This is a genomic window from Streptomyces flavusporus, from assembly GCF_046267975.1.
Taxonomy (GTDB): Bacteria; Actinomycetota; Actinomycetes; order Streptomycetales; family Streptomycetaceae; genus Streptomyces; species Streptomyces flavusporus.
Genome location: NZ_CP176503.1, coordinates 5836797 through 5893574, shown reverse-complemented (window position 1 = coordinate 5893574; position 56778 = coordinate 5836797). Strand labels below are relative to the sequence as shown.

Sequence of the window (56778 nt, the reverse complement as noted above, 5' to 3'; positions counted from 1 at the left end):
CGCTGGCGCTCTTCGCCGCGGTCTTGAGGCCGTCGACGCTCTTCTTCCAGTCGGAGACGGCAGTGCCGAGTCTGTCGAGGTCTACCTCGACCAGATCCACGTACTTGATGGCCATCGGTCCACCCCTACTCGAAGTACTTGCTGATCTCGGACACGGTTATGGCAGAGCCGTCACGGCGGCGGACCAAGGCCGCGATGTCGGCATCGTCGGCGGCGTGCCGCTTCTTGGAGTAGTCGAGGTGGTTGGAAATGTGCGCGCACGCCTGGAGAACCGTCTTGGCCTGGGATGTCCAGACTTCGACGGTCAGCTCCAGGGCGCCGCCCATCTCGAAACCGTGTGATTTCAGAGAGGCGGCGGCCTGCATCGTGGAGCCGGCGCCGTCCTTGTTCATGCCGGCGCCGGCGATATCCGTGTCCTTGCTGAGGTCGTTGTAGAGGAGGAACGCGTCGTGGCCGACGGCGCCGAGGTCGTCCTGGTTCGCCACCAGTTCGCCGCCGCCCCCGCCTCCATCCGCGGAGAGCTGGTTGAGCTGCATCTGCGTCGACCGTCTCTCCGCCGCGCCGGCCTTCAGCTGTTCCCACTCCTCCCACGCCATGCGCGGAGCCTCCCCTGTGTCCTGTGTATCGCGTGTCTGTGGTGCCTGGCGTGCTGGGCGGTCGTGCACGTGCCGGTTACAGCCGGATGATCTGGGAGCACGCTACCCGCCCTTTGCTCAGCTTCGCTCCGTGAGCGGTGCTTCGGTGTCCAGGAAGCCGCACTCAGAAGCCGCCCGGTCCCCGGTCCCGGGGACCGACCTGGTCCGATGTGCCAGCTGAGGGTCCAAATTCCATTGGATTATAAGGAAATTGGCCAGAACCTGCCGCCAACAGTGGTGGTCCGGCCGACCTTCGGCGCCTGAGTGCCACCGCGGTTGCTGCGATCGCGGCGCCCAGCAGGACGGCGGCCCCGATGCCCATCGCGAGCCAGGGCACCCCATCGTCGTCGTCAGGCTTGGCCACCTCCATGCCTGGGTCGACATTCCGTGAGGCACCCGACGTCCCGGCGCTGGCTGCCTCTGGAGACGGTGACGCCGACGCTGCCTTGAGGTCCGGAAGCGGATACACATCGGCCGGTCCCGGATCGCCCGGGTCCTGCAGTGCGATGCGCGGGCGGACGATGCCATACCCGATGGAGTCGTTGCGCTTGGCACCGTCCGTGGGGGCGCCGATGGTGTTGAGCATGACGCGGAGGACCTGGTTATTGGACCAGTTCTCGTGCTTGGACCAGATGAGGGCGGCGCTGGCGGAAGCGATAGCGGTGGCATCGCTGGTGCCGTTGGTCTTGCAAAGACCCGTCTCGCCGCCGCAGGCGTGGACCATGTCTTTGCCGGGTGCCGCCATGTCCACTCGGGAGCCTTGCTGGGATTCAGCGGTCCTACGGAGGTCTCTACCGACGGCTGCAACACCCACAATCCCTGGTACGGCTGCCGGATAACCGATGTCGTAGCCCTTTGCTCCGTCGTTGCCCACGGCAGCGAAGATCAAAGATCCCTTGTCCAGCGCGTGTCGGACCGCCGCGTTCAAATCCGGCGAATCACTTCCGCCGTTCATCGAGATGTTGATGACCTGGGCCCCAGAGTCTGCCGCGTAGCGGATTGCCTTACTCAAGTACGCAGATGTCTCAAAGGGGCTGATATCGACGGTGCCGGGCAGCCGAATCGGAAGGATCTTGGCTCCGGGAGCGAGGCCGAACGCACCTTTGCCGCCTCCGTAGGCGCCAGTGCCTGCGATGAGCCCAGCCATACCCGTGCCATGGCCGTCGAAGTCGGTGTGCTCATCCCCGGGACGGCGCGACGCGTAGTCCTTGCCGTCCAATACGCGTCCCACCAGGTCGGGATTACTCGGGTCCACGCCAGTGTCGATCACGGCCACCGTGATGCCCTCGCCCGTGCTGGTCTGCCACATCTGCTCGGCCTTCATGGCATCCAGGTGCCACTGCTGCTCACGGGTCGTCTCCGCGTGGGCCGGAGCCCCCGCGACACCTACCAGCAGCACGCCGAGAGCCGCCGATGCCGCAGCCGTGCGACGCCCATACCGCGTACCGCCGATGAGCATGTGATTCCCTTTCGCTTGCCACCATCAGTCGACGACTGGCGGCACGATGCGACGTCCGTCGCTCTGCCGCCAGGTCTCCTCGTCTTCTGTCGCAACGCGGTGCTGCCCGCTCCTGTTGCCCGTCCGGGACGAAGTCGGCGGGCTGCTGGGAGCGGCACCGTTGCGGTCTTCACCGGTACGCGCACCGGATGGCACCCCACCTGCGATGCCGCCTCGGGCAGCGCCACCGCTCCCTGTCCTGCCCGAACCGACTGGTCCGACGGAATGCGCTCCCGCACGGCCCGCCTGCTGCTGCGGGCTGCCGCCCACGACTCCGCTGTACGGAAGAGCTCCGCCGTGCGGAGCGACGGCCCGGCGGCCGGGACTTTGTGCCGGCGGGCCCATCGCGCGTCCGGCAGGTCCGCCGGTGCCGGGGACCGCGCCCATGGGCCCACGAGCAGCCGCGCCGCTCTCGCTGCCGACGACCAAGCCGCGCGAAATGGCTTCGGTCGGTCTACCCACGGACGGAGCAACCGGGCGACCGCCGACGATGTCCTGACCGCCTGGTGCACCCGGCACGCCAGGTACACGTCCGGAGGCCGGGGCAGGTGCAGGGGGTACGCCTGGCACGCGTCCAGGGTTGGGGACTGTGGGGCTGGTGCCAGGCAGCTGGGTCCGTCCAGTCGCCACAGCGCGTCCTGGTCCGGTCGGAAGGGCCGGGGCCCGGCCCCTGGTGCTGCTGTCGCCGAGTGCGGGAGGAAGCAATCCGGTCGGCGACGGCGCTCCGCCATCGGCACGAGCCGGTCCAGGCGGGGTGGCCGTCGGACTCGCAGGGGTCCGCGGTGCCTCCGGCAGGGTGGTCACGGAGTCAATGCCCATCTGCGTCTGGGCCGGAGCCGGAGTGTCCGGCAGCATGGAGCGCTGAGGCGGCGTGGCCTGATGCGATGAGGCACCCGCCCCACTTCCGCCGACTGCGCTCACGTACGTCGCAGAGCCAGCACCACCTGCGGCCGAAGCGTCCTGACTCGCACCACCTGGCCGGGCCAGACTCTCCGAGCTGACACCGTCGTTCTTCGGCACAAGCGCCCCCGGCGGCGGCGGAAACTTGGGCCTCTCCAACGCGTTCATCTGCGTGGCCGACCACGCATACGTCTGCCCCAGCTTCCGCATCTGCGCCGCCGCCTGCTGCCGGACCTCCTCCCTGTGCGCCGCGAGCGCCGCCAGCTCCCGCTCGGACTTGGCCGCCACTGCCGACGCATCGGGGTCGTTGCGCGCCGCACGCGCCGTGTCCAGGTTCGCCGTGGCACTCCCGGCGTCGCGCGGAATCGACGCCTGCGCCTGGGCGATCGCCCCCGAAGTCTGGCTCAGCCACTTCGCAGCGTCCTCGCTGAAATCGCCCAACCGCAGGGTGGAGTTGGCCAGATCGGCGCTCCAGGTGCGGAACGCATCCGCGCCCTCGCCCTTCCACTCCACCCACTGCGGACGGACCTTCAACTCCTCGGCGATCTTGCGGATCTCCTTCGCCGCCGAGATCAGCCGCTCGGCGGCGGCCTGTACCGTCCCCGCGTTCGCCTGGTCCAGCCAGGCCAGCATCTGCTCGTGGCTCATGTCCTCGAAGGACGTACCACCAGGCCCCTTGGCCGGCATCAGATTGTGCCTCCCGCGTCGTCGCCCACCGGTGTCGAACCACCGCTGGTCTGACTCTTGTTCGGAAGCTCGGGGTCGTAGGAGCCGCCGTAGTGCTTCGTCGTCTCCGCACTGATCGCCGCCATACGGTCGCGGATGTCGAGGTCGATGTTCCGGTAGCCCTTGTGCGAGGCCAGAACGGCGATGCCCATGCCCTCCATGGAGTCCGACAGCAGTTTCGACAGGGTCTCCAACTCGCCGATCACCGTCTCGTACGCGGTGAAGAGGCCAGCCGCCTCCATCCACGCCTCGTCTCCGCCGCCGAACTGGTGGCGTACGAGCTGTTCCTGGGCCACTTTCCCAGGACCCGCCTCCGATCCCTTCAGGTCACGGATCAGCTCATCAACACGCTTCCGGAACCCCGTGAACGACGACAGCTCGGTGGCCACGTCAGCGGCGGCGCCGACAGCGTCCCGGGCCGCATCGAACGCGTCGGACACCCACGACGACGTCCCCGACGTCGATCCGCCCTCGCTCGGTAACACTGCGCCCCGCCCTCCCCGTACAGCCAGAGCACTCGGACAACCGAATGCCGCACCTGAAACTCTAGCGACCACCAGTGACAGTCCGCAGTCGCAGGCATGCCGGTAGCGATCGAGTTCAAGCCATCCCGAGCATGGCTGCTCACTGAGGATGAGCCCACCCAACACCACTGCGGGACCAGGCACATGAGCACTTGTACTCAGTTACTGTTCGCTGCCGCTCCGCTTCCGCCGACGGCGACCATCCAGGCATGGCCGCGACATATCGAGGTGATGCACGTTTCAGTTCGGCCCGTCGATCAGCCCTAGGAAGAAGACAACGGCGACCAACACGGTGCAGGGCGCCAGGGCCGCGAAGGCGCCGCGGCGGATTGTGTTCTGCTCGTTCCATGGCAGGCACCAACTGACCAGCAGCAGGACGAAGGACAGCGCGAGGCCGATCTGGAGGACCGTGAAGGCGATCTCGAAGCTCTGGTCGAAACGCTCGGCCTCCACCCCGTTGCAGGCGTCGCAGGCCATGGGAGTAAGCCCGCCGAAGAAGAGGGCCAGGAGGCTTGCCGGGAGCGTGATCACGGTCGAGATCAACGGCGCGATCCACGCGCGCGGCACGGCAGCGTTCGGTCTGTTGTCCACCATGTGCTCCACCCAACCGGTAGGGCTGGACCGGCACATGGGCGCTTTTACTCAATCGCCGTAGGCGGTATGCCCGGCTCAGGCCGACGACTTGACCGGGTAAACGCCGAAGGGACCGCCCGCACCACGGATGGCAGGCGGCCCCTTCGGGGTGTTCAGTGACCGGAGGTCAGGAGGCCTTGGCCTTCTCCTCCGGCTTGCTCGCGGCAGCGACCGGCGCCGGCTTGGCGGCCTCGTAGAACTCCTCGCGCGGGGACTCCAGCGCGCCGAGGGCGACGACCTCGCGCTTGAGGAACATGCCCAGCGTCCAGTCGGCGAGGACCCGGATCTTGCGGTTCCAGGTCGGCATGGCCATACCGTGGTAGCCACGGTGCATGTACCAGGCGAGACGGCCCTTGAGCTTGATCTTCATCTTGCCCATGACGATCATCGCCACGCCCTTGTGGAGGCCGAGCCCGGCCACCGCGCCCTTGTTGGCGTGCGAGTACTCCTTCTGCGGGAAGCCCCGCATGCCGGAGATCACGTTGTCGCCGAGGACCTTGGCCTGGCGGAGGGCGTGCTGGGCGTTCGGCGGGCACCAGGCGTTCTCGTTGCCGGCCTTACGGCCGACGAGGTCCGGGACCTGGGCGTTGTCGCCCGCGGCCCAGATGTAGTCGGTGCCCTGGACCTGGAGGGTCGCCGCCGTGTCGACGTGGCCGCGCGGGCCGAGGGGGAGGCCGTAGCGGGCCAGGACCGGGTTGGGCTTGACGCCCGCGGTCCACACGATGGTGTTGGAGTCGACCTCGAGGCCGTTCTTCAGCACCACGTGGCCGTCGATGCAGGAGTCCATGGAGGTGGACAGGTAGATCTCGACGCCGCGGCTCTCCAGGTGCTCCTTGCCGTACTGGCCGAGCTTGGGGCCGACCTCGGGGAGGATCTTGTCGGCGGCGTCGACGAGGATGAAGCGCATGTCCTCACGGGACACGTTGTTGTAGTACTTCGCCGCGTCGCGGGCCATGTCCTCGACCTCGCCGATGGTCTCCGCACCCGCGAAGCCACCGCCGATGAACACGAAGGTGAGCGCCTTGCGGCGGATCTCCTCGTCGGTGGTGGAGTCGGCCTTGTCGAGCTGCTCGAGGACGTGGTTGCGCAGACCGATGGCCTCCTCGATGCCCTTCATGCCGATGCCCTGCTCGGCGAGGCCGGGGATCGGGAAGGTGCGGGAGACCGCGCCGAGCGCGACGACGAGGTAGTCGAAGGGGAGCTCGTACGCTTCACCGACCAGCGGGGAGATCGTGGCGACCTTGCGGTCCTGGTCGATGGTGGTGACCCGGCCGGTGAGCACCTCCGCCTTGGGGAGCACGCGTCGCAGCGGGACGACGACGTGTCGCGGGGAGATGTTGCCGGCGGCGGTTTCGGGAAGGAAGGGCTGGTAGGTCATGTACGACCGGGGGTCGACGACCGTGACGGTCGCCTCGCCGTAGCGCATCTTCTTGAGAATGCGCCGAGCTGCGTACAGGCCTACGTACCCACCGCCTACTACGAGGATCCTGGGACGCTCCGTGGTGCTCATGCCATCGAGTATCCACCTGCCGCAGGAGGGTAGTTCGTGCGCCCCTTCACAAGCTCCTGCATGCCCTGTGTTACACTCCCCGGCCCGCGTGACGCAGGTCATGGTCACGCCCGGGAACCGAGGGGCGGCACGACCCGTTGTCAATGCCGCGTGAGCTGCCTCTCTGGGTCGCCGGCCCCCCTGCGAGCCGGTCGAAACACGCCTCCGCGAGAGCCTTCCAGCACACCCCTACAGCAGCCTTCTGAACGCGTTCAAGGGCTGTTGGGCCCCCGGAGGGGGCAACTGGACCCTTTCCACCCTCCGGCGGGGCCCAATTCCTTGTGAAGAACTTCACGAAGTTTTCCGACGGGGTGTCGCGAAGGGGCTCACGGAGGCCCTTCGGATGAGCTCATACGCTAGCCGACCTGCTCAACTGATGACTACTGGCCAGTAGTAAACGAGACCCGGACCACCCTGCGCGGGCGACCTGCGTCACCGACCAGGACTCACCGGAGCCCCGGGCATCCGCGCGGACGCCCGGCTCGAGGAGCGGCCGATTGGCAGATCGTTCAGGCGATGGACCACGCGATTCCGTCGAGGATTGCTCACGTATGCGACTCCCTGTCTCGTGTACACGGAAGCGCGTACACTGGCGCCATGACCGAGAACACAGTGACCGTACGGGAAGCCCGCGCGCACCTCGCGGACCACATCAATCGGGCCGAGGAAGGCGTTCCGACGGTCATCACGCGCAACGGCGCTCCGGTGGCGGCCGTGGTGCCGATCGCGGACTTCGAAGCGCTGGAGGAAGCGGCCGACGTGATGCTGGCGCGCGAAGCCGAAGCAGTCCTGGCCGAGGGCGGTCCCACCGTGACGATGGCGGAACTACTGGCGGATCTGTTCACCGAGCATGACGGCGAGGCGGCGTGAAGTACGCCTTCCGGTTCACCACGGCGGCGCAGCGGCAGCTCCGGGCCATCAGCCGGCCCGACGCCATGCGCATCCTGACCGCGCTCACCGCACTCGGCGACGACCCGTACCGCGAGGACGCCGACATCAAGAAACTCACCGGCCCGTCGGGACTCTACCGGCTCCGGGTCGGAAGCTACCGGGTCGCCTACCAGATCAACGACGGTGAACTCGTCATCCTCGTCGTCAAGGTGGGCGACCGGCGGGACGTCTACCGCAACCTGTAGTACGCGGCGAACGCCACCGCCGTCATCAACCCGAGAAGTACCGCTGAACGCTATTGGGCGTCCTCTGCCGTTTTGATCGCGATCCCGTCGAGGATGTCGTGTTCGCTCACCACGACCTCCTCCGCCCCGATCCGCTCCATGATCGCGAGCAGGACGAGGGCGCCCGCTGCGATCACGTCCACGCGGCCGGGGTGCATGGAGGGGACGGCCGCGCGTTCGGCGTGGGTGGAGTGCAGCAGCCAGTCGGTGATCTCGCGGACCCTGTCGTGGGAGACACGGGAGTGGTGGATCGCGGCCGAGTCGTACTCGGGGAGGTTCTGCGCGATCGCCGACACCGTCGTCACCGAGCCGGCCAGGCCGACCAGCGTGTGCGCCTCGCGCAGCGGCACCGTCACCTCGGCGAGGTCGAGGGCCGCCTCGATGTCCGCCCGCATCGCCGCGATCTGCTCCTCGGTCGACGGGTCGGAGACCACGCCGTCACGGACCAGGTGCCGTTCGGTCATCCGCACACAGCCGACGTCGACCGAGCGCGCCACGCGGACGTGGTCCTCGCCGACGACGAACTCGGTCGAGCCGCCGCCGATGTCCACGACGAGGTAGGGCTTGGGGAGATGGTCGTGTTCCGCCAGTTCCCTGGTCGCGCCGGTGAAGGAGAACTCGGCTTCCTCGTCGCCGGTGATGACCTCGGGCTCGACGCCCAGAATGTCCATGACGCCGCGCACGAAGTCGTCCCGGTTCTCGGCGTCCCGGGAGGCGGAGGTGGCGACGAAGCGGAGCCGTTCGGCGCCGTGTTCCTTGATGATCGCGGCGTACTCGCGGCAGGCCGCGAAGGTCCGCTCCAGGGCTTCGGGCGCCAGGCGGCCGGTGCGGTCGACGCCCTGGCCGAGCCGCACGATCGTCATACGGCGGTCCAGGTCGACGAGTTCGCCCGTGGCCGGGTCGGCGTCGGCGACCAACAGCCGGATGGAGTTCGTACCGCAGTCGATGGCGGCCACTCGGGTCACTGGTCGTTCTCCTCGTTCGGTACGGTCACGCAGGCACCCTTGCGCCACCACTCCGGCAGCATGGCGAGGGCCTCGTCGCCGAGGGGGTTCACGCCGGGGCCGGCGGCCAGCGAGTGGGCGACCAGGACGTGCAGGCACTTCACCCGGTCCGGCATGCCGCCGGCGCTCGGGAAGCCCTTCAGTTCCTCGATCTCGTCCCGGCGCCGGATGTAGTCCTCGTGCGCGGCACGGTAGGCGGCGGCGAGCTCGGGATCGGTCTCCAGGCGGGCCGTCATCTCCTTCATCACGCCGTTCGCCTCCAGAGTGCCGATCGCCGAGGACGCCTTGGGGCAGGTCAGGTAGTACAGCGTCGGGAAGGGCGTGCCGTCGGGCAGCCGCGGGGCCGTCTCCACGACGTCGGGCTGCCCGCACGGGCACCGGTGCGCTATGGCGCGCAGCCCGCGCGGCGGCCGGCCGAGCTGCTGCTTGAAGGCCTCGACGTCCGCGTCGGTGGGCTCGGTGCGCGGGGTGGGCGGCGGGGGGGTCTCCATGACGTTCTTTCTCTTGTGTTCACTGGTCGGAGGCGTCGGACTTGTCGACGCCGTCCCAGACGTTCGCGTACCAGGGGCGGTCGGCCGCGCCGGAGTCGGCGCGCGACTGCTGTGCCGCGTCCGGGTCGATCACGATGTAACCGGTCTCCCCCGGCATCACATAGTGCAGTCGCTCCCGGATCTGCTGCTCCGCGTACGCGTCGTCCTGCCAGCGTGCCTTGAGGTCGCGCAGTTCCTCGACCCGCTGCCGGGCCTGTTCCTGCTGCCGCTGGAGGTCGGCGATCTCGGCGCGCTGGGCGACGTACTGCCTTATCGGATAGGCGAGGGCGACCACCAGCGAGCAGACGACGAGCGCGAGCAGTGCGGCGCGGCCGGTCAGCCGGGAGCGGCGGGCCTGGCGGCGGGTCTGGGAGCGGTAGACGCGGGCGGCCGTCTGCTCGCCGAGCAGCCGGATCCTGGTCGTGGTGGAGAAACGGTCCCGGTCCCTGGCGGCCATCTCCCACTCCCGTCACACACGCGCGTACGTCCCCGCACACGGTACGGGACCGAGTACGGGGACGTACGTGTACGACGCTTCCTACGAGGCGCTACTCAGCCCTTGAAGCGCTGCTCAGCCCTTGAAGCGCTGCTCAGCCCTTGAAGCGGGGGAACGCGCTGCGGCCGGCGTACATCGCGGCGTCGTCGAGGATCTCCTCGATGCGCAGCAGCTGGTTGTACTTGGCGACGCGCTCGGAGCGGGCCGGGGCGCCGGTCTTGATCTGGCCGCAGTTGGTGGCGACGGCCAGGTCGGCGATGGTGACGTCCTCGGTCTCGCCGGAGCGGTGGGACATCATGCACTTGAAGCCGTTGCGCTGGGCGAGCTCGACGGCGTCCAGGGTCTCGGTCAGCGAGCCGATCTGGTTGACCTTGACCAGCAGGGCGTTGGCGGCGCCCTCCTCGATGCCCTTGGCCAGGCGCTCGGGGTTGGTGACGAACAGGTCGTCGCCGACGAGCTGGACCTTGTCACCGAGCTTGGCGGTGATGGTCTTCCAGCCCTCCCAGTCGTCCTCGAACAGCGGGTCCTCGATGGAGACCAGCGGGTAGGCGTCGACCAGCTCGGCGTAGTACTCGGTCATCTCGGCGGCCGAGCGCGCCTTGCCCTCGAAGAGGTAGGAGCCGTCCTTGTAGAACTCGGACGCGGCGACGTCGAGCGCGAGGGCGATCTGCTCGCCGGGGGTGTAGCCGGCCTCCTTGATCGCCTCGAGGATGAGGTCGAGGGCCTCGCGGTTGGAGCCGAGGTTCGGGGCGAAGCCGCCCTCGTCGCCGAGGCCGGTGGCCAGGCCCTTGCTCTTCAGGACCTTCTTGAGGGTGTGGTAGACCTCGGTGCCCCAGCGCAGGGCCTCGGAGAAGGACTCCGCGCCGATCGGGGCGATCATGAACTCCTGGATGTCCACGTTGGAGTCGGCGTGCGAGCCGCCGTTCAGGATGTTCATCATCGGCACCGGCAGCAGGTGCGCGTTCGGGCCGCCCAGGTAGCGGAAGAGCGGCAGGTCGCTGGCCTCGGAGGCGGCGTGCGCGACGGCGAGCGAGACGCCGAGGATGGCGTTGGCGCCGAGGGAGCCCTTGTTGTCGGTGGCGTCCAGGTCGAACATCGCCTGGTCGATCAGACGCTGCTCGGTGGCGTCGTAGCCGACCAGCTCAGGGCCGATCTGCTCGATGACGGCCAGGACGGCCTTCTCGACGCCCTTGCCCTGGTAGCGGTTGGGGTCGCCGTCGCGGAGCTCGATGGCCTCGAAGGCGCCCGTGGAGGCGCCGGACGGGACGGCGGCACGACCCGTGCTGCCGTCGTCGAGGCCGACCTCGACCTCGACCGTGGGGTTGCCTCGGGAGTCCAGGATTTCCCGGGCTACGACGACGTCGATGGACGGCACGAGCATCTCCTTCGTGGATGTGACGCGGTTTAGCAGGACCGCAGCGGCTCTGCGAGATGAGCCTAACCGGCTCCGTGGGATCGGCCAGCCGGTCGCCCACCCCGTGGACGAAACCGATCGTAAATTGTTTCCGAACGGAACAAAGACGGTTCCTCAAGAATGAGGGCCCGAGCGAAGAACGAGGGCCCCGAGCGAAGAACGAGGCACGAGCGGTGACACAAAAGCCCCGCCCCGGCGCGTACGGGGGAACACGCACCGGGGCGGGGGCCTGTGGGGACGGGGGACCCTCACGGGGGTCTGCGAAGCCCGGATCACTTCAGGTCAGGCGAAGCTGCCGACCCGGGTGGATCCGGATCACTTCAGGTGCAGCTGCTGACCCGGGTAGATGAGGTCGGCGTCCTCGACGATGCCCTTGTTCAGCTGGAACAGCTTCTCCCAGCCGCCCTTGACGTCGTGCTCCGCGGCGATGGTGCTGAGGGTGTCGCCGGTGACGACCTTGTACTCGCCGTCACCCTTCTCGACCTTCTCACCGGTCGGGGTGGTGACGGTCTTCTGCGCCGGGCGCTCCTGCGAACGGGAGGCCGGCTGCTGCTCGGTCGAGCGGGTGGTGGTCTCGGTGCCGCTCTGCGAGGAGCCCTCCGAGGAGGAGTCGCTCGCGCCACCGCCGGTGTACGTGGCGTTCGACAGGCCCGTGCCGCAGTGCGGCCAGGCACCCTTGCCCTGACCCGCGAGCACCTTCTCGGCGATCTGGATCTGCTGCTCCTTGGTGGCCTGGTCGGCCGTGGCGGCGTACTGCGTGCCGCCGTACGCGGCCCAGGTGGAGGCGGAGAACTGCAGACCGCCGTAGTAGCCGTTGCCGGTGTTGATGGACCAGTTGCCGCCCGACTCGCACTGGGCGACGGCGTCCCACTCGGAGGTGGTGGCGGCGGAGGCGCTGCCGGCCGCCATCAGCGGGGCCGCGACGGCGGCGGCGCCGGTGACGCCGACGACGGCTATGACGCGAGCAGCCTTGGACGGACGACGGTGCTTGCCCTTGCTGGAAAACAGCATGGATGGATCCCCTCACCGACGCCTGCGAGGTGAGCTGTCGGGTTCGGGCCGGTTGAGTTGCCCGGCCACGCCCCTGTGGAGAGGCGTGACTTCACCCCAAGCCGTACCGGCTCAACTGTCCGGTGCGGCGCTTACCTTGGGTCCCCCGCTCCTGCCTACGGCGCTTGACGCGACGACTGTTCCCGAACGGCCGCTGGCAGGATTCGGCGTTGCGGCAGCCGGGGCTCGCGTTGGCGAGCGGTCATGACCGTAGACACGCGATTGGCGGAATTTCAAAGAGAATCAGGGCCTCTGAGACTCATCCCACACTTTCACCAAACAGGACATTAGGCGCGAAGTATGACGTGAACTCCCGCTACTTTTCGCCCGGTTCGCCCCCGACATCCAGCGTCTGACCGGGGATGATGTGGTTGGGGTCGGCGCCGACGATCTCCTTGTTGTCCGCATACAGCACGGACCATCCCCCTTGGACGCCATGGGAGTCGGCGATACCCCAGAGACTGTCCCCCTCGCGCACGGTGTACGACCCGTCGGCGACATCGCGCGCGAAGGCGCTGTCGCGCGAGGCGTGGCGACCCGAGGACTCGGTCGTACGAGCGCCGGCGGCATCCTCGTCGGCGCTGTCGCCGCGATGCTTGCCCGTACCGGTGTCGATCAGACCGGAATCGCCTTCACTCTGCCCCGAGTTGTCCGAGTCCGTTGCCTTTGGGGTGACTGTGGGCGAGCTGTCGGATCCCTGCGAGTTGTCCGAGGTGGAGCCGGCGGGCGTCGGGCTCGCGGAACCGTCCGCCGCATTCGATGACGAGCCAGATGAAGGGGACGGCTCGGTGGATTCAGGCGAAGACTCTGCCGAATCAGATGAATCGGGTGAGCTGGAGGAACCGGACGAGTTGGACAAGCCGAGCGAGTTGCGCAGGCTCTCGGAAGTGTCCGACGAGGTGTCACCGGCCACACCCGTGTCCACGTCGGCCGAATCCTTGTCGGCGTCGAGACCGGCGGTGAGCCCGCAGGTGCCCCATGCGCCCACGCCCTGGTCCGCGAGGAGCCGCTCGGCGACGGCTATCTGCTGCGAACGGCTGGCCTGGTCGGCTCTGGCCGCGTACGTGAGGCCGCCGTACCGCTCCCAGTTCTCCTGGGACAACTGCAGTCCTCCGTAGTACCCGTCGCCCGCGTTGGCGCTCCAGGAGCCGCCGCTCTCACACTCCGCCACCCGGTCCCACGTCGTGCCGCTGGCCGCGCTCGCGCCGGTGGCGCCGAGGAGTGGGATGGCGATGGCGGACCCGGTCACGCCGGCCGCGACAACGAGAGCCGGAGCCTGACGGGGGCGACGGTGACGACCGTTCCCGGAGAGCATGCGGGGACCTTTCGCGAGACAGCAGTGACCGGCGCGGCGGGTGGTGTTCGACGTCGCGCTGCTGGGTGAACGTATCGGCAGTCGATCACTTGTCACAAGTTAATGCCGCACAGATCACGTGAAGATCACAGAGTTGAGGTCGTGTCACGTTTTCGGTGCCGGAGTGGAGGGTTCCAGTCGAATCCGGGGCCGGGGGGCCGGTTTACGAGATGGGAGTGAACTCCACAGGCAGCGTGCGCAGTCCGCGCATGATGAGGCCGCCGCGCCATCGCAACTCGCCGGGGTCCACGGCCAGTCGGAGGTCCGGGAGGCGGGTGAGGAGGGTCGCGAGGGCGGTCTGCCCCTCCAGGCGGGCGAGCGGCGCGCCGAGGCAGTAGTGGATGCCGTGCCCGTAGCCGAGGTGCTGGTTGTCACGGCGGGCGAGGTCGAGGGTGTCCGGATCGGCGAACCGCTGCGGATCCCGGTCAGCGGCGGCGAGTACGACGAGCACGGGGTCGCCGGGCGCGATGTCCTGCCCGCCGATGGTGAGCGGCTGCGTGGCGAACCGCCAGGTGGCCAGCTCCACCGGGCCGTCGTAGCGCAGGAGTTCCTCGACCCCGGTTTCCAGGAGGCTGCGGTCGCCGGTGGCGAGGGCCCGGTGGAGGCGGTTGCGCTGTTCGGGGTGGGTGAGCAGGGCGTAGGTGCCGTTGCCGATCAGGTTGACGGTTGTCTCGAACCCGGCGAACAGCAGGATGAACGCCATCGCCGCGGCCTCGTTCTCGGTGAGGTGCTCGCCATGGTCGGAGGCGCGGATGAGACCGGAGATGAGGTCCTCGCCCGGGGCCGGTTCGGCGGAGAGCGACTCACGCTTGCGGTGGATGAGGTCGGCAAGGTAGCCGCGCATCTTCTTCACCGACCGCGCGACCCCGCCCCGCGGCCCTCCCCCGTGCCGGATCATCATGCCCGCCCAGTCCCGGAAGTCGTCCTGGTCCTCGCGGGGGACGCCGAGCAGGTCGCAGATGGCGTAGATGGGGAGCGGGAAGGCGAACTCGTGGATGAGGTCGGCGGAGCCGTTGCGGGCGAACCGGTCGAGGAGGTCGTCGGTGAGCTCCTGCACACGGGGCGCGAACTCGGCGACGCGGCGGGGCGTGAAGGCCTTGGAGACGAGCCGGCGGAGGCGGGTGTGGTCCGGCGGGTCGATGTTGAGCAGATGCGTCATCAGCTCCGCCTTGCGCTCACCGGGGATACCCGTTTTGCCCTTGGCGTGCGTGGGCTCGTCGTGGTGGGCGGGGTTCTTGCTGAGCCGCTGGTCGGCGAGAGCCTGCTTGGCGTCGGCGTAACGGGTGACCAGCCAGGCCTCCACACCGCTGGGGAGCCGTGTCCGGTGGACGGGGGCGTGCTCGCGGAGCCAGGCGTAGGCCGGGTAGGGGTTGGTGGCGAACTCCCACGTGAAGAGCTCGGGGGCGTCCTGGTGGGGGCTCGGGCGGTGGGGCTGGCTGGTCACCCGTTGACGGTATCCGGAGGCGGACGGGCGGGTGACATCGGTCGGCGAGTGACGTCAGTCGCCGGTCGGTGGGTGACGTCGGTCGCCGGTCCCGGCTGTGTCGGAATCCGTCCGCTGTCCCCGGCTCTCGGTCTCCCTGATCGCATCCCGGTAGGCCCGCGCCGCCGCCCGTAGCGCCGCTTCCGGGTCGACGCCCTCCGCCTCGGCCCGTATCGCCAGCGCCAGCAGCTCGTACCCGACGCCCTCGGTCTTCGGCAGCGGCACCTCCAGACCCGCCGTACGCACCCGGGACGCCAGCTTCGCCGCGAGGGCCAGGCCCGGCTGGTGCAGGGGGATGCCCTCCGTCACCGACGTACGCCGCTTCTCCTGCGCCTTCGTGCGCAGCCAGTGCTCCTTGACCTCCTCGGGCGTCGAGGCCGTCTCGTCCCCGAAGACATGCGGATGGCGGTGGATGAGCTTGGCGACGATGCCGGCCGCCACGTCGTCGATCGAGAAGGGCGCGTCCGGGTTCTCCTCGGCTATCCGGGCGTGGAAGACGACCTGGAGGAGGACGTCACCGAGTTCCTCGCGCAGCTCGTCGCGGTCGCCGTCCTCGATCGCCTCGACGAGTTCGTACGCCTCCTCGATGCCGTACTTCGCCAGGCCCTGGTGGGTCTGCCGGGACGACCACGGGCATTCGGCACGGATGCGGTCCATGACCTGCACGAGGTCGAGGAGGCGGGCGCCCGGCAGGTCGTAGGAGGCGGGGAGCAGCTCCAGCTCCGGCATCCGGACGCGTCCGGTGCCGGCGAGGCGGGCCAGGCCGTCGGTCAGCGCGGGCTCGCCCTCGCCCGTGGCGACGACCACCACGGTGTGCCCGTCGGCGCACACGTCGACCAGTTCCTCGGCGGTCGGGGACTCCTCGGCCACGGGTATCCCCGCCTCGCGCAGATACGGCAGCTGGGGGTGTGCCGCGTCCGCGCAGAGCACCCGGTCGGCGGTGCGCAGCGCCTGCCACGCGGGCCAGGAGAGCAGGCCGGGCGCGACACGGTGACTGGTGGTGAGCAGGACGATCCGGCCGGGGGTGAGGTCGGGGCTCGTGTCCGGGGCGCCTTCGAAGCTGGTTGCGTTCACGATCCGAACGTAACCCACGCCGCCGACAAGTCCCCGAGTTGTCCACAGGGAGGCCGCCGTACCGTCACGCCGGCTGCTGCGCCTGCGCCGTCGTGACGTCCCGTACCCACGGCGCCTGCTGGTCGACGCGGCTGCTCCGCTCGACGTCCCAGGTGCCGTAGCGCGGGTTGAGGTCGACGTTCAGCTTCTCGGAAGCCTTGGACAGGGCGTTCCAGAAGGCCGGCTGGCTGGTGTCGGTGCCGAGCTTCGCGGCGAGCTTCTGGGCCTCGAGCTGGAGGCGGAGGTTCTCGTCCAGCCGCTCCGGCGCAATGCTGTACTGCTGCAGCCAGGCCGTCCGAAGCGCCTTGGGACCACCGACCTGCTCCTCCAGGCCGGCCCGCATCTCCTGGACCTCCTTGCGGCTGACGGTGACGCCGGCGTCCTGGGCTGCACGGTGCAGCACCCGGTCCAGGACCATGTTGTGCAGGGTGTCGCGGGACAGGGTGCCGGTGTCGGCGATGGCCTGCGCGTACTGCGCCTCGTCGTTCACCGCCGCCCGCTGCGCCGCGCGTACCTCGTTCACCCTGCTCTCGAGCTGGGACACGGTGATCCGCTGACCACCGACGACGGCCGCCGCACCGGGGTGCGCATCGTTTCCGCAGGCGGTGAGGAGGGGGGCCGCGGCGATCGCGGCGGACAGGAGGAGCGCGGTGCGACGACGGCGGTGCAAGGAAACCTCCCGAGGAGATTGTGCGACGGTGCACAAAGTCTTGCGATGATCGATGGTAGGCAGTGGGCAGGCTCTGGCCAACCCATTCGACCAACGATTCACCAGGACTTCGGGCACCGCCGCGCCCGCACGCACGAGCCGGAGCCTGGGACAGGGCCAGTTGCTAGTGCCGCGGCAGGCAACGTTTGCCCGTCAAGGAGCGGCGTCCGGTGCGTGCTCTCGGCGTGCCGGCCGGAAGTCCTCGTACTGGACGTACTTGGGCTTTCGGCCGGTGCGGCGAGAGGGCGTGCCGGGCGTCGCGACGGGGCGAACGTTGCCTGCCGCGGCACTAGCCCCGCACCTGGCCCAGCCACTGCAAGGTCCGGCGTACCTCCACCGCCAGCGGGTGCCCGGGACCGTTCAGCCGTTCCACGTCGTGCAGGAGCCGCACCAGCGTGTCGTGCGCGGCGGCCCGGTCGCCGACGGCGAGGAGGAGGTGGCCGATGCGGCGGCGGACGTCGTGGGAGAGCTCGGGGTCGCCGGAGACGTACTGGTTCTCGTAGTACGGCAGCAGTGCCCGGTACGCGGCCAGCGCCGCCGCCGGTTCGCCGAGCTGTTCGAGGCACTGGGCGGCCTCGTAGCGGAACCGCAGGGACTGCGGGTCGGCCTGGCCGGCCTCGGCGGCACGTTCGTCGGCGAGGCGGCGCAGTTCGGGGAGCGCGCGCCGGTACTGGCCGTCGTCCATGAGCGTGGCCGCGTACTGCTTGCGCAGGGTGCGGACGACCGGTGAGTGCTCGCCGTGCTGCTGCGCGGCGGCGGGCAGGATCGCTCCGAGGATGTCCACGGCCTGGGTGATGCGTCCCTCGCCCAGGAGACGCTTGACCTCGTCGACGGCGCTCGCGACGTCCGGCTGCTCGGCGACCGGCGTGACGGGGGCGGGCTGGGGAGCGGGCGTGCGCGCGCGGTCCGGCCACGGGGCGTGAGGGCGCAGGAAGGGGCGCGTGGGGTCGAGGGGCGCCCCGGTAGGCGTGCCGCGCGCGGGCAGGAGCAGCGCCAAGTCCTCGTACACCTCCTGCGCGGAGGCGGGCCGGTGCTGCGGGTCCTTGGCGAGCAGGCGCAGGACGAGGGCTTCGAGCGCCTCGGGAACCTCGGGCCGGATCCGGCGCACGGGCAGCGGCGGCTCGTACAGGTGCCGGTGCAGCACACCGAGCGCCGTGGAACCCGCGAACGGGACGTCGCCGCTGAGGAGTTCGTGCAGGAGTACACCGAGTGCGTACAGGTCCGTGTACGGGCCGACCGCGCCGCCCATCGCCTGCTCGGGCGCCATGTAGGCGGGCGAACCGATGGGCGAACCGGTGTGCGTCAGGCGCGTGGTGTCGGTGTCCATGACGGAGGCGACGCCCAGGTCGAGGACGGTGACCGTGCCGTCCTGCTTCACCATCACGTTGCGCGGCTTCAGGTCGCGGTGCACGATCGGCACCGCGTGCACGGCGCTCAGCACGGCGCACAGTTGCGCGGCGACCGCGACCGCCCACTGCCACGGGTACGGGGTGTGCTCGGCGAGATGGTCGGAGAGGTCGGCGCCGTCGACGTACTGCATGACGAGGAACAGCTCCTCGCCCGCACTGCCCGCGTCGTGCACGGTGACGAGCCCGGGGTGGTCGACCTGCGCGGTCACCCGGCACTCGCGCACGAAACGGCGGCGCAACTCGTCGGCCTCCTGCCCGGCCACCTTGTCGGGGCGCAGCAGCTTCACCGCCACGCGCCGGTCGAGCCGCTGGTCGTAGGCCGTCCAGACCTGGCCCATACCGCCCTGTCCGATGAGCGTGGCCAGTTCGTAGCGGCCGGCGACGACGCGCGCTGTCGTCACGGTCACCGTCCGCCCTCGTGGTCGCCGTCGGGCCGGCCCTCGCGCTGACCGCCCTGCTTGCGCAGGTAGTCGCTGAGCTCGTCGAGTTCGGCACGCACCTGGTCGATCCGGGCCGGCGCGGGGCGCTGGGGCGGCGGGCCGGGGGTGGCGGGCGTGGCGGCCTGGGATATCGGGGGCGGGGTGTGCGCGCTTCGGGTGAGCGGGGGCTGCGGGACGGTCGTGGCCGTGTTGTACGAAGCCTGGGCCGACGGCTGCGGGTAGCCGTACGCCGCGGTGGGCTGCGGGGCGTAGCCGCCGCCGTAGCGGAGCTGGTGGAAGTGGCGTACGTCCGCGGCGAGGTAGTAGGCGATCACCGCTACGAGCGTGCCCAGCAGCAGTGCGAGGCCGGTCCAGCCGCCCGCGGTGTGGATCTCTTCGCCGGGTTCGCTCCCGAGCAGCACCACGGCCAGGATGTCGATGGCCAGCACCGCCACGAAGAGGCCCCAGTCCAGCGACCTGCGGGTGACGATCGCCAGGCGCAGCAGCATCGTCCAGGTCAGGAACCCGAGGCTGAGGACGGAGATCGCCACGAACAGCACACGCAGGAGGACCAGCCACGCCGTCGGGGGCGGCTGCTTCACCAGCTGCGTGTAGCCGTGGCCATGCATGGCTGCTCCTGGTGCCTGAGGTGGGCGTACGAGGCCGACCGGCGTCGGGCAACGCCAGTCGTGCGATTGTCGCTTCGAGCGTATAGGTCGACACCGACAAGCGGTCCCGGGTTGTACCGAACCGTTGTCGCACTGCTCACTGCCGTCGAACAGGTCCGCCGCGAACCGCTCGCCGGCCCGTGCCGCTCACAGTCGGTGCCGCATCCACACGTTGGGCTCGACATACACCGCGAACCCGTGCTCCGGCTCGCAGCGCACCGGCACCAGGGCACCGGGCACCTCGATGTCGCCTGCGGTGTCGAAGGGCAGCCCGGTCCAGCGGCGCCAGTCGTGCAGCGAGGCGGCCACCGCCATCGATGCCGGTGCCACGGAGTGGACGGTGGCGCCGGCCCTGGCGTGGACGCGCAGCCAGGGGTCGTGCGGGAGGCCGTCGGGGCGCACTCGGCGGGCGTACTCCTCCATGGACGTACGGGGTTCGAGGTGCTTGGCGCTGGGGCGGACGGGGGCGACGACCTCGTTGAAGCCGAGGGCTCGGGCGTTGTCGCGCATCGCCGTGAGCATGCGGCCGGACAGGCCGAGGCCCTGGGCGTGCGGGGCGACGGTGACCGAGATCGCGCTGACCGTGTCGGGGCGGACACCGTGACGCAGGTCGGCGAACGCCCACAGGAGCACCTCGTCCCAGCCACGGGCGGGCAGTTCACCGCGGCCCTCGGCGGCGAGCGCGAAGGGAACGCTGTGGGCGTGCGCGACGACCTCGCCGGTCTCGTCCTCGGCGAACTGCACGTACTGCGGCAGTTCGGCGGCGATCTGCGGATAGTAGGCGTCCCCCACCGGGTCGTTGATGACGAACTTCGGCCAGGTGTTGGCCATCCCGGCCACCCGGTCGAGCATGTCCGGCCGCTCGGCGAGACTCGATACCCTCAGCTCCATACGGCCACGCTAGGCGGCGGCCCGGCGGCAGGGGAACGAATTTTCGCGCACTCCGGCCTCACTCAGTCCGCGTGGAAGCGGTGCGGCGCCTTCGTGGTGTTGCCGCCGGTGGGGAAGTCGAGGGGGTACCGCCTCAATGCATCGAGCCCGTCTTCCAGTTCCTCGACGAGTTCCCGTGCTGCCGCATCCCCGTAGGACTCGCCGACGTCCACGGCTCCGCCCACCAGCCAGTTGTACTGCCCCGGAAAGCGGGACACGGTGTGCGGCCGTCGGTGCACCAGGATCCGCCCATCCGGACGACGGCAGACGGTCGTCGCGACGCGGTGCAGCCACCCACTTCGCACCGCCTCGCCCGGCTCGACGACTCTGAGCACCCGATCCTGATCGTCGACCTGCTCCACCAGTTCGCCCATGACACACCGTTCCACACCGCTCTGACAGCGGTGCCCGCAGGCCGCGAAACAGGTGGAAGCTCAAGCGCCGCACTGTTGGAGCATCATGTCCTTGTCCGCCGCCGTGACAGACAGCTCGTACTTGAGCGCCACTTGCGCGAAGCGCACCGAGTACGAGCAGCGGATCGCCTTGCTGGGTGGCAGCCAGGACGCCGGTCCCGAGTCGCGTTTGGCGGAGTTCGTGGAACCCGAGACCGGCAGGAGATTCAGCGTGTCGTTGGCCACCCGCTGCCTCTTCTCCTTGTCCCAGCGAGCCGCACCCATCTGCCAGGCGTACGACAGCGGCACGACATGGTCTATCTGCACCTCGGTGGCCTTCGCCTTCTTCCAGGCGATGTCCTTGCCCGTGTACGGGTCGTGCAGCTTCATCGAGACGACCACGCAGTCGGAACCGGCACGGAACCGGATGCTCCGACCATCGCGCTGCAGCAAGTCATTACGCGTGTCGCACCCGTTCCTCGCCAGTGGCACACCCTCGGCCGTGTCCATCCAGGCATAGCCGAACTCGTCACGGTCGTAGCCCGTCCTCGGCCCCCGCCCCTTCGTGGACAGCTCCTCGATGAGCTTGCGGGCCGCGGCCTTGTCCGCGTCCGTCGTCAGGGGCGCGAGCCCTGGTTTCGTACCGTCCGGATTCTTGAGCGGACTGACCGCCTGCCCGGCAGGCGCAGCCGACCCGGATCCCGCGGAGGAGTCGTCTTCGCCGAGCCCCTCGCATCCCGAGACGAGGAGCACGACAGCTGCCGACACCGCCGCCGCGCGGAAGAAGCGCGCGCTCCCTGCTCCCACGGCGCACAGCGCCACAGCGGCGGCCGCGGCCCCGCCCCTCAGACGTGTCACGGTGCGCCCCTCCCCTTGCCTGCCCTGGCCGCCCGTGCGGGCGGGTTGTGCCTGGTGCCACGGTAGCGGCCGAGAGGTTCAGACCACAGGTGCCCCAAACCCTGCATCCCTCGCAAGTCGGGCGTATCGTCGGTTCTGAGTCACCTCCGGAAGGAGCTCTGGATGGGCATCTTCGACAGGTTCAGGCATCACAAGGGGGCCCAGGACCGGGCCAAGCAAATGTCCGACGCCGCGGAGAAGAAGGCCAACGAGAAGACGGGCAACAAGTACGAGGGCCAAGTCGACACCGCCCAGCAGAAGATCGAGGGGCAGCTCGGCATGGACCGCGACCGGCCGCCCGAGCAGCCGTAGGCCGGAGACCCACGGAGGACACCTGGCCGGCTACAGGGCACAACTCTCTGACAGCGGCCCGCTGAACCACCTGGAAACAGAGGCCGTCCGCGGTACTCCACCACCCGCGGGCGGCTTCGTGCGCCCATCGCCTGTTTCGCTCGGCCTGAACCCCCGGGGAAAGGCCCCGCCCTGGGGAAAGGCCCCGCCCTGGGGAAAGGCCCCGTTCCCCTAAGACCCCAGAATCGACGCCAGGAACTCCCCGACCCACCCGAGCAGCTCCCGCCCGACCAACGGCTTTCCGCCCACCTTCGCGGTCTTCGGCCGCGGCACCAGCACCTGGTGGACCGCCGGCTTGATGACCGTCCCCGGGTACAGCCGCTTGAGCCGCAGTTCCTGCGACTCCCGCAACTCCACCGGCGCGAAGCGGATGTTGTTGCCCTGGAGGACGATCTCGCCGACGCCACACGCGCGTGCGAGCATGCGCAGGCCCGCCACCAGGAGGAGGTTCTCCACCGGTTCCGGCAACTTGCCGTAGCGGTCGACGAGTTCCTCCCGTACGGCCTTGATGTCCTCCTCCGTGTTGGCGGAGGCGATGGAGCGGTAGGCCTGCAGCCGGAGGCGCTCACCCGGCGCGTAGTCGTGCGGTACGTGGGCGTCGACGGGCAGTTCGATCTTGACCTCGAGCGGCGGCTCCTCCTCGATCTCGCCGGTCTCCAGCTGACGCCGGTAGTCCGCGACCGCCTCGCCGACCATCCGGACGTACAGATCGAATCCCACGCCCGCGATGTGCCCCGACTGCTCGCCGCCGAGGAGGTTGCCGGCTCCCCGGATCTCCAGGTCCTTCATCGCCACGTACATGCCGGCACCCATCTCGGTGTGCTGGGCGATGGTGGCGAGCCGCTCGTGGGCGGTCTCCGTCAGCGGCTTCTCGGGCGGGTACAGGAAGTAGGCGTACCCGCGCTCACGCCCACGCCCCACGCGCCCGCGCAGCTGGTGCAGCTGCGACAGACCGAAGGTGTCCCCTCGTTCGACGATCAGCGTGTTCGCGTTGGAGATGTCGATGCCGGACTCGACGATCGTCGTCGACACGAGCACGTCGAACTTCTTCTCCCAGAAGTCGACGACGACCTGCTCCAGCGCCGACTCCGACATCTGCCCGTGCGCGGTGGCGATGCGCGCCTCGGGGACGATCTCGCGGAGCCGGGCCGCCGCGCGGTCGATGGACTCCACCCGGTTGTGGATGTAGAAGACCTGGCCCTCGCGCAGCAGTTCGCGCCGGATCGCCGCGCCGATCTGCTTCTGCTCGTACGGCCCGACGAAGGTCAGCACCGGGTGCCGTTCCTCCGGCGGGGTCGTGATCGTGGACATCTCACGGATGCCGGTCACGGCCATCTCGAGGGTCCGCGGGATCGGCGTGGCCGACATGGTCAGCACGTCGACGTTGGCCCGCAGCTTCTTCAGCTGTTCCTTGTGCTCGACGCCGAACCGCTGCTCCTCGTCGACGATGACGAGCCCGAGGTCCTTGAACTTGGTCTCGGAGGAGAAGAGGCGGTGTGTGCCGATGACGACGTCCACCGAGCCCTCCCGCAGGCCCTCCAGGACCGCCTTCGCCTCGGTGTCCGTCTGGAACCGCGACAGCGCCTTCACGCTCACCGGGAACTGCGCGTACCGCTCGCTGAACGTCCCGAAGTGCTGCTGCACCAGCAGCGTCGTCGGTACGAGGACCGCGGCCTGCTTGCCGTCCTGTACGGCCTTGAAGGCGGCGCGGACCGCGATCTCCGTCTTGCCGTAGCCGACGTCGCCGCAGATCAGGCGGTCCATCGGGACCGACTTCTCCATGTCCTCCTTGACCTCGGCGATGGTGGTCAGCTGGTCGGGCGTCTCGGCGTACGGGAAGGCGTCCTCGAGCTCACGCTGCCACGGAGTGTCCGGTGCGAACGTGTGCCCGGGGGCCGCCATGCGCGCGCTGTACAGCTTGATGAGGTCCGCCGCGATCTCCTTGACGGCCTTCTTCGCGCGTGCCTTGGTCTTGGTCCAGTCGGCACCGCCGAGCCGGTGCAGCGTCGGGGCCTCGCCGCCGACGTACTTGGTGATCTGTTCCAGCTGGTCGGTGGGGATGTAGAGCCGGTCGCCGGGCTGGCCGCGCTTGGCGGGGGCGTACTCCACGACGAGGTACTCGCGCGTGGCGCCCTGCACGGTGCGCTGCACCATCTCGATGTAGCGGCCCACGCCGTGCTGCTCGTGGACGATGTAGTCGCCCGCCTCCAGGGTGAGCGGGTCGATGGTCTTGCGGCGGCGGGCGGGCATGCGGGCGCCGTCGCGGCCGGCCGCCTTCTGGCCGGACAGGTCGATCTCGGTGAGCACCGCGACCCTGAGCGCCGGGTCGACGAAGCCGTGGTCGATCGAGCCGCACGCCACGTGCACCACGGAGGGGGAGATCTCCCCCAGGTCGGCGTCCAGGCGGGCCGCGATGCCCTCGCCGCCGAGCACCTCGACCGTGCGGGCGGCCGGGCCGTGCCCCTCGGTCACGAAGACCGTGCGCCAGCCGTCGGCGAGCCAGCCCTTGGTGTCGGCGAGCGCCTTGGCGGTGTCGCCGCGGTAGGTCTCCGGGGCGTGCATGCCGAGCTTGAGCGTGTCGCCCACCGCGTCAGCGGCAAACGTCTCCGTGAGCTCCTCGTCCGCCGCGAACGGTGACACCGACCACCACATCATGCCCAGCTCGCGGGCCCGGTCGCGGACGTCCGCGATGGACCACAGCGAGGCCGCGCCGACATCGATCGGCGCCTCCCCTCCCGCCCGTCGCCCGCCACCACCCTCAACCGAGCGGGCTTCGCCCGCACGCCACGATTCCGCGGTGGCCGCCCAGGAGGCCTGCAGGAACTCCTGCGAGGTCGCCACGAGATCCGCGGCACGCGTGCGTACCCGCTCGGGATCGCACACGACGGCCATGGCGCCCTTCGGCAGCACGTCGAGCAGCAGCTCCATGTCGTCGACCAGGACGGGCGCGAGCGACTCCATGCCCTCCACGGCGATGCCCTCGGCGATCTTGCCGAGCAGCTCGCCCAGCTCGGGGTGCGCCTCGGCGAGGGCACGCGCGCGCGTGCGGACGTCTTCCGTCAACAGAAGTTCACGGCAGGGCGGGGCCCACAGGCCGTGCTCGGCGACCTCCAGCGACCGCTGGTCGGCGACCTTGAAGTAGCGGACCTCCTCGACGTCGTCACCCCAGAACTCGATGCGCAGGGGGTGCTCTTCGGTGGGCGGGAAGACGTCCAGGATGCCGCCGCGTACGGCGAACTCGCCCCGCTTCTCGACCAGCTCCACGCGCGCGTACGCGGCGGCGGCCAGGGCGTCGACGATCTCGTTCAGGTCGGCGGTCTGCCCGGTCCTCAGCGCCACCGGCTCCAGGTCGCCCAGGCCCTTGACCTGTGGCTGGAGCACGGATCGCACGGGGGCCACGACGACGGAGACCGGGCCGGTCTCGGGGTCGTCGGTGCTGGGGTGGGCGAGTCGGCGCAGCACGGCGAGGCGCCGGCCCACGGTGTCGCTGCGCGGGCTCAGCCGTTCGTGCGGCAGCGTCTCCCAGGACGGGTACTCAACGACTCCCTCCGGCGGCAGCAGCGAGCGCAGCGCCGCCGCCAGGTCCTCCGCCTCGCGCCCGGTTGCCGTCACCGCCAGCACCGGGCGACCGCTCTCGCGGGCCAGGGCGGCGACCGCGAAGGGGCGGGCCGCCTGGGGGCCGACCAGATCGACGTGCATCCGGTTGCCGTCCGAGGCCGCCTTGATCGCTTCCGCGAGTGCGGCGTCCTTGACGACGGCGTCGAGCAGACCGTGCAGGCTCATGGAGGGGCTTTCCGTCCTGGATGACAGGGAGTGACCGAGGTGGGCAACGCGAACCACCCGACACGCGGGGCGGGCCGGGGGTCTCCAGGGTACGTCGCCGGGGCGGTTGTCACCCGGGGGAGTGAGGACGCTGGCCCAGGATGGTCCGAGCGCGCTAGCGTGGACTCACTGGTTAGCCCAGTTCTAGTCCGTTCCTCTTCCGCCCCATGCAGAGAGGCCGCCGCCATGAATGCAGTCGAAGCCCAGCGGCAGTACAACGTCCACGAGGCCAAGACCAACTTCTCCCGGATACTGCAACTGGTCGAGACCGGGGAAGAGGTCGTCATCAGCCGGGCGGGGCAGCCGGTCGCCAAGGTCGTACCGCTGCGGCCCCTCGTCAACCGCACTGACTACGGGGTGCTCGAGGGCCAGATCCACATCCCCGACGACTTCGACGAGTTGCCGGACGACATCGCCGAGGCGTTCGGGATGCGGTGATCAACCGATGAGGTATCTGATCGACACCCACATCGCGCTCTGGTGGCTCGGCGCATCGCCCGAGCTCTCCGACGACCTGCGAGAACTGCTGCGCACCGAGCCCGAGGTCTACGTCAGCGCGGTCACGCCCTGGGAGGTCGCCCTCAAACACTCGCTGGGCAAGCTGCCAGGTGCTCCGGGCTTACCCGAACGTGTGCGGGACCTGCAGTTCAGGCACCTGCCGATCACCCTGCAGCACGCGGCACACACCGCCCATCTGCCCTGGCACCACCGCGACCCCTTCGACCGCATGCTCGTCGCCCAGGCCCAACTGGAAGGCCTGACCCTCATCACCCGCGACACCTGGATCCAGAAGTACGACGTCCCGCTCCTGCGGGCATGAAGCGGAGCCCGGCACCGAGGAGTCCCCAAGACTCCCCGGCACCGGGCCCTCCCCCGCAACCCCCGTATGCGGTGGCTACTCGGTCGCGATCGCGTTCAGGACGTTCATCCGGCCCGCCCGGAAGGCCGGCACCAGAGCGGCGAACAGGCCGACGAAGGCCGAGCCGATGAACACCCCGCCGATGGTCGGCCACGGGATCTCAAGGACGTTCAGCCCCTCCAGGGCGAGCAGCTGCTGCGCCGTGGCGCCCCAGCCCATGCCCAGCCCCAGGCCCAGCAGGGCACCGAAGAGGGCGATCACGACCGACTCCAGGCGGATCATGCGGCGCAGCTGCCGACGCGACAGGCCGATCGCCCGCATCAGGCCGATCTCCCGGGTCCGCTCCACCACCGACAGGGCCAGGGTGTTCACGACGCCCAGGACGGCCACGATGATCGCGAGGGCCAGCAGGCCGTAGATCATGTTCAGGAGCTGGCCGATCTGGTCCTTCAGGGCCTCCTTGTAGTCGGTCTGGTCGCGCACGGTGTACTGCGGGTAGTCGTCCAGTGCCGTCTTCAGCGACTGGTAGGCGGCCGCCTCCTGGCCGTCCTTCGCCGAGGCGAACAGCACCGTGTCGAGCGGGATCCTGTCGGCGGTGACGTACGTGGCCAGCGTGTCGATCGACGTGTACATCGCGCCCTGGTCGATGACCGCGTCGCTGCTGGTGATCGCGCGGACGGTCAGCCGGCCGGTGGAGCCGTCCTTGAAGTCGACGGCGATCTCGGAGCCGAGGCGGATGCCGTGGTCCTTGGCGTACTCCTCGTGGACGGACATGGAGTCGGGCCGGTAGGCGTCGTCGAGGTTGCCGGCGACGGTCTCGACCCGCAGGTCCTGCGCGTACGAGGGGTCGGCGGCCGTGAGGGCGGTGTCCTTGGACGTCTTCCCGTCGGGGGTCGTGAAGTCGGCCTTGGTCCACTTGTACTCGGTGACGCGGTCCACGCCGTCGGCGTCCTTCACGGCCGTGACCGCCTGCGGCGTGATCAGCTGCCCGCTGTCGGACTGGATGATGAAGTCCGTCCCCACGCTCTTGTCGAGTTCCTCCGTCGCCGAGGCGACCATCGACGAGCCGACCACCGACAGACAGGCCACCAGGGCCAGCCCGATCATCAGCGCCGCGCCCGTGGCGCCGGTACGGCGCGGATTGCGCAGCGCGTTGCGCTCGGCCATCCGGCCGACGGGGCCGAACATCCGCAGCACGATCGCGCCGAGCACGCGGACGACTCCGCCCGCGAGCAGCGGACCGATGACGACGAAGCCGATCAGCGACAGCACCACGCCCGCGCCCAGCCACAGCGCACCCTCGCTCGCCTTGTCGGCGGCGGCCGCCAGATACAGCCCGAATCCACCGGCACCGGTCAGCAGCAGGCCCAGCACGGCCCGTACGACACCCGCCTTCGCGTCGGCCGGGGCGCCCGCGTCGCGCAGGGCGGCCATGGGCGAGACCTTGCCGGCGCGGCGGGCCGGGAGGTAGGCGGCGAGGACGGTGACGACGACGCCGAGGACCAGTCCGACCACCGGGGTCGTCCAGGCGACCGTCAGGTCGTCCGTGGAGAGGTTCATGCCCATGGCGCCCATGAGCTTCATCAGCCCGATGGCGAGCCCGACGCCCGCGCCCACCCCGAGCACGGAGCCGACGAAACCGAGCATCAGTGCCTCGACCAGCACGGACCGGTTGACCTGCTTGCGGCTGGATCCGATGGCCCGCATCAGGCCGATCTCGCGGGTCCGCTGGGCGACCAGCATCGAGAACGTGTTGATGATCAGGAAGACGCCGACGAGGAAGGCGATCCCGGCGAAGCCGAGCATCGCGTACTTGATGACGCCCATGAACTCCTGGACGTCCTCGGCGTTCGCGTCGGCGACCTCCTTGGCCGTCTGCACCTTGAAGCCGCCGTCGAGCGCGGTGGCGACGTTCCTCTTCACCTGGGCGTCGGTGAAGCCGGACTCGGCGGTGACGTTGACGTTCGTGTAGACGCCGGTCTCACCGACGAGGGTCTGCTGAGCGGTCTTCGTGTCCAGGTAGAAGATCGCTGCACCGGGGTTGGTGACGGTGAAGTCGGCGATGCCGGAGATCTTCGCCCGGTGCGTGCCGACGGCGGTGATGACGCCGATCTCGTCGCCGAGCCCGAGGCCGTGCTTGTCGGCGGTGTCCGCGTCGATCATCACCTGGTCGGCACCCTCGGGCGCGGCACCCGAGGTGATCTTCATCGTGCGGGCTTCGTTGGAGTTCCAGCTGCCGACGATGGTCGGCCCGCCGCCGGACGGCGAGAGGCTGTCCTTGTCGGCGTCGACGACCGTCACCGACGTCGAGAAGACGGTGCCCTGCGCCGATTTCACGCCCTCCGTCCTGCGGACCTCGTCGACGACGGAGGCCGGCATGACCGGCGGCTTGCCGTTGTCGGCGGTGGTCTCACCGGTGTCCGAGGCGCCCTTGGGGCTCACCGTGACATCCGACGCGGTGGCCGCGAACAGCTTGTCGAACGTCGTGTTCATCGTGTCGGTGAACACGAGCGTGCCGCACACGAACGCCACCGACAGCAGCACGGCGACGGCCGACAGGGCCATGCGCCCCTTGTGCGCGAAGAAGTTGCGCATCGACGTCTTCAGCACGGTCATGACGTGCGCCCCCGGGCGTCGAAGTCCTTCATGCGGTCCAGAACCTGATCGGCCGTCGGGTTGTACATCTCGTCGACGATCCGGCCGTCGGCGAGATACAGCACACGGTCGGCGTACGAGGCGGCCACCGGGTCGTGCGTGACCATCACGATGGTCTGCCCCAACTCGTCCACGGACCGGCGCAGGAAGCCCAGCACCTCGGCGCCCGCGCGCGAGTCGAGGTTTCCGGTCGGCTCGTCACCGAAGATGATCTCGGGCCGCGCGGCCAGTGCCCGGGCCACGGCGACGCGCTGCTGCTGTCCGCCGGACAGCTGCGTCGGCCGGTGCTTGAGCCGGTCGGCGAGCCCCACGGTCTCCACCACCCGCTGCAGCCACGCCTTGTCCGGCTTACGGCCGGCGATGTCCATGGGCAGGGTGATGTTCTCGATCGCGTTCAGCGTCGGCAGCAGGTTGAACGCCTGGAAGATGAACCCGATCCGGTCCCGGCGCAGTTGCGTGAGCTTCTTGTCCTTCAGACCGGTGATCTCGGTCTCGTCGAGGTGGATCTGCCCGCTGGTGACGGTGTCGAGCCCGGCCAGGCAGTGCATCAGCGTGGACTTGCCGGACCCCGATGGGCCCATGATGGCGGTGAACTGGCCGCGGGCGATGTCCACGTCGACATGGTCGAGGGCGACGACGCGGGTCTCCCCCGCCCCATAGGCCTTGACGACCTGCCGCGCCCGCGCGGCAACGGCCGTACGCCCTCCAGTGCCCCCGTGCCTGGGAATGGTTACAGCCGATGTCACGGTATGTCTCCTATATCGGTCAGCAGTTGGTCGGCACGCGGCTCGTACTGAGCCGTGCCGTGTGAAGTCGTGCGAAGTGCTACGCCGATGAGTCTCGCGGCAAGCAGGGGTGACGTTCGATGGTGTTCAACCCCGTCTTGCCCTGAGGAAAACCCCACCCCTGAAGGTGCGGTGCACCGCCCCCGCGGCGTAAAGCCAGGTTAAGGACGACCCCCGTACCGTCTCGTCCTCCGCCGGTACGAACCCTCCCCGAGCCCTGGTACGGAGGGACCCCTAGGGGCAGTCCCCCCTCAGGCGGAGTCCTTCTCAGGGTCGGGTCCACCCATCGGCCCACTCAGGCTCCACCCTCCCGTTGCGTGAAGGTCAAGTGGGAAGCTGTCCGACGGCAGATAGCTGCAAGGGGAAGGAATCTGCGTGGGCAGCACCAGACCCGCGATACGCGGCACGGCACAGCACACCGGGACCGACAAGCGCGGAGCCGTCGTCGCCGCGCTGATGCTGTCGATGGCACTGGCGGCGCTCGACTCCACTGTCGTCTCCACGGCCGTACCGCAGATCGTCGGCGACCTCGGCGGCTTCTCCGTCTTCTCCTGGCTCTTCTCCGGCTATCTGCTGGCCGTCACCGTCACCCTGCCCGTCTACGGCAAGCTCTCCGACACCTTCGGCCGCAAACCGGTCCTCGTGGTGGGCGCGAGCGTCTTCCTGCTCGGCTCCCTCCTGTGTGCCCTCGCCTGGAACATGTGGGCACTCATCGCCTTCCGTATCGTCCAGGGCCTCGGCGGCGGCGCACTCCAGGGCACGGTCCAGACACTCGCCGCCGACCTCTATCCCCTGAAGGAACGCCCGAAGATCCAGGCCAAGCTCTCCACGGTGTGGGCGGTGTCCGCGGTCGCCGGCCCCGCCGTGGGCGGTGTCCTCGCCGCGTACGCCGACTGGCGCTGGATCTTCCTCGTCAACCTGCCGATCGGCGGACTCGCCCTCTGGCTGATCGTCCGCCACCTGCACGAGCCCCAGCGGAAAACGGACGCACGCGCGCGTGTCGACTGGGCGGGCGCTCTTGTGGTGTTCGCGTGCGGCGGAGTCCTGCTCACGGTGCTGGTGCAGGGCGGAGTCGCCTGGGCATGGCTGTCGCCGCCGTCGATCGCCTTGCTCGGTACCGGACTTGCCCTCGTCGTACTCGTCTTCTTCGTCGAACGCCGGGCCGCCGAACCGATCATCCCGGGCTGGGTCTGGCGCCGCCGTACGATCGCCGCGGTCAATCTCGCCCTCGGAGCGCTGGGCCTGCTCATGGTGGCGCCCGCCGTGTTCCTGCCGACGTACGCGCAGTCCGTCCTCGGCCTCGGCCCCGTGGCCGCCGGATTCGTCCTGTCCGTCTGGACGTTGAGCTGGCCCGTCTCCGCCGCGCTCAGCCAGCACGTGTACCGCAGGATCGGCTTCCGCAACACGGCGATGCTCGGCATCGGCGCCGCGACCCTGATCCTGCTGGCCTTCCCCCTGCTGCCGTACCCCGGCGAGGCCTGGCAGCCGGCCCTCCTGATGCTCCTCCTCGGGGCCGCACTCGGCCTCTTCCAGCTTCCCCTCATCATCGGCGTCCAGTCGACCGTCGGCTGGGACGAACGCGGCACGGCCACCGCGTCCATCCTCTTCTGCCGGCAGACCGGCCAGACCCTCGGGGCATCCGTCTTCGGCGCCGTCGCCAACGGCGTCCTCGCCGGCCGCCTCGGCGACGCCGGCGACCTCGACGCCATCGCCCACGGCCTCGGCACGGGCGCCGCGTCCGAAACGACCCGACGGGCCGTCGCGGACGCGGTCCACGCGGTGTACCTGGGCGCGGCGTGCGCGGCCGCGCTCGCCTTCCTGGTCCTGCTGGTGCTGGCGCCGCGCCGCTTCCCGGTCCTCAAGGACCACTGAAGACATCGGACCTGCTCATTCAGAACCTCGCCCCGGCCGGCAAAAGTCGGAGTTAACGCGGGTAACAGCGTGGGGGACCGCGCAGTTCATCGAAGTAAGCGCATACCGACCACTCAGTTTGACCAAAGCGTCGCGCGTCCCCGCCCCTCCGAGTAGCGTGCGTGGCCCGCTCACCCCCCACTCCCTGCGGTCCGCCGCCACAGACCCGAGCCACGCAAGGAGCAACGGGATGTCGTCCGACCCGTACTCGTCGTACCCGCCGCACCCCTCGCACCTGCCCCAGTCCCCGTATCCGACGAACCGCCCGCACCCGCCCCGGTACTCGTCCCCGACGTACCCGTGGCAACCCGCCGCCCCACCCGAACCCGAGCCCCGGCGAAGGCCGGTCCACGCCCCGCTGGGGCACCACAGCGACCTGCGCATCCTGCGCAGCGCCTACCGCTGGCAGCGGCGCGTGGCGACGCTCACCGCGCTCGGCTACTTCGTGCTGTTCCTGGTCCTTTCGGCGTACGCGCCGGGGTTCATGACGAGCGAGGGGATCGGCGGTCTGCCGGTCGGGCTGCTGCTCGGGCTGGCCCAACTGCCGGTCACCTGCCTGGCGATAGCGCTGTACGAGCACACCGCGCGGCGCCGCGTCGACCCGCTCGCGGAGCGCATCCGCCACCAGGCCCGGCTGGACGCGAAGCGAGGGGTGGCACGATGACCGGATTCAGCGAGTCGGCGGAGACGATGTCCCTCGTCGCCTTCTCCGCCGTGGTCACGATCACGCTGCTGCTGTGCGTGATGACCGGCCCGGACCGGGACGACCTCGACGAGTTCTACACCGGCTACAGCTCTCTGTCCCCCATGCGCAACGGCCTGGCGATCGCGGGAGACTACATCTCCGCCGCGACCGTGCTGGGCACCGGCGGGGTGATCGCGCTGTACGGCTACGACGGGATCGTCCTCGCGCTGAGTACGGCGCTGTCGTTGATGCTGCTGATGTTCCTGCTGGCGGAACCTCTGCGGAACGCGGGGCGTTTCACGATGGGGGATGCCTTCGCGCGCCGTATGCCGGGGCGGTGTGTGCGGGTGACCGCCTGTGCGGTGACGCTGGCCGCGCTGCTGCCGATGATGCTGGTGCAGCTCGCGGGCACGGGGCAGTTGATGGCGTTTCTGCTGGGCTTCTCCGGCGAGGAGTTGAAGACGGGCTGCATCATCGGGCTGGGCGTCCTGATGATCAGTTACGCGGCGATCGGCGGGATGAAGGGCACCGCTCTCATCCAGACACTGAAGATGGTGATGCTGCTCGGGTCCGGGGCGGTGGTGGCCGTACTCGTCCTGAACAAGTTCGACTGGAATCCGGCCGCGTTGTTCGACCGGGCGGCACAGCAGAGCGGCGTGGGGTCCGGCTTCCTCAGCTCCGGACTGCAGTTCGCGGGCGGCCCGGCCCCCCGCCTCGACATGATCAGCTCCCAGCTGGCCGTCGTCCTCGGTGCGGCCTGCCTGCCACACGTCACGATGCGCATGTACACGGCGTCCAGCGCCCGCCAGGTGCGCCGGTCCATGTCCTGGGCGGTGTCGAGCGTTGTCGTCTTCGTCCTGGTCATCACGGTCGTCGGGGTCGGCGCGACCGCGCTGATCGGCCGCGAGACGATCGCCGGGCAGACCCTCAGGGGAACTCGGCATATCTGCTGGGCTCACAGGCCGCGTTCGGCCAGGACGTGTCCACGGCCGAGACGTTCCTGTTCACGGCGGTCACGACGGCGGTGTTCCTGACGGTGCTCGCCTCGGTCGCGGGCATGATCCTCGCCTGCGCCAACTCCCTGGCCCACGACGTCTTCGCCGGCCGCGTACAGGAGATGTCGGCCCGCCGCGAAATGGCCCTCGCCCGCATCTCCGCCCTGGCCGTCGGCGTCCCGGCCATCCTGCTGGCGACTTTGGTCCAGCATCGCAGCCTGCAACCCCTGGTGACGCTGTCCTTCTCCCTGGGCGCCTCCGCCCTCGCCCCCGCCCTCGTCTACAGCCTGTTCTGGCGCCGTTACACCCGCACCGGCCTGCTGAGCACCCTCATCGGCGGCTCCCTGTCCGTCCTGCTGCTGATGCCGGGCACCAACCTCGTCTCCGGGTCCCCCGTCTCCGCCTTCCCCGAGGCCGACTTCAACTACTTCCCGTTCACCACGACCGCCCTGATCTCCGTCCCCCTCGGCTTCGCCTTCGGCTGGCTGGGCACGCTCGCCTCCGGCCGGCAGAAGTCGGACGAGCAGCGCCGGCAGTACGAGGCGGTGGAGGGGTGGATCCTGGCCGGCGCGGTGCGGCGCAGGGGGTGAGACCGGCCGGCCCCCACGTCACTCCGCCTGCGCACGGTTCCCCATCAGCTTGGCGAGACTGCTGCGTACGTAGTCCATGTGCGCCTGCACCTTGTCCCACTGCTCCCCGTGCTCCCGCAGCACCCCCTCCGTCTCCCGCTCGATCCGGTCCTCCTCGGCCCGGGCCTCCGCGAGAACTTCGTCGGCCCGGGCCTGGGCCTGCTCCTGCCAGTGCCGGTCGGACTCCGCGGCGGCGGCCCGGTCCTGTTCCGCCTCGGACAGCGCGGCCTCGGCGCGGGCCATCCGTTCGGCGAAGTGCGCATCCAGCGCGGCCGTCCTGTCCTCGGCCTCCTGCTCGGCGGACGCCCACCGCCGGGCGTGCTCCTTCTCCTGCTCGGCCAGCATCGCCGCCGTGCGCTGCCGCACCTCGCGCAACGCGGCCACGGCCTCCTTACGGCTCTCCTTCACCTCACGCCGGGCGGTGACCCGGAGCTCATCGGCCTCGGCCTGCGCCGTGAGCAATCGCTGACGGGCGCGTTCCTCGGCATCCGCGCGCAGCGCATCGGCCTCTTCCTGCGCGGTCCGGCGCACGTCCAGGGCGCGCGACTCGGCATCCGCAACACACTCGTCCGCCTCGCGCCGCGCCTCCTCACGCAGGACCGCCGCCTCCTCCTCCGCGAGCTGAAAAAGGAGCCGGGCGCGCTCCCCGAGCGCCTCGTACGTCTGCGGAGGGAGCTGCTCGACCGCCTCCCGCAGCCGCTCCACCTCCGCCTCCATCTCCCGGGCGAGCACGGTGAGGCGGGCCGCACGTTCCCAGGCGGCGTCGCGATCCACGGAGAGCGCGAAGGCGTACGCGTCGACCTGCTCGGGGCGATAACCGCGCCCCCGGACGGTCACGAAGCCATGCGACGACACCGATGCGCTGCTCATTCCAGAACCCCTCGAACCCCTTGAAGGACGTCCATGTCGCGCATATCTTGATGGATCAGACGGAAGCGTTCATAACGCGACACTCCGCGCACAAGGTACGTAAACAAAGGGCCGGGCCCGGTCACACGACCGGGCCCGGCCCTTTCACACGTCCTGCCGTCACCCCAGGGTCACAGCAAGCCGTCCCACATCTGCTCCAGCAGCACCGACCACCAGCTCTCCGGCGAACCCAGCGCCGCTGGATCGAGTGAGGCCAACTGGGCCTGGAAGTCGACGGTCCAACGGCCCGCCTGCTCCTGGTTCAGCCCGAACCGCAGCCGCCACATCCGCCCGAGCAGCGCCAGACAGCGCACGAACTCCGGCAGCCCGGTGTTCACGAACTGCGGCGGCACCGGCACACCACCCGGCCCGGCCTCCACCGGCACCGCCACGATGTTCGCCGTGCCGTACTGCACACAGATCGCCTTGCCGAAATCGCTGCCCATCACCAGGTACGAACCCGCGTCCGACGCCGGCTGCACCCCGCGCTCGGCAGCCAGCTCCGCCAGCGTCGGCACCGGCCGCCCCGGCTGGGCCTGCGCCCAGAAGAACGGCCCCATGTCCAGCGGCAGCCCCGCCATCACCAGCGTCTGCGCCACGACCGGCGGCACCCCCTGCCGGGACACCGCCGCCTGCTCGAACCGGAACACCCCCGGCCCGAACGCCCCCGCCAGCTCCTGCGCCACACCCTCCGGCGGAACCGGCGGCGCCGGCTGCACCGGCACAAGCGGCGCCCGCACCGGGGCCGGCCGCGCGGGGCCGTCCGCAACCTGGTGCAACTCACCCTGATGGGCGAGGAGTTGCTGCACGCCCTGCTGCCGGCTCGCGTGATCCGTACCGTACGGAGCAATGCTCGTGATCCGCGCCTGCGGCCACTGCTCCCGGATCATCCGCGCACAGTACGCACCCGGCAGCTCACACGACTCCAACTCGGTGTGCAGCTCGAGCACCTGGTCCGGCGGCACGTTCATCGCCCGCAGCTCGTGGAAGATCTGCCACTCCGGGTGCGGCGTACCCGGCGCGGAACGCCGGATCAGCTGCTGCTCGGAGCCGTCCTGCGCGCGGTAGCGCAGCACGGCCTGATAACCGGGGCCCACGGTCGGCTGACCGCCCGGCTGCGGGTAGCCGTACGCCGGCGGCTGCTGGCCGGGTGCGGGGTGGCCGGGTGCGGGGTGGCCAGGCACACCGGGCATGGGCTGGCCGGGTGCGGGGTGGCCAGGCACACCGGGCATGGGCTGACCGGGGGGCGGCGGGACCGCACCCGGTGCCGGGGGCATCGGGTGCGGGACGCCGGGGGGCATGCCGGGAGCGCCTGGAACGCCGGGTGCGCCGGGAGCTGGCGGCGGGGGTGCACCGGGGCCGCCGACCGGGGGCGCGGCCAGCACGGTCTCCGCGTGGTGCACGGCACCTCGCGCGCCGCCTGCGGAGCCCTGCGCGCCGGGGGGCTGCGGTGTACCCGGGACGCCGGGCGGCTGCGGCGCGCCCGGCGCACCAGGGGCGCCCGGAGGCTGCGGCGCGCCTCCACCCGGGCCCATCTGAGCGGGGTCGGCCAGCACCGTGGCGGCGTGGTGGACACCACCGGGAGGCGTGCCGCCCGGCGCACCCGGAGCCCCGGGCGGATGGGGAGCCCCAGGCGGAGTGGGGGTACCCGGAGGAGTCGGGGTACCCGGCGGCTGCGGCGCGCCCGGACCCCCAGGCACCTCAGGACCGTCAGGCCCGATCGCCGACACGAGCTGCGTCGGCACATACCCACCCGCCGGCGCACCGGGCCCACCCGGCCTACCCGGGGCTCCCGGCGTACCCGGCGGCGGAGGCGTGCTCCCAGGCCGCGCACCCGGAATACCGGGCGCCCCCGGCGGAGGCGGAGGAGTCACGCCGCCGCCCCGCGCACGGCGTGGCGGAGGCGCCGCCTTGCTCGTCGCGGCATCGGCGATGTCCCCGGCGCTCGGCGCGAGCGGCTGCCCGGCCAACCCACCCGGAGCGGCCGGCGGCTGTGGCGCGCCCGGCGCCTGCGGATACCCGTACGCCGGTGTACCACCCGGCGCCGGCGTACCCGCTCCCGGCGTCGGAGGCGGCGTCCCCGGACCAGCCCCCGCACCCGAACCCTGCGGATACCCGTAAGTCGACGGCCCTGGAGGCGGCGCACCCGGCCCCGGCGGCGGCGTCCCCGGAACCCCTGCCGCACCCGACCCCTGCGGATACCCGTAAGTCGACGCACCCGGCCCCGGCGGCGGCGTGCTGCCCTGCGGGACTCCGACCGGCGCACCCGCCCCCTGCGAACCCTGCGCGCCCGGCGCCTGTGCACCGTCGAGGGCCGGTGCGACCGCCGTCGGCGGCAGCTGGCTGCCGCCCGACATCAGCGCCGTCTTCGCGTCCGGCGCCGCCGGGGGCGGCGTCTCGTCAACGTCCGCGTCACTCAACGGCGGCGCGAAAACCGTCTCCGGCAACGGCACGGAACGGTCCTCACCCGCATCCGCGCTGGTGTCCGTCCCGGCCCACGGAGTCGCCCCCGCAGGCGCACCCGGCACCCCGGCCGCCTCAGCACGCGCCCCCGCGCCCGCCTCACTGTCACTACCGGCGCCGGCCGCCGGCCACGCCGTACCACTACCAGCCGCGCCGACCCCACCGGCACCGGACCCAGAACCAGCACCGGAACCCGAGCCGGAACCACCAACGGAACCGGCACCCGCACCAGCCCGCCGCTCCGGAATCCCCAACTTGTCCGCCGCCTCCTGCAACCACTCCGGCGGACTCAGCAAGAACGACGTCTGATTCAGATCCACCCGAGCCGCAGCAGCCGGCGCCGCATCCGCGGCCGCGGCCGCACGCCCCCCGTACTCCTCCTCGTACCGGCGGATCACCTCACCCACCGGCAGCGACGGCCACAGCGTCGCCTCACCGCTGTCCCGCGCGATCACCAGCCGCTGCGCACCCCCGTCCGAACGCGGCCCGTCCGCACGGTCCTCGGCCCACACCACGAACCCGAGCCCGAACTCCCGCACCCGCACCTCACGATGCTGGTACGACGGCACATCCCCGTTGATCCACTCTTCCGCGCGCTCCTGCGCCTGCGCGAACGTCACCATCGCCAGCTCACTCCCCCACGGCAGTCACGGCCGAAGAGACGGGCACCACATGCGCGAACCCACCGTCCACCATCAGATTCGCCACGGTCTCCAACTCCGGTGGAGAACCCGCCAACCGCGCCAAGAACGCGTCGAAATCCTCACCGCACGGCAACAACAACCGCTCCACCCGCTCCGCCGGCGGCACCGCAGGATCCACATCCCGCGCATCGTCGTACGCGCAGAACCACACCGACCCGATCCGGTCACCCTTCACCTTCACGGCCAGCAACCCGCCCTGCACAAACCCAACACCCAGATAATCCTTGGTCAGATGGTCGCGCAGACACTTGTTCACATACACAAGGTCATTGACCGCCGCCTCGTCCCGCACCGTGAAGAACGGCTGATCGATCAGCAGCCCCAACTCCGCGTCCAACGCCGTCCCCACCGGCGCACACCCGCCCGCCGCCTTCAAAAACGACCGGTACGCACCCGGCAGCCGATACCCCAGGTCCTCCTCGACCCCCAGCACCTGCGACTCACTCACCGCCACGCCCGACTTCGGCAACCCGAAATGCGCGGGCCGCGTCTCCTGCAACGGCCGCGTCCCCCGCTTGTTCTGGTCCACCGCCGCCGTCGCAATACCGCCGTGGTGCCGCAGCAACGCCTTCACCTCGACCGGCACCAGCTCCAGCCGCCGCGACCCCACCACGTGATGCCACGTCCAGCCGTGCGGCGTCGCCACCGACGGCACCGTGTCCCACAACTCATGCCCCGAAGCCGCAAGCGCCGCGTTCGCCGACACATAGTCCGTCAACCGCAACTCGTCCACGCCGAAACCCTCCGGCGGCTCCGCAATCTCCGCCGCCGCACGCGCATAGGGCGAGAAGTCCGGGTAACCGTGCTCATCCACCCGCACCCCTCTCGGATGACGGGCCGCCCGAACCGGATCCGGGAAATGCACGACCTGCCCGGCATAGGCCGCGTTCGGCGGCGCGGCTTGCTGCCCGAGCCGACCTGTCGTCATGGCGGTAGCCCCCTGCGGCACTCTGGTACGACCCGTAGCAACCCCTAAGGCCCACTACGCCCCGTATCGACTGTCTCTCCAACGCGTTGACCGCGCGCATCGCGGTGCCGACAGCCTATGCGGTACGACGAAACCGGTCACCGGCGCCGGTCACAGCACCGGAAACCCACCCTCCGCCCACCGTGACCAGCCGTCACCCTCCCGTGACAGCCAGCCCGAACACGGGCGTGTCGCAGCGCCCCAGCTTCCGCACCAGCCACGGCATTTGGCACTCTGTGTCCGCCGGGGGGATGCACGGGAGGGGAAATACGATCATGAACACGACGCAAACGGGACCACACACCAGCACATCCGGCGACCCCCGCATCGGCTGGAGCGCCACCGAAACCCACCAGGCACCCACCCTCCGCCACCGCCGCGACGGCATACTCCCCACCGTCGCCGCCGCCCTCTCCGTCCGCGGCGCCACCCTCACCGGCACCGCCGCCCGCGGCGACCAGCCCCCCACCCTCCACCCACTCGTACAGGACTTCCTCGACACCCTCACCAGCGCCCAACGCGACCGCTTCACCGGCCGCTGCGCCGAAACCATCCTCATCTCCCGGCACATCGCCAACGCCGACGCCGCCCGCAGCAAACGCGCCGCCCGCAAACCCATGACCAACGGCGAAGCTCGCAAAGCCCTCAAACAGGCCAAACTCACCGCCCGCCGCATCCGCGAAGACGGCGACCCCCTCCACGGCAGCTTCGCCACCCCCTGCCGCGCCTGCACCGCCCTCAGCGCCCACTTCGGCGTCCGCATCGTCGACCCCACAGCGACCGACGCCTGACTCCCACCCCGAACAAACGCAAGATAGAGGGCAGATGCACACCGACCGCACCTCCACCACACGCTTCGCCGTACCCGTCGACGCCGCCCTGCGCGCCGCCGGCTGGCAACCCGGGCGCTGGGACATCAAACAAGCCGAAATCTGGGCCGACACCCTCCGCGAACACACCTCACCCGCCGGCCACCGCCACGCGGTCTTCCCCGCCGCCGTCGAAGCCTGGGCCGAATTCGGCAGCCTCCACCTCACCCCCACCGGACCCGGCCGCCAGATCGCCCCCGCAACCCTCCACCTCGACCCCCTGCACGGCCTCCACATGGCCCGCACCCTCGCCGACCTCGGCCGCGCCCTCGACACCGACGTCAGCCCCCTCGGCGCCGAACCCGACACCCAGACCATCCTCGCCATCGACACCGAAGGCCGCATCTACGCCCTCGACCACACCGGCGACTGGTACCTCGGCCCCACCATCGACCAAGCCCTCACCGGCCTCATCTCCGGCACAGAACCCGTACGCCTCACGGCAGGCTGACACCCACGGCCCACGACAGGCCTACGACGCCGGAATCACCGCCGACACCCGAAAACCACCCGCATCCGTCGGCCCCGACACAAACACCCCACCCAACGCCGAAACCCGCTCCTTCATCCCCACCAGCCCGTTCCCCCCGGACGGCAACCGCGCCGACGACACCTCCGACGGCGCCTCGTTCTCCACCTGCATCGCGATCTCCGACACCCGATGCGCCAACCTCACATACGTCTTCGCCCCCGCCGCGTGCTTGTGCACGTTCGTCAACGCCTCCTGCACCACGCGATACGCGGTCCGCTCGACCTCCGGCGCATACGACCGCACCTCCCCCTCCACCGACAGATCGACCATCATCCCCGCAGCCGCCGACTGCCCGATCAACTCATCCAACTCCGACAGACACGGCCCCTCCGCGGAACCGCCCCCCTCATCCGCCGCACGCGAAGCCGCCGCAGCCGCCGCAACCCTCACCGCCGCCAACGGCACCGCCTCCGCACGCTCCCGCGCCACCCCCGCACCATCCCCACTGCGCAGCACCCCCAGCATCTCCCGCAACTCGGTCAACGCCTGCCGCCCCATGTCCCCCACCAGCGCCGCGTTCTTCACCGCCTTCTCGGGATCCTTCCGAGCCACCGCCTGCAGCGCCGCCGCATGCACCACCATCAAACTCACCCGATGCGCCACCACGTCATGCATGTCCCGCGCAATCCGCGTCCGCTCCTCATTACGCGCCCACTCGGCCCGCTCCTCCGCCCGCTCCGCAAGCAACTGAAGCTCCCGCTCCAGACTGTCCGCCCGCTCCCGAAGACTTTCCATCAGCCGACGCCGAGCACCCACATACAAACCCAGCAACAACGGCGGCGCAGTCACACCGACAGACGCGGTGATCGAGATGAAGGGGACGAACCAGTCCCCCATGTCCAACTCGCCATTCGTCATGTCCTGCTGCGCCCGCACGAACGTCACCACCAACGTCCCCAGCAGCGACATCCCCGCCAACGACGCAATGATCCGACGCGGCAGCTCCGACGCGGCCAACGTGTACAGACCGACGACCGTCAGCAGAAAACCCATCTGCGCCGGCGAGATCGCGACCGACACCAGGACAACGACAATCGGCCACATCCGACGCACCAACAGCGTCGAACCCGCCACCATACCGAACGCCACACCCACAGCCAGCGGAATCCCCGCATCCCGCGCAAACGGAATCCCCTCGGCCGCACACTCCACCGCGGACACCAAAGCGAGGCACCCGTCGAGCACCGCGCTACGCCATCTGGCCCACCACCAGGGCCCGGTCAAGGCCCTGATGTCCCCTTTGCCGTCTTCCCCCGTCGTGGTCATGCCTCCAGCCTACGGGCGGGGGCATGCGCTTTTCCGGCGAGTTTCAACGACCGGCTCACACCACACTCCGTAATCGAATAACAGCGAAACCGACTGGTATCCCTCGAACTGCTGAACCACACCCGTTCGACCCCGGAACGACGCATTCCGGCCGGACGGTATGCACATGGCACATTCATATGGCAAGTACGCGGACTTCGAGGGACTGCGGGAACAGGCGGTCGCCTTGCGGCGGGCGGGACTCAGCCGACGCCAGATCCGCGACCGGCTCCACGTCGACAACAACGACATCCTCAACCGGCTCCTCGAGGGCGAGCCGCCCCCTGAATGGACGAAGCGCCCGAACGCGAAGGACGACCTGAGGGACAGGGCGAGGGAGCTACGGCTCCAGGGGTGGACGTACGACCAGATCCAGGTGGAGCTGGGGTGCTCCAAGAGCTCGATCTCGCTGTGGGTACGAGATCTGCCGAAGCCGGAGCGGCGGCAACGCACCCGGGAGGAAGCCTCGGCGATCGCGAAGCGCGGCTGGGAAGCCAAGTTGCGGCTGCGCGAGGAGGAGCGTCAGCGCACGAAGCACGCGGCGATGGCCGAGGTGGGCCAGCTGAAAGATCGCGAGCTTTTCCTGATCGGCGTGGGCCTCTATTGGGCCGAGGGATCCAAGAGCAAGCCCTACAGCCGACGGGAGCGCGTCACTTTCGTCAACAGCGATCCGAACATGGTCACGGTATTCCTGGCCTGGCTGAACCTCCTCCACGTGGCACCCGAGAGCCTCAGGTTCGCGGTACAGATTCACGAGACCGCCGATGTGCCAGCGGCAGAGGCCTTCTGGGCGGATCATGTCGGCATCAAGACCGCCGAGCTTCTGAAGACCACCCTCAAGAAACACAAGCCCAGCACCAACAGGAAGAACACCGACGAGTACTACTACGGATGTCTCCGCATCGACGTGAGGGACGGAGCTGACTTGTACCGTCGCATCGAGGGCTGGTGGTACGGCATAGTAGGGGCTGCCACCGCGCCCGATCTACGAAATCGGACATAGCGGTAATCCCGGGTCGTCTAAGGGCAAGACGTCAGATTTTGGTTCTGATCATGGGGGTTCGAGTCCTCCCCCGGGAGCACATGCTCGGTTCGGGCCCTGACTGCTAACAGCTCAGTCAGGGCCCGCTCCCATCTCCCCCCTGAAACACCCCGGTATCCTGCGGTTGTCCACACCCCCTCCACAGCCGAAGGGCATCCCGTGAGCGCCATTCGCCCGGCAGCCGTCGTCGTACTCGCAGCGGGTGAGGGCACCCGTATGAAATCGGCCACACCGAAGGTCCTGCATGAGATCTGCGGCCGCAGTCTCGTGGGGCATGTGCTCGCCGCCGCCGGTGAGTTGGCGCCGGAGAGCCTTGTCGTGGTCGTCGGGCACGCCCGGGAGAAGGTCACCGAGCATCTCGCGAAGGTCTCCCCGGACGTACGCACCGCTGTCCAGGCGGAGCAGAACGGCACCGGTCATGCCGTCCGGATGGGTCTGGAGGAGCTGGGCGGTGTCGTCGACGGGACCGTCGTGGTCGTCTGTGGTGACACTCCCCTGCTCACGGGCGAGACGCTCAAGCAGCTCGCGACGACCCATGAGCAGGATGGGAACGCCGTCACTGTGCTGACCGCCGAGGTGCCGGACGCGACCGGTTACGGGCGGATCGTCCGGGATGACGTGTCCGGTGCCGTGACGGCGATCGTCGAGCACAAGGACGCCACCGACGCCCAGCGGGCGATCCGTGAGATCAACTCCGGCGTCTTCGCCTTCGACGGGCAGTTGCTCGCGGACGCGCTCGGGAAGGTGCGCACGGACAACAGCCAGGGCGAGGAGTACCTGACCGACGTCCTCGGAATTCTCCGTGAGGCCGGTCACCGCGTCGGTGCCTCCGTCGCTGCCGATCACCGTGAGATCGCCGGTATCAACAACCGCGTGCAGCTCGCCGAGGCCCGTCGCATTCTCAACGACCGGCTCCTCACCCGCGCCATGCTCGACGGCGTCACCGTCGTCGACCCCGCGACCACCTGGATCGACGTCACCGTCACCTTCGAGCAGGACGCGGTCGTCCACCCGGGCACCCAGTTGCAGGGTTCCACGCACCTCGGCGAGGGCGCGGAGGTGGGGCCGAACAGCCGGCTCAAGGACACGCGTGTCGATGCCGGTGCCCGTGTGGACAACACCGTGGCCGACGGTGCGCAGGTGGGGCCGAACGCGTCCGTGGGGCCGTACGCCTATCTCCGTCCCGGTACCCGTCTCGGCGCGAAGGGCAAGATCGGTACGTACGTCGAGACGAAGAACGCCTCGATCGGTGAGGGCACGAAGGTGCCGCATCTCTCGTACGTCGGTGACGCGACGATCGGTGAGTACACGAACATCGGCGCTGCGAGTGTGTTTGTGAACTACGACGGGGAGAGCAAGCACCACACGACCGTCGGGTCGCACTGCAAGACCGGAGCGGACAACATGATTGTGGCTCCTGTCACGGTCGGGGACGGTGCGTACACCGCTGCCGGGTCCGTGATCACGAAGGATGTGCCGCCCGGTTCGTTGGCTGTGGCCCGTGGTCAGCAGCGGAATATCGAGGGTTGGGTGGCTCGTAAGCGGCCGGGGAGTGCGTCGGCGAAGGCGGCCGAGGCGGCGTCCCGGAAGCCGGAAGGTGAGGGCTGACCGGAAACAGGTGCGTCTGGGACGGCGTACCGTGATAAGTGCACACCCGCACCCCCACCAGCTGAGACGACGCCTTTCGTCCAGTTGAGACGTCGTGTCAACACCCAGCTGAGACACCTCTGAGGAGACAGTGCTGTGACCGGGATCAAGACGACCGGCGAGAAGAAGATGATGTTCTTCTCCGGCCGCGCCCACCCCGAGCTTGCCGAGGAGGTCGCCCACCAGCTGGGTGTCGGGGTTGTCCCGACGAAGGCCTTCGATTTCGCCAACGGTGAGATCTACGTCCGTTACCAGGAGTCGGCGCGTGGTGCGGACTGCTTTGTGATCCAGAGCCACACGGCTCCGATCAACCAGTGGATCATGGAGCAGTTGATCATGATCGATGCGCTGAAGCGTGCGTCGGCCCGCTCCATCACGGTCATCGTGCCCTTCTACGGTTACGCGCGGCAGGACAAGAAGCACCGGGGTCGTGAACCGATCTCGGCGCGTCTGATCGCGGATCTGATGAAGACGGCGGGTGCGGACCGCATCCTGACGGTGGATCTGCACACGGACCAGATTCAGGGCTTTTTCGACGGTCCGGTGGACCATCTGTTCGCCCTGCCGCTGCTCGCGGACTACGTGGGCGCGAAGGTGGACCGGGAGAAGCTGACGGTGGTCTCCCCGGACGCCGGCCGTGTGCGGGTCGCCGACCGTTGGTGTGACCGTCTCGGCGCGCCGTTGGCGATCGTGCACAAGCGGCGTGACAAGGACGTCGCGAACCAGGTGACGGTTCATGAGGTGGTCGGTGAGGTTCGGGGCCGGGTCTGTGTGCTGGTGGACGACATGATCGACACCGGTGGCACGATTTGCGCGGCGGCTGACGCGTTGTTCGCGCATGGTGCTGAGGACGTGATCGTGACCGCGACGCACGGTGTGCTGTCGGGTCCGGCGGCGGACCGGCTGAAGAACTCCCGGGTGAGCGAGTTCGTGTTCACGAACACGCTGCCCACGCCGGGTGAGTTGAGCGGGGATCTGGACAAGATCACGGTGCTGTCGATCGCGCCGACGATCGCGAGTGCGGTGCGTGAGGTGTTCGAGGACGGTTCGGTGACGAGCCTGTTCGACGAGCAGTAGACCTCTCACGTCTGATCAATTTCACTACGGCCTTCCTCGGCGAGTACTCTGTTGCAGTTGCTCGGCGAGGGAGGCCGTGGTCCGTTCTGGGACGGGGTACGGCGGTCCGTTATCGACGCGCTCTTCGTAGCAGGCCGTTCGTGGCCGGGTGACCCCGTCCGTTTCTGACCTCTACGAGGAGTGATCATGTCCGAGGTGAAGCTCACCGCCGAGACGCGCAAGGAGTTCGGCAAGGGTGCCGCCCGCCGTATCCGCCGCGACAACAAGGTTCCCGTCGTTCTGTACGGCCACGGCGCGCAGCCTGTGCACCTGACCCTCCCGGGTCACGACCTGCTGCTGGCGCTGCGTACGCCGAACGTTCTGATCTCGCTGGACATCGACGGCAAGAGCAACGAGCTGGCGATTCCGAAGTCGGTGCAGCGTGACCCGCTGAAGGGTTTCCTGGAGCACGTCGACCTGCTGCTGGTGAAGCGTGGCGAGAAGGTCAACGTCGAGATCCCGGTGCAGACCGAGGGCGAGCTGGCTCCGGGCGGCAACCTGCTGGAGCATGTGCTGAACGCGCTGCCGGTCGAGGCCGAGGCCACCCACATCCCCGAGGCCGTCACGGTGTCCGTGGAGGGTCTGGAGGCCGGTGCCTCCATCCACGCCAAGGACATCACCCTGCCGAACGGTGTGACGCTGGCCGTCGACGAGGACGCGGTTGTCCTGCAGGTGCTGGCCGCGCAGGCCGAGGAGGCTCCGGAGGGCGAGGAGGCCGCCGCGGGTGAGGGCGCGGAGGCGTCTGCCGAGGCCTGATCCTCACTTTTCTCGTTTTGTCAGCCGCTGTTCCCTGTGGGGGCAGCGGCTGGCGCGTATCAAGGAGATATGAACGTGACGACCGATGCGGGCGCGCCCTGGCTGATCGTGGGGCTGGGGAATCCCGGTCTGGAGTACGCCATGAACCGGCACAACGTGGGGTTCATGGTGGCTGATCTGCTGGCGGAGCGGGTCGGGGGCAGGTTCAAGCGGGCGGGGAAGGCGCAGGCGCAGGTTGTGGAGGGCCGGATCGGTCCGCCGGGGCCGGCGAGTCGTCGGGTGATTCTGGCGAAGCCGATGTCGTACATGAACCTGTCGGGTGGTCCGGTGAACGCGCTGCGTGATTTCTACAAGGTGCCGGTGGCGAATGTCGTGGCGGTGCATGACGAGCTGGACATCGATTACGGGACGTTGCGGTTGAAGCTGGGGGGTGGCGACAACGGGCACAACGGTCTGAAGTCGATGACGAAGGTGATGGGGTCGGACTATCACCGGGTGCGGTTCGGGATCGGGCGTCCTCCGGGTCGTCAGCAGGTCGCGGATTTTGTGTTGAAGGATTTCTCGTCCGGGGAGCGCAAGGAGCTGGACTATTTCGTGGACCGGGCGGCGGATGCGGTGGAGTGTCTGGTGATCGAGGGGCTGGAGCGGGCGCAGGGGACGTACAACTCCTGACGGTCGGCTCCTGGCGGTCAACCTCGTGCTGCCCGGATCCCATCTCCCCTTCACCTCAGGAACGTTGGACTCCCCTGTCCCTGGTTCCCGTCCGGCCGAGATTGACTTTGGGCAAGGCGATGGCCAAGGATCGCGGCCATGCCTACTGCCGTCGTCTCCACTCAGGGCGCGTTCACGGTGCTGCGGTTCGGGCGGCTCGCGGCGATGGGGGTCGTCGCCGCGCTGATCCTGATCGCGGGGGTGTGGGCGTCCTGGAGTTCCGCCCAGTACGTGATGCTCACCAAGGGGCGGGAGAGCGGGACCATCGAGGTGACGGGGTGCGGTGCGGACACCTGCACCGGGCCCTACACGCCGATCTCCGCGGGGTCGCAGGCCCGGGAGCGGGTCGTGATCGAGAACTCGGCCGCCGTGGCGGACGGCGAGACGTACACCGTCGTGATGAAACCCGGCAGCAGCGAGGTCGTCCGGTCCGGTCCCGCCGGGATCCTCTACTCCTGGGTGCCGTTGGGCGGGGCGCTGCTGCTCGCGTCGGTGGTGGTCGCGGGCGGGCTGGGGCGGACGTGGGCGGCGTGGGTCATGGCCGGATCGGGGTTCGCGCTGATCACGGCGGCTTTTCTGGTGATCTGAGCCGGCAACGCCGATCTCCACATCTGTGAAGAGTCTGAGCGTTGCCTGTTCGTGCTTGTTCCGTCGGCGGGCCGGGCTGGAGGATGAGCCGCCCCCTCCACATCTTCCCCATTGGTTTCTCGAAGATGGACTGCCCCATGCGTACCCTCACTCGCGCCGGCGCCCTGTCCGCCGTCGCCGCGGCCGCCCTGCTCGTCTCCCCGGCCGTCGCCCACGCGACCGCCCCGGGCGACAACGGCACCGTCAAGATCCACGACGCCACCACCGGCGAGGAGCTCCGCAAGAACGAACCGCACGTCTGCACGTTCTACCTGGACGCCTTCGGCTTCGACGCCGGCCAGCAGATCGACTGGCACATCGAGGCCTGGGCCCCGACCGCCGCCACCAAGGGCGAGACGGTGACGGCCGGCGCCCTCACCCTCGACGCCGACGGTCACGGCCGTACGGAGGACATGTCGCTGCCCGACGGACACTACAAGCTGTTCTGGAACTTCGACGGCGAGCACGGCTCGGCCAAGCACAAGGTGTTCTGGACGGACTGCGAGGACTCCGAGGAGGGCGGCGGTACGACGCCGTCCGCCTCGCCCTCGCCCTCGCCGACGTCGGGCGCGAGCGCCGCCCCGACCGCGTCCGCCAGTGCGGAAGAGCAGGCTCCGGCCGCCTCTTCCGCCCCGTCCGCGCAGGGCGGCGGCAGCGAGGGCGACCTCGCGGAGACCGGTAACGGTGCGCCCGTCGGTCTGCTCTCCGGCGCCGCGGCCGCGCTGCTCGCCGCCGGCGGTTACCTGGTCTTCCGGCGCCGGAAGGCCGACCAGGGCTGACGGCCGTAACAGAACAAACGGTGCCCCCGTGCTCGTAGGCAGCACGGGGGCACCGTCATGTCGGCTCGGGTCAGCCGGTGTTGCGCAGGCCGGCGGCGACGCCGTTGACCGTCAGCAGCAGGGCCCGCGCCAGCAGCGGGTCGGGCTCGGCGCCCGTGGCCGCGGCGTCGCGCTGGCGCTTCAGGAGGGCCACCTGGAGGTAGGAGATGGGGTCCAGGTAGGCGTCGCGGATGGTGAAGGTCTGCTTCAGGACGGGCTGGGCGTCGAGAAGTTCGTCCTCGCCGGTGACGCGGAGGATCTCCCGCACGGTCAGTTCGTGCTCGGCGCGGATGGTGTCGAAGACGTGCTTCAGCTCGTCGGGGACGAGGGTGTCGACGTAGTGCCCGGCGATCCGCAGGTCCGTCTTGGCCAGCGTCATCTCGACGTTGGAGACGAAGTTGCGGAAGAAGTGCCACTGCTCGTACATCTCGTCGAGCACGGTGTCCAGGCCCGCCTCGCGCAGCGCCTTCAGGCCGGAGCCGACGCCGAACCAGCCGGGGACGATCTGCCGGGACTGGGTCCAGCCGAACACCCACGGGATGGCCCGCAGTCCGTCCAGGCCCGCGCCCGAGTCGGGGCGGCGGGACGGCCTCGACCCCAGATGCAGATCGGCGAGCTGGTCGACCGGCGTGGAGGCGAAGAAGTACGCCGGGAGGTCCGGGTTCTCCACCAGCCTGCGGTACGCCGCGTGCGCCGCGTCGCTGACCACGTCCATCGCCGCGTCCCAGCGGGCCAGCGCCTCCACGGACTGGCGGGGCGCGGTGTGCAGGGCGGACGCCTGCAGGGTCGCGGCCACCGTCAGCTCCAGGTTCTCCCTGGCCAGCGACGGGATCAGGTACTTGTCGGAGATGACCTCGCCCTGCTCGGTCACCTTGATCTCGCCCTCCAGGGTGCCCCAGGGCTGGGCGAGGATCGCGTCGTGGGTGGGGCCGCCGCCGCGGCCGACGGTGCCGCCGCGGCCGTGGAAGAGGCGCAGCCGTACGCCGTAGCGGTGGGCGACGTCACGCAGTCGCCGCTGGGCGCGGTGGATCTCCCACTGCGAGGTGGTGATGCCGCCGAACTTCGAGGAGTCGGAGTAGCCGAGCATGACCTCCTGCACGTCGCCCCTGAGGGCGACCAGGCGCCGGTAGGAGGGGTCGGCGAGCATGTCCTCGAGGATGGAGTCGGCGGCCTTGAGCTCGTCCGTCGTCTCCAGCAGTGGCACGATGCCGATCTTCGCCCAGCCGGCGTGCAGGTCGATCAGGCCGGCCTCGCGGGCCAGCACCGCCGCCGCGAAGACGTCGTCGGCGCCCTGGCACATCGAGATGATGTACGACTCGATGACCTCCGGCCCGAATACCTCCAGGGCCCGCTTGACCGTCCGGAAGACGCCGAAGGTCTTCTCGCCGGCCGCGTCGACGGGCGCGGGCATCGGGGCCAGCGGCCTGCGCGACCTGAGTTCCTTGGCGAGCAGCTTCGTACGGTAGTCGCGGGGCATGTCCGCGTATCGCCAGGACTCCTCCCCCAGCCGGTCGAAGAGCTGGCCGAGGGCGTGGTGGTGGGCGTCCGCGTGTTCGCGTACGTCCATGGTGGCGAGCTGGAGGCCGAAGGCGGCCAGCGTGCGGATGGTGCGGTCGAGGCGGCCGTCGGCGAACAGTCCGCCGCGGTGCTCTCGCAGGGAGGTCTGGATCAGCTTGAGGTCGTGGAGCAGCTCGCTGGTGCCGAGGTAGTCGCGGCCCGCGTCGTGCGGGATGCCCTTGGCGAGGCGCTGCTTGGTGTTCTCCAGCTTCTGCCGGATGCAGGTGGCCTTCAGGCGGTAGGGCTCCTCGGCGTTCAGCCGCTTGTAGCGGGGGCTGATCTCGGGGAGCCGCTCGAGGTCCGTCTGGAGGGAGTCCAGCAGTTCCTCGGTGGCGCCCGTGTACCTGATGGAGTTCGACAGGAAGCCGCGCAGCTCGTCGATCATCTCCAGGGCGTCGTTGATGCCGTGCTCGTGCTGGAGGATCAGCACCTCCCAGGTGACGTCCGGGGTCACGTTGGGGTTGCCGTCGCGGTCGCCGCCGATCCAGGTGCCGAAGGTGAGCGGGCGGGTGTCGTCGGGGAGCCTGACGCCGACGCGCTCCAGCTCGGCGGTGAGGTCCTCGAGCACGTCACCGACGGCGCCGGCGTGCAGCTCGTCGAGGTAGTAGATCGCGTTGCGGGCCTCGTCGGCCGGTTCGGGGCGTACGACGCGCAACTCGTCGGTCTGCCATACGAGGTCGATGTTCTCGGCCAGACGGGTGTCGTGGCGGCGCCGGTCGGCGTCGATGACGGGGGTGTCCAGCAGCTCGGCGATGCGCCGCAGCTTGTTGAGGACCGAACGGCGGGCGGCCTCCGTGGGGTGGGCCGTGAACACCGGACGAACATTGAGGTGGCGGACCGTCTCGCGCAGGTGTTCCGGGTCGGCGTCCTTCAGCCGGTCGGCCGTACGGGAGAGCAGTCCGCCCTCGGCGGCGCGCTTGGCGCGCAGTTCGCGGCCGCGGTGGACCTGCTCGGTGACGTTGGCCAGGTGGAAGTACGTGGAGAAGGCGCGGACCAGCTTGGCCGCGGTCTCCAGTTCGGTGCCGCGCAGCAGTTCGGCGGCGGCCTCGCCGTCCTCGCGGGTGAGGCGGCGCACCTTCTCTACGAGTTCCAGCAGCTCAGGGCCCTCCTGGCGGACGAGCGTCTCACCGAGGAGGTCGCCCAGCCGGCGGATGTCGGCGCGCAGGGCGGTGCTGGTCGTCGTGGTGCGCGTAGTCAGGTCGTCGGCACTGCTCACAGGTGCGGCTCCTTGCAGTGTTGAAGCTCGTCTGAAGCTCGTGAGGGAGGGAACCCGGTGACCCGTTCGCGCGGCGGGGTGCCGCATACGGGCCGGATCATCCGGGAAGTAAACAGAGCGGACCGCGCTGTCCGACCGACTCCAGGATAGGTGTCGGCCGGGACGCGCAGCTCACGGGCTCTTGCCGCCGGACGGCGCACTGACATACTTACGACGCCGTAGGTTACGGAACCGTAGGGAAGGCTTTCGAGCCTTCCGCGGTCTCCCCCCAGCCACGGCACCCATCTCAACCTCGACCCCACAGGGGACGCCCCATGACCACGAGCTCCGATGTGATCGACGACGCCCCGAAGGCGACTTCCCAGGACACCTCCGCCTCCGAGCCGACCGGCACCCTGGGCGGCGACCGCAAGGGTTCGGCGGAGCAGATCGCGCTTCTGCTCTTCATCATCGTCCCGTTCCTCGCGCTGATCGCGGCCGTGCCGCTGGCGTGGGGGTGGGGCGTGAGCTGGCTGGACCTCGGCCTGCTGGTCTTCTTCTACTTCCTCGGCTGTCACGGCATCACGATCGGTTTCCACCGCCATTTCACCCACAGTTCGTTCAAGGCCAAGCGGCCCCTGAAGATCGCGCTGGCGATCGCGGGCTCGCTGGCGGTCGAGGGCCCCCTGGTGCGCTGGGTGGCCGACCATCGCAAGCATCACAAGTTCTCCGACGTGGAGGGCGATCCGCATTCCCCGTGGCGTTACGGCGAGACCGTGCCGGCCCTGATGAAGGGCCTGTGGTGGGCGCACATCGGATGGATGTTCGACGAGGAGCGCACGCCGCAGGACAAGTACGCGCCGGATCTGATCAAGGACCGGACGCTGCGGAACATCTCCCGTCAGTTCATCCTGTGGACGGTGGTGTCCCTGGCCCTGCCGGCGCTGATCGGCGGCCTGGTGACGATGTCCTGGTGGGGCGCGTTCACCGGGTTCTTCTGGGGGTCACTCGTCCGGGTGGCGCTGCTGCATCACGTGACGTGGTCGATCAACTCGATCTGCCACGCGGTGGGCAAGCGGCCATTCAGGTCACGGGACAGGTCGGGCAACGTTTGGTGGCTGGCGATCCTGTCCTGCGGCGAGTCCTGGCACAACCTGCACCACGCCGACCCGACCTCCGCGCGGCACGGTGTGGAGCGCGGTCAGATCGACTCCTCGGCCCGGCTGATCCGCTGGTTCGAGCTGGCCGGGTGGGCCTACGACGTGCGCTGGCCGTCACGCTCGCGTATCGATTCCCGCCGGAACACCGGGGGAGACGGCTCCCGGCGCGGGCGGGAGACCGCCAAGGCGGCATGATTGACGGCGTGGCGACCGACTCCAGCAGCACTCCCAGCAACGAGAAGCCGCGGCGCACGCGCCGTACCCGTATGACCGGTGCGGAGCGTCGCCAGCAGCTGCTGGAGATCGGTCGCACCCTCTTCGCCGCGAAGGGCTTCGAGGGCACGTCGGTGGAGGAGATCGCGGCGAAGGCCGGGGTGTCCAAGCCGGTGGTGTACGAGCACTTCGGCGGCAAGGAAGGTTTGTACGCGGTGGTCGTGGACCGCGAGATGCGGCGCCTGCTGGACATGGTGACCAGCTCGCTGACCGCGGGCCATCCGCGTGAGCTGTGCGAACAGGCGGCGTTCGCGCTGCTGGACTACATCGAGGAGTACACGGACGGTTTCCGCATCCTGGTCCGTGACTCCCCCATCCCGCAGTCGACCGGCTCCTTCGCGTCTCTCATCTCGGACATCGCCACACAGGTGGAGGACATCCTGGGCCGCGAGTTCAAAAGCCGCGGCTTCGACCCCAAGCTCGCCCCCCTCTACGCCCAGGCCCTGGTCGGCATGGTCGCCCTGACCGGTCAGTGGTGGCTGGAGGTACGCCGTCCCAAGAAGGCGGAGGTGGCGGCGCATCTGGTGAACCTGGCGTGGCACGGGCTGGACGGGCTGGAGCAGAAGCCGCGGTTGATCGGGCACCGGAAGAGCTGATTCCGAGCTGATTCGGGAGGCTGGTCACGCCTCTTTCCGGGCGATGGCGAAGATTCGGCGGAACGGGAACGGGGTGCCGTGCGGGCCGGCCGGGTAGGCCCGGCGTAGGGCGGTGCGGTAGTCGTTCAGGAACTCGTCCTTCGCCGCAGGGTCGTCCGCGAGGGCGGTGAGGACGGGGCGTAGTCCGGTGCCCTTCACCCAGTCGAGGACGGGGTCCTCGCCGGTCAGCAGATGGATGTACGTGGTCTCCCAGACGTCGGCCGTGCAGCCGAGGGCGGTGAGGTGTTCCAGGTAGGTCTCGGGGGCCAGGACGGCGTCTTCGTGGCGCAGGACGCCCCTGAGGCGTGGGTCGGCAGCGGCGAGGTCGCGCATCAGGCGGTGGCTGGGGGCGTCGAAGTTGCCGGGGACCTGGAAGGCGAAGGTGCCGCCTGGGGCGAGGGCGGCGATCCAGTCGCCGAAGCGGTCGGCGTGGCCGGGCACCCACTGGAGCGTGGCGTTGCTGATGATCAGGTCGTGCGGCTCCGTCGGCGTCCAGGTGCGCACGTCGGCGTCGGCGAAGTCGAGGCGGCCGCCGGCCGGGGTGGGGCCCGCCTGGGCCTGGGCGTCGGCGAGCATCTCCGGGGAGTTGTCGTAGCCGGTGATGTGCGCGGTGGGCCAGCGCCGGGCGAGCAGGGCCGTGACGTTGCCGGGGCCGCAGCCGAGGTCGGCGATGCGGGGCCGGCCGGCGGGGAGGTCGGGGACGTGGGCGAGGAGGTCGGCGAAGGGGCGGGCGCGGTGGCCGGCGTGACGCAGGTACTGGGCGGGGTCCCAGGTGGCGGCGGCGGACATGGCGGGCCTTCCTTGGAGTCACCGTAGGTCGGCTCCAGCTTGCCCCCCAGGATATCTTGACGTCAAGAGACTTCACGTCGACACAACCACTACACTGATCGCCATGGAGGACGAGGTCGATCGGCTGGTCGCAGCATGGCGCCGGGAGCGCCCGGACCTCGACGTGGAACCGCTCGAGGTGCTCAGCCGAGTGAGCAGACTTGCCCGGCACCTGGACCGCGCACGCCGGCTGGCCTTCGCCGAGCACAACCTGGAGCCCTGGGAGTTCGACGTCCTGACGGCACTGCGCCGCGCGGGCACCCCGTACCAGCTCTCCCCCGGACAGCTGCTGACCCAGACCCTGGTCACCTCGGGCACGATGACGAACCGTATCGACCGCCTGGCGAAGAAGGGCCTGGTGGAACGCCTGCCCGACCCCAGCGACCGGCGTGGCGTCCTGGTCCGCCTCACCGACGAGGGCCGGGACCGCGCCGACCAGGCGCTGGCGGGCCTGCTGGACCAGGAGCGGGCGATCCTCGCGGAGCTGTCCCACGCCCAGCGCAGCGAACTGGCGGCGCTGCTACGCCAGTTGACCGCCCCGTTCGACAACATCCCCAGCTAGGTCCACGGGCCCGACCCCCGCCCTGCGCGCCAGCGCGACGGCGGCGAGGGTGGAGTGGACGCCGAGCTTGCCGAGGACGTTCTGCATATGCGTCCGTACGGTGTGCGGGGACAGATACAGCCGCTCGGCGACGGCCTTGCGCCCGAGCCCCGCGACCATGCACCGCAGCACCTCCCGCTCCCGCGGGGTGAGGGACTCCACCAGCCGCTCGCTCTCGGTGCGGTGCTTCCGGGCGGCCGTCAGCTCGCGCAGCACCCCGGTGAGCAGGGCGGGCGGCAGATGCGTCTCGTCGCGCAGCACACCTCGTATGACCGTGAGCAGCCGGGACAGCGAACAGTCCTTGGCGACCCACCCGCCGGCCCCCGCCTGCAGGGCGAGGGCGGCACGCCGCGGATCGTCCTTCTCGGCGAGTACGACGATCCGCGCCGCGGGCTGCGCCGACCGGACCGCCGCGACGAGGGAGATCCCGTCCACAACCCCGTCCACGCCGCCCTCCTGCACGGGCACGGGCACGGCGGGCCGCACTGCGGGTACGTTCCCGCCCAGATCGGCGTCGACGAGCAGTACGTCGAACCGGCGGCCCTCGGCAGCCGCGCGCTCCAGGCTGCGCAGCGCGGCGGGACCGCTGCCGGCCGCGGAGACGTCGACGTCGGGCTCGGCGGCCAGGGCCGCGGCGAGGGACTCGGCGAAGATGCGGTGGTCGTCGACGACCAGGACTCGGATGCGAACCACAAAACCCCCTTCCCCACGCTCTCCAAGAGCAGGGGATCCATCGTCGGGAGCCGCCGACCGGTGCGGGTACGACGCCCGAAGCGCTCCCGGGTTGTTGTTTCTGCCGTTCCCCAGGACGGGGTCGCCGCAGCCGCACGGCCGCCGCCGTGCAGAAACTGCTACCCCCACTTCGGGCGTCGTACCCGACTTGTCTCGCCCCCTGAACAGCACCGGCCCCCACCGGTGCCGTTCATCAGGGTACGGCCGGGGGCCGGGAGCGGAAGGTAATTTGCAGAACTGGTTGTCCGACACGTTTATGGTGAGCCGCATGTTTCGTATGGAGACAGAAGTCGACAAATCCCGGCGTGATCTCCTCCGCACCCGGCTCCGCAACAGCAACACGGCCGCGTCCCCCGTCCTGCGCGACCTGCGCGGAACCCCCGCTGAACGCGAAGTCCCCCTCCACGTGTGGGTGTTGGACGGCTCGGACGCCCTGGCGGGCGGGCTGGTGGGGCATACGTGGGCGGCGTGGCTGCACGTGACGTACCTGTGGGTCGACGAACGCCACCGGGGCGCGGGGCTGGGTTCGCGACTGCTGTCCGAGGCGGAGCGGGTGGCGCGGACGGAGCGGGGCTGCTCGGCATCCCGGCTGGAGACGTGGGACTTCCAGGCGCCGAAGTTCTACGAGAAACAGGGGTACGACGTGGTGTGCGCGATCCCGGACTATCCGCCGGGGATCACGGAGTTCACGCTGACCAAGCGGCTGGGATGAGACGGTCAGAGGTCCCGCGAGGCGCTGGAAGCCGCACCTGAGCGCGAGCCCGCAGATACGGTGCCCCCCATGCGCACCATCGGCGAACTCCGCACCGCTCTCACCATGGGCTACGGCTTCCCCGGTGATGCCGACGACTTCGAGGCCGAGTTGGCCCGCGAGGATCAACCGTGCCGACCCCGCCGACCTCACCGGCGTCGTCCGCCTCGTCGAGGAATTCCGCGGCCGGGTCATCGCCCGCCAGGATCCCGACTTCGACACCGCTGTCGCCGCGGCCGTCACCAAGATCCGCGCCGCTCGGAAGAGCGGCCGGTGACCGAGGAGCAGCAGCCCGTCGTCGCCGAGATCACGTCTGAGGCCTACGTGTACGACGCCCCACCGCCCGAACCCGGCCTGATCCGCATCGCCCTCGTGTCGCC

At 69.7% G+C, this 56778-nt stretch carries 51 protein-coding genes, 1 tRNA gene, 2 pseudogenes and 1 riboswitch (2 of these 55 running past the window's edge); of the genes and pseudogenes, 24 read left to right on the top strand and 30 right to left on the bottom strand.

The window, feature by feature from the left end; translation table 11 throughout:
• The 6 genes from ACKTSN_RS27945 to ACKTSN_RS27920 all read right to left on the bottom strand — a co-directional run.
• Positions 1 to 115: the 5' end (the start) of a hypothetical protein gene (locus tag ACKTSN_RS27945; protein WP_409471628.1), read on the bottom strand. Its footprint begins 2174 nt before the window's first position; only the first 115 of its 2289 coding nucleotides appear in the window; the start codon lies at positions 113 to 115; its stop codon lies off the left edge, out of view.
• A gap of 10 nt (positions 116 to 125) precedes the next feature.
• Entirely contained in the window at positions 126 to 596 is a 471-nt protein-coding gene (locus tag ACKTSN_RS27940; protein ID WP_409471627.1) for a hypothetical protein, read from the bottom strand.
• Positions 597 to 759: 163 nt separating this feature from the next.
• Positions 760 to 2094, bottom strand: coding sequence for a type VII secretion-associated serine protease mycosin (gene mycP / locus ACKTSN_RS27935; protein ID WP_409471626.1), 1335 nt, complete (start codon positions 2092 to 2094; stop codon positions 760 to 762).
• A 1625-nt stretch (positions 2095 to 3719) separates the two neighbouring features.
• A complete protein-coding gene (locus tag ACKTSN_RS27930; RefSeq protein WP_409471625.1) occupies positions 3720 to 4199 on the bottom strand; it encodes a hypothetical protein in 480 nt (159 codons plus the stop codon).
• Positions 4200 to 4523: 324 nt separating this feature from the next.
• A complete protein-coding gene (locus ACKTSN_RS27925) occupies positions 4524 to 4877 on the bottom strand; it encodes a hypothetical protein (RefSeq protein ID WP_409471624.1) in 354 nt (117 codons plus the stop codon).
• Positions 4878 to 5043: 166 nt separating this feature from the next.
• Positions 5044 to 6426: an NAD(P)/FAD-dependent oxidoreductase gene (locus tag ACKTSN_RS27920; protein ID WP_409471623.1), complete on the bottom strand. Its 1383-nt coding sequence runs from the start codon at positions 6424 to 6426 to the stop codon at positions 5044 to 5046.
• A 636-nt stretch (positions 6427 to 7062) separates the two neighbouring features.
• Between ACKTSN_RS27920 and ACKTSN_RS27915 the strand changes: the two genes are divergently transcribed.
• Both ACKTSN_RS27915 and ACKTSN_RS27910 read left to right on the top strand, forming a co-directional pair.
• Entirely contained in the window at positions 7063 to 7335 is a 273-nt protein-coding gene (locus ACKTSN_RS27915; RefSeq protein ID WP_018385071.1) for a type II toxin-antitoxin system Phd/YefM family antitoxin, read from the top strand.
• Positions 7332 to 7601, top strand: coding sequence for a type II toxin-antitoxin system RelE family toxin (locus ACKTSN_RS27910; RefSeq protein ID WP_402612100.1), 270 nt, complete (start codon positions 7332 to 7334; stop codon positions 7599 to 7601). The genes ACKTSN_RS27915 and ACKTSN_RS27910 overlap by 4 nt, the downstream gene beginning before the upstream one ends.
• Positions 7602 to 7651: 50 nt before the next feature.
• On the opposite strand, the gene ACKTSN_RS27905 is transcribed toward ACKTSN_RS27910, so the two are convergent.
• The 14 genes and pseudogenes from ACKTSN_RS27905 to ACKTSN_RS27840 all read right to left on the bottom strand — a co-directional run bounded on the left by ACKTSN_RS27905 (position 7652) and on the right by ACKTSN_RS27840 (position 21418).
• Positions 7652 to 8605, bottom strand: a complete 954-nt coding sequence (locus ACKTSN_RS27905; protein ID WP_409471622.1) for an exopolyphosphatase — start codon at positions 8603 to 8605, stop codon at positions 7652 to 7654.
• Complete coding sequence (locus ACKTSN_RS27900; RefSeq protein ID WP_385262334.1) at positions 8602 to 9135, bottom strand: DUF501 domain-containing protein; 534 nt, start codon at positions 9133 to 9135, stop codon at positions 8602 to 8604. The genes ACKTSN_RS27905 and ACKTSN_RS27900 overlap by 4 nt, the downstream gene beginning before the upstream one ends.
• A 19-nt stretch (positions 9136 to 9154) precedes the next feature.
• Positions 9155 to 9631 (bottom strand): FtsB family cell division protein, encoded by a 477-nt coding sequence (locus ACKTSN_RS27895; protein WP_409471621.1) that lies wholly within the window; start codon positions 9629 to 9631, stop codon positions 9155 to 9157.
• Positions 9632 to 9764: 133 nt separating this feature from the next.
• Positions 9765 to 11045 (bottom strand): phosphopyruvate hydratase, encoded by a 1281-nt coding sequence (gene eno / locus ACKTSN_RS27890; protein WP_409471620.1) that lies wholly within the window; start codon positions 11043 to 11045, stop codon positions 9765 to 9767.
• 354 nt (positions 11046 to 11399) lie between these two features.
• Positions 11400 to 12095, bottom strand: coding sequence for a transglycosylase family protein (locus tag ACKTSN_RS27885; protein ID WP_409471619.1), 696 nt, complete (start codon positions 12093 to 12095; stop codon positions 11400 to 11402).
• A 4-nt stretch (positions 12096 to 12099) separates the two neighbouring features.
• A riboswitch (cyclic di-AMP (ydaO/yuaA leader) is annotated at positions 12100 to 12268 on the bottom strand.
• A 182-nt stretch (positions 12269 to 12450) separates the two neighbouring features.
• A complete protein-coding gene (locus ACKTSN_RS27880; RefSeq protein ID WP_409471618.1) occupies positions 12451 to 13449 on the bottom strand; it encodes a transglycosylase family protein in 999 nt (332 codons plus the stop codon).
• 202 nt (positions 13450 to 13651) lie between these two features.
• Positions 13652 to 14932 (bottom strand): cytochrome P450 family protein, encoded by a 1281-nt coding sequence (locus tag ACKTSN_RS27875; protein WP_409471617.1) that lies wholly within the window; start codon positions 14930 to 14932, stop codon positions 13652 to 13654.
• Between the two features lie 54 nt (positions 14933 to 14986).
• On the bottom strand, positions 14987 to 16045 hold the full coding sequence (locus ACKTSN_RS27870) for a nucleoside triphosphate pyrophosphohydrolase (RefSeq protein WP_409471616.1): 1059 nt from the start codon (positions 16043 to 16045) through the stop codon (positions 14987 to 14989).
• A 64-nt stretch (positions 16046 to 16109) separates the two neighbouring features.
• Positions 16110 to 16754, bottom strand: a complete 645-nt coding sequence (locus ACKTSN_RS27865) for a SurA N-terminal domain-containing protein (protein ID WP_409471615.1) — start codon at positions 16752 to 16754, stop codon at positions 16110 to 16112.
• Positions 16755 to 17082: 328 nt separating this feature from the next.
• Positions 17083 to 18567, bottom strand: a complete 1485-nt coding sequence (locus ACKTSN_RS27860) for a serine/threonine-protein kinase (RefSeq protein ID WP_409474935.1) — start codon at positions 18565 to 18567, stop codon at positions 17083 to 17085.
• 38 nt (positions 18568 to 18605) lie between these two features.
• Complete coding sequence (locus ACKTSN_RS27855; RefSeq protein ID WP_409471614.1) at positions 18606 to 19250, bottom strand: hypothetical protein; 645 nt, start codon at positions 19248 to 19250, stop codon at positions 18606 to 18608.
• 186 nt (positions 19251 to 19436) lie between these two features.
• Entirely contained in the window at positions 19437 to 20180 is a 744-nt protein-coding gene (locus tag ACKTSN_RS27850; RefSeq protein WP_409471613.1) for an N-acetyltransferase, read from the bottom strand.
• A gap of 140 nt (positions 20181 to 20320) precedes the next feature.
• Positions 20321 to 20593 (bottom strand): annotated as a pseudogene (locus tag ACKTSN_RS27845) (NUDIX domain-containing protein); the annotation flags it as partial.
• A gap of 60 nt (positions 20594 to 20653) precedes the next feature.
• The gene (locus ACKTSN_RS27840) at positions 20654 to 21418 is read right to left on the bottom strand and encodes an HNH endonuclease family protein (RefSeq protein ID WP_409474934.1); all 765 of its coding nucleotides are present in this window, start codon (positions 21416 to 21418) and stop codon (positions 20654 to 20656) included.
• 213 nt (positions 21419 to 21631) lie between these two features.
• On the opposite strand from ACKTSN_RS27840, the gene ACKTSN_RS27835 reads away from it, so the two are divergent.
• Positions 21632 to 21820, top strand: coding sequence for an antitoxin (locus tag ACKTSN_RS27835; RefSeq protein ID WP_409471612.1), 189 nt, complete (start codon positions 21632 to 21634; stop codon positions 21818 to 21820).
• Positions 21821 to 22030: 210 nt separating this feature from the next.
• On the opposite strand, the gene mfd is transcribed toward ACKTSN_RS27835, so the two are convergent.
• Complete coding sequence (gene mfd / locus ACKTSN_RS27830; RefSeq protein WP_409471611.1) at positions 22031 to 25642, bottom strand: transcription-repair coupling factor; 3612 nt, start codon at positions 25640 to 25642, stop codon at positions 22031 to 22033.
• A gap of 225 nt (positions 25643 to 25867) precedes the next feature.
• Between mfd and ACKTSN_RS27825 the strand changes: the two genes are divergently transcribed.
• Together ACKTSN_RS27825 and ACKTSN_RS27820 are read left to right on the top strand one after the other, a co-directional pair.
• Positions 25868 to 26119, top strand: coding sequence for a type II toxin-antitoxin system Phd/YefM family antitoxin (locus tag ACKTSN_RS27825; RefSeq protein WP_409471610.1), 252 nt, complete (start codon positions 25868 to 25870; stop codon positions 26117 to 26119).
• A gap of 7 nt (positions 26120 to 26126) precedes the next feature.
• Positions 26127 to 26501: a type II toxin-antitoxin system VapC family toxin gene (locus ACKTSN_RS27820; RefSeq protein ID WP_409471609.1), complete on the top strand. Its 375-nt coding sequence runs from the start codon at positions 26127 to 26129 to the stop codon at positions 26499 to 26501.
• 75 nt (positions 26502 to 26576) lie between these two features.
• On the opposite strand, the gene ACKTSN_RS27815 is transcribed toward ACKTSN_RS27820, so the two are convergent.
• A complete protein-coding gene (locus ACKTSN_RS27815) occupies positions 26577 to 29156 on the bottom strand; it encodes an ABC transporter permease (protein ID WP_409471608.1) in 2580 nt (859 codons plus the stop codon).
• On the bottom strand, positions 29153 to 29941 hold the full coding sequence (locus tag ACKTSN_RS27810; protein ID WP_385513616.1) for an ABC transporter ATP-binding protein: 789 nt from the start codon (positions 29939 to 29941) through the stop codon (positions 29153 to 29155). Before ACKTSN_RS27810 ends, ACKTSN_RS27815 begins: the two co-directional genes overlap by 4 nt.
• Positions 29942 to 30355: 414 nt before the next feature.
• Here ACKTSN_RS27810 and ACKTSN_RS27805 point away from each other — a divergent pair, with 414 nt between their 5' ends.
• The 3 genes and pseudogenes from ACKTSN_RS27805 (at position 30356) to ACKTSN_RS27795 (ending at position 34161) form a co-directional block, all read left to right on the top strand.
• Complete coding sequence (locus tag ACKTSN_RS27805) at positions 30356 to 31852, top strand: MFS transporter (protein WP_409471607.1); 1497 nt, start codon at positions 30356 to 30358, stop codon at positions 31850 to 31852.
• Between the two features lie 229 nt (positions 31853 to 32081).
• The gene (locus ACKTSN_RS27800; RefSeq protein ID WP_409471606.1) at positions 32082 to 32555 is read left to right on the top strand and encodes a DUF485 domain-containing protein; all 474 of its coding nucleotides are present in this window, start codon (positions 32082 to 32084) and stop codon (positions 32553 to 32555) included.
• Positions 32552 to 34161: pseudogene (locus ACKTSN_RS27795) on the top strand (cation acetate symporter). Before ACKTSN_RS27800 ends, ACKTSN_RS27795 begins: the two are co-directional and overlap by 4 nt.
• Positions 34162 to 34179: 18 nt before the next feature.
• On the opposite strand, the gene ACKTSN_RS27790 reads toward ACKTSN_RS27795, so the two are convergent.
• The 3 genes from ACKTSN_RS27790 to ACKTSN_RS27780 form a co-directional block, all read right to left on the bottom strand.
• Entirely contained in the window at positions 34180 to 35070 is an 891-nt protein-coding gene (locus ACKTSN_RS27790) for a cellulose-binding protein (RefSeq protein ID WP_409471605.1), read from the bottom strand.
• Positions 35071 to 35240: 170 nt separating this feature from the next.
• Positions 35241 to 38195 (bottom strand): SUKH-4 family immunity protein, encoded by a 2955-nt coding sequence (locus ACKTSN_RS27785; protein WP_409471604.1) that lies wholly within the window; start codon positions 38193 to 38195, stop codon positions 35241 to 35243.
• A gap of 7 nt (positions 38196 to 38202) precedes the next feature.
• Positions 38203 to 39204: an SMI1/KNR4 family protein gene (locus ACKTSN_RS27780; RefSeq protein WP_409471603.1), complete on the bottom strand. Its 1002-nt coding sequence runs from the start codon at positions 39202 to 39204 to the stop codon at positions 38203 to 38205.
• 314 nt (positions 39205 to 39518) lie between these two features.
• Between ACKTSN_RS27780 and ACKTSN_RS27775 the strand changes: the two genes are divergently transcribed.
• Together ACKTSN_RS27775 and ACKTSN_RS27770 are read left to right on the top strand one after the other, a co-directional pair.
• The gene (locus ACKTSN_RS27775) at positions 39519 to 40034 is read left to right on the top strand and encodes a YwqJ-related putative deaminase (RefSeq protein WP_409471602.1); all 516 of its coding nucleotides are present in this window, start codon (positions 39519 to 39521) and stop codon (positions 40032 to 40034) included.
• A 34-nt stretch (positions 40035 to 40068) separates the two neighbouring features.
• Entirely contained in the window at positions 40069 to 40563 is a 495-nt protein-coding gene (locus tag ACKTSN_RS27770; protein ID WP_409471601.1) for an SUKH-3 domain-containing protein, read from the top strand.
• A gap of 21 nt (positions 40564 to 40584) precedes the next feature.
• Here ACKTSN_RS27770 and ACKTSN_RS27765 read toward each other — a convergent pair whose 3' ends face one another.
• On the bottom strand, positions 40585 to 41910 hold the full coding sequence (locus ACKTSN_RS27765) for a sensor histidine kinase (RefSeq protein ID WP_409471600.1): 1326 nt from the start codon (positions 41908 to 41910) through the stop codon (positions 40585 to 40587).
• A 166-nt stretch (positions 41911 to 42076) separates the two neighbouring features.
• Here ACKTSN_RS27765 and ACKTSN_RS27760 point away from each other — a divergent pair, with 166 nt between their 5' ends.
• The 8 genes from ACKTSN_RS27760 to ACKTSN_RS27725 all read left to right on the top strand — a co-directional run bounded on the left by ACKTSN_RS27760 (position 42077) and on the right by ACKTSN_RS27725 (position 48627).
• Positions 42077 to 42952, top strand: a complete 876-nt coding sequence (locus ACKTSN_RS27760; RefSeq protein WP_409471599.1) for a hypothetical protein — start codon at positions 42077 to 42079, stop codon at positions 42950 to 42952.
• 6 nt (positions 42953 to 42958) lie between these two features.
• Positions 42959 to 43029 (top strand) — tRNA-Gln (locus ACKTSN_RS27755).
• Positions 43030 to 43150: 121 nt separating this feature from the next.
• Positions 43151 to 44599: a bifunctional UDP-N-acetylglucosamine diphosphorylase/glucosamine-1-phosphate N-acetyltransferase GlmU gene (glmU, locus tag ACKTSN_RS27750; RefSeq protein WP_409471598.1), complete on the top strand. Its 1449-nt coding sequence runs from the start codon at positions 43151 to 43153 to the stop codon at positions 44597 to 44599.
• A gap of 135 nt (positions 44600 to 44734) precedes the next feature.
• Positions 44735 to 45715 (top strand): ribose-phosphate diphosphokinase, encoded by a 981-nt coding sequence (locus tag ACKTSN_RS27745; RefSeq protein WP_129799914.1) that lies wholly within the window; start codon positions 44735 to 44737, stop codon positions 45713 to 45715.
• Between the two features lie 186 nt (positions 45716 to 45901).
• Positions 45902 to 46510, top strand: a complete 609-nt coding sequence (locus ACKTSN_RS27740; RefSeq protein ID WP_409471597.1) for a 50S ribosomal protein L25/general stress protein Ctc — start codon at positions 45902 to 45904, stop codon at positions 46508 to 46510.
• Positions 46511 to 46579: 69 nt separating this feature from the next.
• Positions 46580 to 47182 (top strand): aminoacyl-tRNA hydrolase, encoded by a 603-nt coding sequence (pth, locus tag ACKTSN_RS27735; RefSeq protein ID WP_409471596.1) that lies wholly within the window; start codon positions 46580 to 46582, stop codon positions 47180 to 47182.
• A gap of 138 nt (positions 47183 to 47320) precedes the next feature.
• Positions 47321 to 47809 carry a hypothetical protein gene (locus ACKTSN_RS27730; RefSeq protein WP_409471595.1) on the top strand — a complete coding sequence of 163 codons (489 nt, stop codon included), beginning with the start codon at positions 47321 to 47323 and terminating at the stop codon, positions 47807 to 47809.
• 137 nt (positions 47810 to 47946) lie between these two features.
• Positions 47947 to 48627, top strand: coding sequence for an LPXTG cell wall anchor domain-containing protein (locus tag ACKTSN_RS27725; RefSeq protein ID WP_409471594.1), 681 nt, complete (start codon positions 47947 to 47949; stop codon positions 48625 to 48627).
• Between the two features lie 70 nt (positions 48628 to 48697).
• Here the strand turns inward: ACKTSN_RS27725 and ppc are convergent, their stop codons facing one another.
• Complete coding sequence (gene ppc / locus ACKTSN_RS27720) at positions 48698 to 51439, bottom strand: phosphoenolpyruvate carboxylase (protein WP_409471593.1); 2742 nt, start codon at positions 51437 to 51439, stop codon at positions 48698 to 48700.
• Positions 51440 to 51753: 314 nt separating this feature from the next.
• Between ppc and ACKTSN_RS27715 the strand changes: the two genes are divergently transcribed.
• Together ACKTSN_RS27715 and ACKTSN_RS27710 are read left to right on the top strand one after the other, a co-directional pair.
• A complete protein-coding gene (locus ACKTSN_RS27715; RefSeq protein ID WP_409471592.1) occupies positions 51754 to 52773 on the top strand; it encodes an acyl-CoA desaturase in 1020 nt (339 codons plus the stop codon).
• Complete coding sequence (locus ACKTSN_RS27710) at positions 52770 to 53447, top strand: TetR/AcrR family transcriptional regulator (protein ID WP_224738088.1); 678 nt, start codon at positions 52770 to 52772, stop codon at positions 53445 to 53447. The genes ACKTSN_RS27715 and ACKTSN_RS27710 overlap by 4 nt, the downstream gene beginning before the upstream one ends.
• A 24-nt stretch (positions 53448 to 53471) precedes the next feature.
• Here the strand turns inward: ACKTSN_RS27710 and ACKTSN_RS27705 are convergent, their stop codons facing one another.
• Positions 53472 to 54275, bottom strand: a complete 804-nt coding sequence (locus tag ACKTSN_RS27705; protein ID WP_409471591.1) for a trans-aconitate 2-methyltransferase — start codon at positions 54273 to 54275, stop codon at positions 53472 to 53474.
• A 103-nt stretch (positions 54276 to 54378) separates the two neighbouring features.
• Between ACKTSN_RS27705 and tamR the strand changes: the two genes are divergently transcribed.
• A complete protein-coding gene (gene tamR / locus ACKTSN_RS27700) occupies positions 54379 to 54876 on the top strand; it encodes a MarR family transcriptional regulator TamR (RefSeq protein WP_224735024.1) in 498 nt (165 codons plus the stop codon).
• On the opposite strand, the gene ACKTSN_RS27695 is transcribed toward tamR, so the two are convergent.
• Positions 54835 to 55608: a response regulator transcription factor gene (locus tag ACKTSN_RS27695; protein WP_409471590.1), complete on the bottom strand. Its 774-nt coding sequence runs from the start codon at positions 55606 to 55608 to the stop codon at positions 54835 to 54837. The genes tamR and ACKTSN_RS27695 overlap by 42 nt on opposite strands.
• Positions 55609 to 55903: 295 nt before the next feature.
• Between ACKTSN_RS27695 and ACKTSN_RS27690 the strand changes: the two genes are divergently transcribed.
• From ACKTSN_RS27690 to ACKTSN_RS27680, 3 genes are all read left to right on the top strand, one after another.
• Positions 55904 to 56359 (top strand): GNAT family N-acetyltransferase, encoded by a 456-nt coding sequence (locus ACKTSN_RS27690; protein WP_409474933.1) that lies wholly within the window; start codon positions 55904 to 55906, stop codon positions 56357 to 56359.
• A 127-nt stretch (positions 56360 to 56486) separates the two neighbouring features.
• On the top strand, positions 56487 to 56675 hold the full coding sequence (locus ACKTSN_RS27685; RefSeq protein WP_409471589.1) for a hypothetical protein: 189 nt from the start codon (positions 56487 to 56489) through the stop codon (positions 56673 to 56675).
• Positions 56672 to 56778, top strand: partial view of a hypothetical protein gene (locus tag ACKTSN_RS27680; RefSeq protein ID WP_409471588.1) — the 5' portion only. It continues 34 nt past the right edge of the window; 107 of the gene's 141 nt are visible here — the first part of the coding sequence; it begins with the start codon at positions 56672 to 56674; its stop codon lies beyond the right edge, outside the window. The genes ACKTSN_RS27685 and ACKTSN_RS27680 overlap by 4 nt, the downstream gene beginning before the upstream one ends.

Excerpts from the sequence above, each read along its gene's own strand:
- ACKTSN_RS27940 (WP_409471627.1), bottom strand. The coding sequence starts at position 596 with ATGGCGTGGGAGGAGTGGGAACAGCTGAAGGCCGGCGCGGCGGAGAGA.
- mycP (WP_409471626.1), bottom strand. The coding sequence starts at position 2,094 with ATGCTCATCGGCGGTACGCGGTATGGGCGTCGCACGGCTGCGGCATCG.
- ACKTSN_RS27925 (WP_409471624.1), bottom strand. The coding sequence starts at position 4,877 with ATGGTGGACAACAGACCGAACGCTGCCGTGCCGCGCGCGTGGATCGCG.
- ACKTSN_RS27920 (WP_409471623.1), bottom strand. The coding sequence starts at position 6,426 with ATGAGCACCACGGAGCGTCCCAGGATCCTCGTAGTAGGCGGTGGGTAC.
- ACKTSN_RS27915 (WP_018385071.1), top strand. The coding sequence starts at position 7,063 with ATGACCGAGAACACAGTGACCGTACGGGAAGCCCGCGCGCACCTCGCG.
- ACKTSN_RS27900 (WP_385262334.1), bottom strand. The coding sequence starts at position 9,135 with ATGGAGACCCCCCCGCCGCCCACCCCGCGCACCGAGCCCACCGACGCG.
- ACKTSN_RS27895 (WP_409471621.1), bottom strand. The coding sequence starts at position 9,631 with ATGGCCGCCAGGGACCGGGACCGTTTCTCCACCACGACCAGGATCCGG.
- ACKTSN_RS27885 (WP_409471619.1), bottom strand. The coding sequence starts at position 12,095 with ATGCTGTTTTCCAGCAAGGGCAAGCACCGTCGTCCGTCCAAGGCTGCT.
- ACKTSN_RS27880 (WP_409471618.1), bottom strand. The coding sequence starts at position 13,449 with ATGCTCTCCGGGAACGGTCGTCACCGTCGCCCCCGTCAGGCTCCGGCT.
- ACKTSN_RS27855 (WP_409471614.1), bottom strand. The coding sequence starts at position 19,250 with ATGCATGGCCACGGCTACACGCAGCTGGTGAAGCAGCCGCCCCCGACG.
- ACKTSN_RS27850 (WP_409471613.1), bottom strand. The coding sequence starts at position 20,180 with ATGGAGCTGAGGGTATCGAGTCTCGCCGAGCGGCCGGACATGCTCGAC.
- ACKTSN_RS27835 (WP_409471612.1), top strand. The coding sequence starts at position 21,632 with ATGGGCATCTTCGACAGGTTCAGGCATCACAAGGGGGCCCAGGACCGG.
- mfd (WP_409471611.1), bottom strand. The coding sequence starts at position 25,642 with ATGAGCCTGCACGGTCTGCTCGACGCCGTCGTCAAGGACGCCGCACTC.
- ACKTSN_RS27825 (WP_409471610.1), top strand. The coding sequence starts at position 25,868 with ATGAATGCAGTCGAAGCCCAGCGGCAGTACAACGTCCACGAGGCCAAG.
- ACKTSN_RS27820 (WP_409471609.1), top strand. The coding sequence starts at position 26,127 with ATGAGGTATCTGATCGACACCCACATCGCGCTCTGGTGGCTCGGCGCA.
- ACKTSN_RS27815 (WP_409471608.1), bottom strand. The coding sequence starts at position 29,156 with ATGACCGTGCTGAAGACGTCGATGCGCAACTTCTTCGCGCACAAGGGG.
- ACKTSN_RS27800 (WP_409471606.1), top strand. The coding sequence starts at position 32,082 with ATGTCGTCCGACCCGTACTCGTCGTACCCGCCGCACCCCTCGCACCTG.
- ACKTSN_RS27790 (WP_409471605.1), bottom strand. The coding sequence starts at position 35,070 with ATGAGCAGCGCATCGGTGTCGTCGCATGGCTTCGTGACCGTCCGGGGG.
- ACKTSN_RS27785 (WP_409471604.1), bottom strand. The coding sequence starts at position 38,195 with ATGGTGACGTTCGCGCAGGCGCAGGAGCGCGCGGAAGAGTGGATCAAC.
- ACKTSN_RS27780 (WP_409471603.1), bottom strand. The coding sequence starts at position 39,204 with ATGACGACAGGTCGGCTCGGGCAGCAAGCCGCGCCGCCGAACGCGGCC.
- ACKTSN_RS27775 (WP_409471602.1), top strand. The coding sequence starts at position 39,519 with ATGAACACGACGCAAACGGGACCACACACCAGCACATCCGGCGACCCC.
- ACKTSN_RS27770 (WP_409471601.1), top strand. The coding sequence starts at position 40,069 with ATGCACACCGACCGCACCTCCACCACACGCTTCGCCGTACCCGTCGAC.
- ACKTSN_RS27765 (WP_409471600.1), bottom strand. The coding sequence starts at position 41,910 with ATGACCACGACGGGGGAAGACGGCAAAGGGGACATCAGGGCCTTGACC.
- ACKTSN_RS27760 (WP_409471599.1), top strand. The coding sequence starts at position 42,077 with ATGGCACATTCATATGGCAAGTACGCGGACTTCGAGGGACTGCGGGAA.
- ACKTSN_RS27740 (WP_409471597.1), top strand. The coding sequence starts at position 45,902 with ATGTCCGAGGTGAAGCTCACCGCCGAGACGCGCAAGGAGTTCGGCAAG.
- pth (WP_409471596.1), top strand. The coding sequence starts at position 46,580 with ATGAACGTGACGACCGATGCGGGCGCGCCCTGGCTGATCGTGGGGCTG.
- ACKTSN_RS27730 (WP_409471595.1), top strand. The coding sequence starts at position 47,321 with ATGCCTACTGCCGTCGTCTCCACTCAGGGCGCGTTCACGGTGCTGCGG.
- ACKTSN_RS27725 (WP_409471594.1), top strand. The coding sequence starts at position 47,947 with ATGCGTACCCTCACTCGCGCCGGCGCCCTGTCCGCCGTCGCCGCGGCC.
- ACKTSN_RS27715 (WP_409471592.1), top strand. The coding sequence starts at position 51,754 with ATGACCACGAGCTCCGATGTGATCGACGACGCCCCGAAGGCGACTTCC.
- ACKTSN_RS27710 (WP_224738088.1), top strand. The coding sequence starts at position 52,770 with ATGATTGACGGCGTGGCGACCGACTCCAGCAGCACTCCCAGCAACGAG.
- ACKTSN_RS27705 (WP_409471591.1), bottom strand. The coding sequence starts at position 54,275 with ATGTCCGCCGCCGCCACCTGGGACCCCGCCCAGTACCTGCGTCACGCC.
- tamR (WP_224735024.1), top strand. The coding sequence starts at position 54,379 with ATGGAGGACGAGGTCGATCGGCTGGTCGCAGCATGGCGCCGGGAGCGC.
- ACKTSN_RS27690 (WP_409474933.1), top strand. The coding sequence starts at position 55,904 with ATGGTGAGCCGCATGTTTCGTATGGAGACAGAAGTCGACAAATCCCGG.
- ACKTSN_RS27685 (WP_409471589.1), top strand. The coding sequence starts at position 56,487 with ATGCCGACGACTTCGAGGCCGAGTTGGCCCGCGAGGATCAACCGTGCC.